The sequence below is a fragment of the Streptococcus sanguinis genome (assembly GCF_003943735.1).
GTDB lineage: Bacteria > Bacillota > Bacilli > Lactobacillales > Streptococcaceae > Streptococcus > Streptococcus sanguinis_E.
Genome location: NZ_RJMV01000008.1, coordinates 1 through 57,671, shown reverse-complemented (window position 1 = coordinate 57,671; position 57,671 = coordinate 1). Strand labels below are relative to the sequence as shown.

The window sequence follows — 57,671 nt, the reverse complement described above, 5'->3', positions numbered from 1 at the left end:
GGCCATTACAGAGTTGACAAATAATTTGCTGGATATGGCAAAGGGGGTAGCTGGTGCCCAGATTAATGTGTCCTATGTCGGCTGGGTCATGGTCTTGTATTTTGTGCGAGCGATTTTTTATGAAATCGGTTCTTACTATTCTAATTACTTTATGACCAATGCAGTACAGGCTACCATTCGTGACTTGCGAGATGAACTTAGTCATAAGATTAATCGTATTCCCGTTTCTTACTTTGATAAGCACCAATTTGGTGACTTGCTGGGGCGTTTTACCAGCGATGTCGAAGCTGTGTCCAATGCCTTGCAGCAGTCCTTTCTGCAGGTTATCAACGCAGTCTTTACTCTAATCTTGGTCATCGTCATGGTATTAGTACTCAATCTGCAGTTGGGTATCATTGTGGTAATTTCGATTCCGATTACCTACCTCAGTGCTCGCTTTATCGTGAAGAAATCCCAGCCTTACTTTAAACAGCAGGCAGATGCACTGGGAGCTATGAATGGCTTTGTTCAGGAAAATCTGACAGGCTTTAATATTTTGAAGCTCTATGTCAGAGAAGAAAGCTCCCAGGAGGATTTTCGTCAAATTACGCAAAATCTGCAGAAAGTAGGTTTTAAAGCCAGCTTTATCTCTGGTTTGATGATGCCTGTTTTGAATGTTATTTCAGATCTGACCTACCTCTTGCTGGCTCTGCTGGGCGGTCTTCAGGTTATCGCTGGGCGCTTGACAGTCGGGAATATGCAAGCCTTTGTTCAGTATGTCTGGCAGATTAATCAGCCCATTCAAAACCTGACTCAGTTAGCTGGTCAGCTGCAGAGTGCCAAGTCTTCTTTAGACCGGATTTTCCAAGTTCTGGACGAAGCAGATGAAGTAAATGATAGGACAGAAAAGCTGGATCAAGATCTGACAGGTCAGGTTAGCTTCAAGGATGTGGACTTCCAGTATGTGGCAGATAAGCCGCTTATTCGGAATTTCAATCTGGAAGTCAAACCTGGAGAGATGGTGGCTATTGTTGGTCCGACTGGTGCTGGTAAAACCACGCTGATTAACTTGCTCATGCGTTTCTACGATGTGACTAGAGGTGCGATTACAGTTGATGGGCATGACATACGCCATCTGTCCCGTCAGGACTACCGGAAACAGTTTGGTATGGTGCTGCAGGATGCCTGGCTTTATGAGGGGACTATCAAGGAAAATCTTCGCTTTGGCAATCTGCAAGCCACTGATGAAGAAATTGTAGAAGCGGCCAAGGCGGCTAATGTGGACCACTTTATTCGGACCTTGCCAGGCGGCTACAATATGGAAATGAACCAAGAATCCAGCAATATCTCGCTGGGGCAGAAGCAGTTGCTTACGATTGCGAGGGCTCTTTTGGCCAATCCTAAGATTCTGATTTTGGATGAAGCGACCTCATCTGTCGATACACGGCTGGAGCTCTTGATTCAGAAAGCTATGAAAACACTCATGCAGGGTCGGACCAGTTTTGTCATTGCTCACCGACTGTCGACCATTCAGGAAGCAGATAAGATTTTGGTGCTCAAGGATGGTCAGATTATCGAACAAGGCAATCATGAGAGTCTCTTGGCTGATAAAGGATTTTATTATGACCTTTATCAGAGTCAATTTTCTAAAAAAGCGGAATAAGCTTGATAATGCTTGCTAAATATTTTGACAACTGCTAGAATATAAGCAAAGTGAGGTAGCAATGTCTTTAACGAGTCAAATTATTACAGCAGAATTTCATGATTTGGATAAGGTTGAGACCTTAAACCGCGAGGCTTTTCCTGTAGAGGAAAGGGTTCCTATCAGCGAATTTCTTCGTTATACAAACGATAAGCGGTCTCATTTCTTTGCCTTCTACAATGAGGAAGAATTTGTTGGTTTTGCTTTTGCAGTTTATAACGAAAAAATGTTCTATGTCAGCTTCTTTGCGATTATGCCGCACCTTCGCAGCCATGGCTATGGGGGAGAAATTATTCATAAGCTGACAGAGTTTTATCAAAAAACCATGGTTCTGGAGGTAGAACGTGTCGATGAGGAATGTGACAATCTAGAGCAACGTCAAGCACGTATGGACTTCTATAAGCGTAATGGCTTTCGAACGACCAATGCCTTTCTGGAATATGAAGGATTAAGCTTTGAAATCTTGTATTTGGGACATCATTTTGATGAGGAGGCTTATCGAGATATTTTCCATATGCTGCAAGAGAAGAACTTCTTTGAATTCGAAATTAAGCACAGAAGATTTAGCGATGTATAAAGAGTGCTAAATGATTTATAGCCATTTTTAAAAGGTTGAGACTTCCTATCTCAACCTTTTTACTATGAAAAATCTCTTTTATTTTGTTTTGGATCAGGAAGGACAATATTGTATTTTTCTCGCATTCAGCAACAGTAGATTATGTCTGCTTAAAGAAAGTAAACCATCAAAAAAAGATAGAGATAGGTTGGTGAAGTGTACGATTTAAAACAAACTTATTTATATTACTTTAAAATAAGCCTTAAATCTGTGGATAAGTCAGGAATTTGCTAAAAATCTTCAAAAATATTTCGATTTATTTCGTTTTTTAAACTAACTTACCGTGAAAAGTTAAAAGTGTTGCGGAGCGGGCTATTTACGTATATAATGATAAAGCATGAAAAATTAAAAAGGAGATTCTCGTGATTAAAAAAGGTGCTTTGACAGGTTTGCTCCTGTTTGGAATGTTTTTCGGTGCTGGAAACTTGATCTTCCCGCCTTCACTTGGAACATTATCTGGTCAGCATTTTTGGCCAGCTATTGCAGGATTTGTCTTGTCTGGGGTTGGACTTGCTGTTCTGACTTTGATTATCGGAACGCTCAATCCCAAGGGCTATATTCACGAGATTTCTCAGAAGATTGCGCCTTGGTTTGCTATTGTCTATCTTGTAGCCTTGTATCTGTCAATCGGGCCCTTCTTTGCTATCCCGCGGACTGCGACGGTGGCATATGAAGTTGGTATTGCTCCTATGCTGTCTAAAAATATGACAGGTATCGGGTTGATTGTTTTCACGACCCTTTACTTTGCGTCTGCTTATCTGATTTCTTTGAATCCATCTAAGATTTTGGATCGGATTGGACGTATTCTGACGCCGGTTTTTGCAGTTTTGATTATCATCTTAGTCATTTTAGGGGCTTTGAAATACGGAACAACGACACCTCAGCAGGCTTCGGAAGCTTATTTAGCGTCAGCTTTTGGGCAAGGGTTCTTGGAAGGTTATAATACTTTAGATGCCTTGGCTTCCGTGGCTTTCAGCGTAATCGCAGTAACAACTCTTAATCAGCTAGGTTTCAAGAACAAAAAGGAATATGTTTCAACCATCTGGGTTGTTGGTTTGATGGTAGCGTTGGGCTTTAGCGCCATGTATATCGGTTTGGCTTTTCTGGGCAATCATTTCCCAGTTCCAGCTGAGATTATTTCCAAAGGCAATCCTGGTGTTTATGTCCTATCGCAGGCGACACAGGCTATCTTTGGACCTACAGCACAGATTTTCCTTGCAGCTATGGTCACTGTGACTTGCTTCACCACAACAGCGGGACTTATTGTATCAACTGGGGAATTCTTCCATAAAACTTTCCCTAAGGTATCTTATAAAGTTTACGCAACTGTCTTTACTTTTATTGGGTTTGCGATTGCCAATCTTGGTCTCAATGCCATTATTCAATATTCTGTTCCAGTCTTGCAAATTCTCTATCCAATTACCATTGTTATCGTGCTGATTGTCATTGTCAACAAATTCTTGCCACTGTCCAAAATCGGTATGCAAGTGACGGTGGCAGCAGTGACTCTGATTTCCTTTGCGGGTATTCTTGGGCAGCAGTTCCATATTACAAAAGTAAATGATATGGTAAATTCCCTTCCGTTTGCTCAGGCTTCCCTGCCTTGGTTGGTGCCAGCTCTAGTTGGAATCCTACTTTCTCTCTTTTTGCCCAACAAGCAGAAGAGTGAGCGTTTTGAGATGGAGAGCTAATAGATAACATCCACCACAATGTGGTGGATGTTTTTGCCAAATCCAGAAATCTCAAGCAATATAACATCAAATTCAAGTTTTTTCAAATCTTTCTCTCTATTTTTAGGGGGATTTTTATTTTATACTAGAGTCAGAAATTGATAGAGAGGTTTTTGAAATGGCAACAAGTTTTTTGTTCTTTATTTCTGTTTTTCTGGCGGGGATTCTATCTTTTTTCTCGCCCTGTATTTTACCACTTATGCCAGTCTATGTGGGGATTTTGCTGGATTCGGATCAGCCGAAAACGGTTCGGTTTATGGGAAAAGATATTTCCTGGTATGGTCTAGCTAAGACTCTCTGCTTTATAGCTGGCTTATCAACTGTATTCTTAGTTTTGGGCTATGGAGCTGGCGCTCTAGGGCAAGTCCTCTATGCCCCTTGGTTTCGCTACGTTTTGGGCGGGATTGTCATTCTACTGGGAATCCACCAGATGGGGATCATCAATATCCAGCAGCTGCAAAAGCAAAAGAGCATCCAACTTAAAAAGAATAGTAAAAGAAGTGACTTTCTTAACGCTTTTCTCTTGGGTATTACCTTTAGCTTTGGTTGGACTCCCTGTGTGGGACCTGTTCTAAGTTCTGTTTTAGCAATTGCAGCTTCTGGGGGCAACGGCGCTCTTCAGGGAGGCTTGCTTATGTTGGTTTATACACTTGGATTAGCCCTTCCATTTCTAGCAATGGCTTTGGCTTCCGGCTGGGTAGTACAGCGCTTTGCAAAACTCAAACCTTATATGGGAACACTTAAGAAAATCGGCGGTGCACTCATCATTCTCATGGGAATTTTGTTAATGCTTGGAAATCTAAACGTTTTAGCATCATTATTTGGATAAATATTATATAATTAAAGGAGAAACATCATGAAAAAAATCACTACACTTACAATCGCTGCACTTAGTATCTTTGTCCTAGCTGCCTGCTCTAATCAAAAATCAGATTCTGATATGAAGAAGATGGATGACAGCAGCATGATGAAGAAAGACGATATGAAAAAAGACGACATGAAGAAGGAGGATATGAAAGACTCCAGCATGTCTGATGATAAAATGAAAAAGGATGATATGAAGGACTCTTCTATGATGTCCGACAGTAATTCTGACATGAAAGATGATATGAAATCAAGCGATTCGAGCATGAAGGATGACATGAAAGATTCATCCGAAATGTCATCTGACAAATAAGAATTCCACCATAGGAAAGAAAGTCGTCAGTTTTGTCGGCTTTCTCCTTATTTTGAAAGGAAAGAAAACGATGAAGAAGTTATCAATATTGACTGTCAGTCTGCTTTGTATCGGCTTATTGGGGGCCTGTTCAAATCAGAAAATGAACTCGGAACTTTCTAAAAGTGATAAAAGCAATATGCAAACAAAAGCAGATTCTGGGCAATCTACCAAGATGGCCAAGGACTTTAGTCTGCAAGGAGTGGACGGCAAGACCTACAAGCTGTCTGATTTCAAAGGCAAGAAAGTATATTTAAAGTTTTGGGCTTCTTGGTGCTCTATCTGCCTATCTACACTTGGTGATACTAATGATTTAGCTAAGGAGCAGTCAGGAAAAGATTATGTTGTCCTGTCGGTGGTGTCTCCGACTTTTAACGGAGAAAAGTCTGCCGATGATTTCAAGGAATGGTACAAGTCTTTGGATTACAAAGACTTCCCAGTTCTCATGGATACTAAGGGAGAATTGCTGAAAGAATACGGGATTCGCTCTTATCCATCTGCACTTTTCGTAGGCAGCGACGGTTCTCTTGCCAAGACGCATATTGGCTACATGAGCAAGGAAGATATTGAGAAAACATTGAAAGAAATCAAGTAAAAAGGAGCAATAAACATGGAAGGAAAATGGAAAATTCTTCTGGTTCTTCTTGGCTTGCTTGTCTGCTTTGGACTGGTCTATGTGATTGCAGGGAATGGTAAGCAATCGTCACCTGAACAGATTAAGAAAGCTTCAATGAGCAAGACAGAAGCGGTAGCCAAACAAAAGACAGAAGATGTCAAGGAAGAGGACAAAAGGGAGATTTATCTGGCTGGTGGCTGTTTCTGGGGTGTAGAAGAGTATTTCTCTAGAGTACCAGGTGTCATTGATGCTGAGTCTGGCTATGCCAACGGTAAGGGAGACACGACAAAGTATGAATTAGTCTCTCAAACTGGTCACGCTGAGACTGTTCACATCACTTACAACGCCAAAAAAATCTCTCTCAAAGAAATTCTGCTGCATTATTTCCGCATCATTGATCCAACTTCTAAAAACAAGCAGGGAAATGATCAGGGTACTCAGTACCGGACAGGTGTTTATTATAAGGATGAAGCTGATCTAGATACGATTAACCAGGTCTTTGATGAGGTTGCTAAGAAATATGATAAGCCTTTAGCTGTTGAAAAAGAACCTCTGAAAAACTTTATCAAAGCAGAAGATTATCATCAGGATTACCTAAAAAAGAATCCTAATGGATATTGCCATATCGATGTCAATCAAGCTGCTTACCCTGTTATCGAAGCTAGTCGCTATCCAAAGCCTAGCGATGAAGAGATTAAGGCTAAGCTCTCGCCAGAAGAATACGCAGTCACACAAAAGAATGACACAGAGCGGGCCTTTTCTAACCGCTATTGGGATAAGTTTGATGCTGGTATCTATGTGGATGTTGTGACAGGTGAGCCTCTTTTTTCATCAAAGGATAAGTTTGACTCAGGCTGCGGTTGGCCCAGTTTCACACGCCCTATCAGTCCAGATGTTGCGACTTACAAAGAAGACAAGAGTTTCAACATGACACGGACAGAAGTTCGCAGTCGGGTTGGAAATTCACATCTGGGCCATGTTTTCACAGACGGTCCTAAGGACAAGGGCGGCTTACGCTATTGTATTAATAGTTTGTCAATCAAGTTCATTCCCAAAGCTGAAATGGAGGAGAAGGGCTACGGTTATCTTTTGGATTATGTTTAAGAGCATTTTGATTGAAAATTTGCTATAATAAATCCAGTAAAAATAAGGAGTTGAATCTGGTGTATTCAATTATGATTGTAGAGGATGAGTATCTGGTAAGACAGGGGATTGCGTCCTTGGTAGACTATGAACAGTTTGGCATGCAAGTCATTGCCCAGGCTGAAAATGGAAGAGAAGCTTGGCAGAAATTTCAGGAAAATCCTGCTGATATCCTGCTGACCGATATCAACATGCCACAGATGAACGGCCTCGAACTGGCCAAGCTAGTCAGGGACCAGGCTCCTAAGTGCCATATCGTTTTTCTGACGGGCTATGATGATTTTGACTATGCTCGGACCGCCATTAAACTAGGCGCCGATGACTATCTTCTCAAGCCATTTTCCAAAGATGATGTTGAGGAAATGTTGGCCAAGGTGCAGACTAAGCTTGATAAGGAACGAAAAAAAGCCCAGATTCAAAACTTGGTTGATCAGGGACAGCGCTCTGAGTTGGAAGAGGCTATTCACGCGCGTCTAGCTGATTCAGAATTAAGTCTGAAAAGTTTAGCTTTCCAATTGGGGTTTAGTCCGTCCTATCTTAGCGTTCTTATCAAAAAAGAACTAGGCTTGCCCTTTCAAGATTATCTGATCCAAGAGCGGATGAAAAAAGCAAAACTCTTACTCCTGACTACAGATTTGAAGATTTATGAAATAGCAGAGCAGGTAGGTTTTGAAGATATGAACTATTTTTCTCAGCGCTTCAAGCAGGTGGTTGGGCTGACGCCTCGGCAGTTTAAAAAAGGAGAGGAGAAATGAAACGATATCCGCTTCTTATCCAATTGATTGTCTATATTTTTCTGCTGGTCCTTTTACTCTTGGGGTTTGTTGGAAGCCTCTACTATCAGACTAGCTCGGGGACTATTCGGCAGCTGACAGAGCGGACGACGCGTAATAGTATGGAGCAAAGCGGGCAGTTCATTGCTTCTTATTTGCAAAAATTAAAACAAACCACCTCCACACTGAGCAAGGAAGAAACGATTCGGAAGTTTGCTCAGAATCAAGAAAGCAGCGAAACGTCAGTACAGGCTTTGATGAAAACCATTATTGAGACAGATCCGGATTTGGTGTCAGCAGTATTGGTTACCAAGGACGGGCGCGTGGTCTCAACAGATTCTCAAATCAGCATGCAGACATCCTCTGATATGATGAATGAAAATTGGTATCAGGAAGCTGTCCATACCAAAGCCATGCCTGTCTTGACTCCTGCTCGCAAGGAGTCTCTATCATCAGAGAAGGAGAAGTGGGTTGTTTCCGTCACTCAGGAAGTAGTGGATGAAGCAGGGCAGAATCTCGGTGTTTTGCGACTAGATATCGGCTATAAGAGTCTCAAAGCCTATCTGGATCGGCTTCAGCTAGGGAAGAAGGGCTTTAGTTTTATTGTCAATAGCCAACATGAATTTGTCTATCATCCTAAGAAAAGTGTTTATTCATCCAGTCAGGAAATGAAAGCTATGCAACCCTATATCTCGGTCAAGGATGGTTACGCAGACCAGAAGCAGGCGTTTGTCTACCAGATTGATATCGCGGACAGCGACTGGACTTTAATTGGCGTTGCCTCTTTAGAGCAATTGCAAATGCTTCAGTCACAAATGCTTTATTCTTTTGTGGGAATGGGCATTTTAGCACTCCTGATGTGCTTGACTGGTATTTGGTTTGTTCTGCGTTTGTGGATTAAGCCTCTGCAGAATCTGCAGACTGTCATTCTGAAGATTGGCTCGGGCGACTCAAACCTTCGGGCAGAAGCAAAGGGTTCTCCAGAGTTGGTTGACTTGGCTCAGCAATTCAATAAAATGTTGGACCAAATTGAACAACTAATGGAAGCTGTCAAGACTGAAGAACAAAATGTCCGACGCTATGAGCTCCGAGCTCTTTCAGCTCAAATCAACCCCCATTTCCTTTATAATACCTTGGATACGATTGTCTGGATGGCTGAATTTAACGACAGCAAGCGTGTTGTTGAGGTAACAAAATCACTCGCTCAGTATTTCCGCTTGGCACTCAATCAAGGGCATGAACAGATTTCTCTCAAAGATGAGATTGATCACGTTCGTCAGTATCTCTTTATCCAGAAGCAGCGCTATGGTGACAAGCTCCAATATGAGATTGAAGAGGATGAATCTATAGCTGATTATAAACTACCCAAGCTGGTACTTCAGCCTTTGGTTGAAAATGCCATCTACCATGGCATCAAGGAAATTGACCGACAAGGCATGATTCGGGTGACATCGGTAGCAGAAGAGGGGCGGCTGATACTGTCTATCTATGATAACGGCCGAGGCTTTGATGTCAACGCCTCTATGGATGCGACTCTCCTTCGCTTAGGTGGGGTTGGTCTGAAAAATGTTGATCAACGCTTAAGATTGCAGTTCGGAGACGACTACCATATGGAAATCCAGTCCGAACCAGATAAATTTACCCAGATTAGTCTTTATTTACCGCTAGTTACAGATGATTAGGTCTATTAAGTTTTAAAATATTCAAGCCGGTAGAATTTTCTCCGGCTTTTTACTGTTTGAAAAAAATGAACTAGATTTGCTGTTCATCAAGCGAATTTTTCTCTTTTCCGAGCTACATAATGTTTACCAGAAAATTACCGTAGCGGATTTGTGAAAAATCCATAAGATTCATTTATAATGATAAATGAATGAATATCCTAGGTAAGGAGTTAGAGGAGAGTAAATGGAGTCACCTTTATTTTTTGTTTCAGTTTTTTTAGCGGGTATTTTGTCCTTCTTTTCCCCTTGTATTTTTCCCTTATTGCCGGTTTATATTGGCATTTTGTTGGATGACAAGGAGGTCAAGACCCTGAAAGTATTTGGCCGGGAGCTTGCTTGGCAGGGCATGGTTAGAACGCTCTTTTTCATTGCGGGTATCTCGACAGTCTTCTTTTTGCTAGGCTTTGGAGCAGGTTTTCTAGGAACTATTATTTACAGTTCGACCTTTCGTTATGTGATGGGCGGCCTCATCATTCTGCTAGGTCTGCACCAGATGGAGCTTATTAATATTCGCCAGTTACAGATTCAAAAGAGCTTGACTTTCAAAAAGAACGGTCAGAAACATCATTTTTGGTCTGCTTTCTTACTGGGGATTACCTTTAGCTTTGGCTGGACTCCTTGTATTGGTCCGATTCTCAGCTCAGTCTTAGCCTTAGCGGCTTCGGGTGGGAATGGTGCATTTCAGGGAGCAATTTTGACCTTGATTTACACTTTGGGAATGGCCCTGCCTTTCCTAATTCTAGCTTTGGCGTCTAGCTTTGTTATGCAGTATTTTAATAAAATCAAGCCTTATATGGGCTTGATGAAGAAAATCGGCGGAGCCCTGATTATTCTGATGGGAATTCTGCTGATGCTAGGACAGCTCAACGCCCTGTCTGGACTTTTTGGATAAAAGGAGAAAGAAATATGAAAAAATTCGTTACGTTATTAGCAACTGTGTCAGCTGTAGCCTTTTTGGCAGCCTGCTCGGAACAGGAAGAGAAGCCTATGACTATGCCCACAACCAGCAGCTCATCTAGTGAGGCTGCTCAGACAAGTACTGTCACCCAAGCAGCTGTCGGTCAAGAGGCGCCTGACTTTACTCTGCAATCTATGGATGGAAAAACAGTCAAACTTTCTGACTATAAAGGCAAGAAGGTTTATTTAAAATTCTGGGCTTCTTGGTGTGGACCTTGTAAGAAAAGTATGCCAGAATTGGTCGAATTAGCTGGTAAAACAGATCGTGATTTTGAAATTTTGACAGTTGTAGCACCAGGCCTCCAAGGAGAGAAATCTGCCGAGGAATTCCCAAAATGGTATCAAGAACAAGGTTATAAAGATGTACCAGTTCTATTTGACACTTCGGGAGAAATTTTCCAAGCCTATCAGATTCGTAGCATCCCAACTGAAATCCTCATTGACAGTCAAGGGAAAATTGGGAAAATCCAGTTTGGCGCTATCAGTAATGCTGATGCAGAAGCAGCTTTCAAGGAAATGAAATAAAGCGAAAAAAGAATGGACTTATGATCCATTCTTTTTTAGTTTGTAAGGTAATTAAGCGCTAGCACCTGATGTCGCATCGGCTCCTCCATCTCCATGACCTCCATCGCCTCCAGCATCAGAAGCACCAGAAGTAGCGTCTGCGTCTCCATGACCTCCGGCAGGAGCAAATGGTCCGCTGCCTCCAACCAAACGTTGACCAGTTTCTTTTAAGTACCAGTCAAGCCATGGTTGGAAATTAAAGACGATTTCATTGATTCCTGCGTATGATCCGTCAGGATAGTACATAGCTTGGTAGTTGTGGGTATTGATAACGCCTGCAGGTGAACCTGGGACAATTGTCCGTACGTATTCTTGGTTTCCGTTGCGAAGTGTTCCGATAACCCACTCTACATTCTTCATCCGAGCTGGTGGAAGAGAACCATGAACAGTTGACATGCGGCTACCTGATTGAGGTGGCACACGTTTGGCAAACATGGTGTCTGGGTCTTGGTGGGCGTTGTTGTAGTAGAGGAATTGGTTGTTATCGTCAGCATATGTCAATTCAAATGGCATAGCTTTCAAGAACATATCAATTTGATTAACAGTCAAGATGCCATGGTCGAGTTTGACATAAGTATCACCAGAAACAGCTCCAGTGATTTCAGCGACCTTTTCTACCCATTCTGGATCATCTGGATCAACTTCTGTAATTGTTGTAGCGATTGGTTTTCCGCAATCTAAGTCTTCAGGTTCAATTGGTTTTGGTTTTTTCAATTTTGAAACCACCTCTACATATTTGATAAAGTTATCTAAGCATGTTTCAAGGAAATTCACAGTTCCTTCGTTGGTGATATTGCCATCATTGTCAAAAGCCTCCTTGGCTTTGCCCAGCAGGAATTCATTGCCTGGAAGAGTGTAAGCATTGACACCAGGAGCGTCTAGGATTTTACGCAGGTGAACTTGAGCACGAGAAGTTCCTTGATCGTAGTATGATGCACCGACGATCATGACAGGCTTGTTTTCGAAAGGATGAACCTCGTAAGAGAGCCATTCTAAGACACTCTTCAAAGGAGCGCTGATAGTATGATTGTGCTCAGGGGTTGCGATGATAACACCATCTGCACGTGTAATTTTGTTATACAAATAACGCAACTGGAAGCTTTCATCCCATTTTTCATCCTGGTTAAACATTGGGACTTCATCGATTTCTAAGACTTCCAATTCAAATTTAATTTTGAACTGACGACGGATGAATTCCAATAATTTTCGGTTATATGATTGTTCGTAGTTTGATCCTACAATTCCAACAAATTTCATTCTTTCGGTCTCCTATCTTACAATTTTTCCCAGTTAAATTCTTCAGCATCTTTGCGAAGCAATTCTTGTGCGTTACGCAATTTTTCCGTGATTTTGACAAAGATACGGAAGTCATCAAAGATAGCATCCAATTTTTTGACAACGTCAAGATCTACCAAGTCTCCGCTTTGGTCAAAAGATTGAAGAGAATGTGAAAGCAAGAACTCATCTGGAAGTACATTTGCCTTGATTTCTGGAGCGTTCAAAATTTGACGGAGCTGCAACTGGGCACGAGAGGAGCCAAGTGTACCATAAGAAGCACCAGTGATCATGACCGGCTTGTTCAGCAGTGGATAGATACCATAAGAAAGCCAAGCTAGAGCATTCATAAGCACAGCTGGAATAGAGTGGTCGTACTCAGGTGTACCAATAAGTACGCCATCCGCTGCATCGATTTTTTCTGCGATTTCTGATACCAACTCAGGGACGTTTCTGTCAGCAGGTTTATTAAACATTGGGATATCTTTAATCTCTACCAGCTCGATTTCAGCCTTGTCAGCAAAGTGCTTAGACATATATTGAAGAAGTTGCCGGTTTGTAGAACGTTTAGAATTTGTTCCAACAATTGCAATAAGTTTTAACATAAAATTTCCTTTCTGAAATGAAGATACAAATCCCTCGTAGGTGCAGTTATTTTTCTTTAGGGAGGTAAAAACCATAAGAAAGAGAGGGCGTTTTAAATGGGCATTGTTTATAAAAGCTAGAGCGATAGAAGTACCGCTTAGTGAGGCAGAAAATTCATCGCTTTTGAGAATTAAGAAGTAGGAACTATCTGTTCTAAAAGGCCTGAGCTACAGAAGAGCTGATCATCTTGGGTGATAATCAATGCTTCAATCCCTGACTGCTGTTCAATCTGGGACAGAATCGATGTCGGACTTTCACCAAATAGACGAGTCGTCCAGATTTCGCCATCTACCGACTTGTCTGAAACAATGGTCAGACTAGCCAATTGATTTTCGATAGGATAGCCTGTTTTGCGATCCAGAATGTGATGGTAGTTCTGCCCTTCAACTGTAAGAGTTCGCTCGTAGATTCCTGATGTAACCACTGACTGATTGGTGACCGCTAGTATAGCTGAGTGATTGCCGCGTGACAACTTGGGATTTTGAATGCCAATTCGCCAGGCACGCTGGCTGACTGCATTTTGCCCAATCGTTAGGACATTGCCACCAAGATTGATAAGAGCAGAAGTCACTCCCTGACTCAGCAAATAGTCCTTAATCTTATCAGCGATATAGCCTTTAGCCAAGGCACCTAAATCCAACTTCATGCCTTTCTTAGTCAAAAAGACACTACAATCTTCTGGATTCAACTCAAGCAAGTTTGGGTCAGTCAAGCACAGAGCATGTTGAATCTCCTCCCTACTTGGGAGACGGGCGTCTGAAAATCCTATCCGCCAGGTCTGGACGAGAGGGCCAATCGTAATATTTAAGTGGCTATCTTCTGCTAGGCTGTGATATTTTCCTAGCTCAATCAGCTCAAAAAGCTCTGGATGAACTGAGACGCTTTCAATTCCTGCCAGATGATTGATACTCATCAGTTCAGTGTCTTCATCATTGGCGCTGAAGCGATTTTTATAGACATGAAGCAGTTGGACTGCCTCATCTAAGAGTATTTCTGCTCGCTCATGACAGAGAGATATGCAAATCGTACTCCCCATCAAATGGAGTGAGCGAGAAGCAAAGTCCACATTATCACAACCTTTCTAAAATTAACCTCTCTAACCTTATTATATCAAAAAGATACCGGTTTCACAATCTTAAAATTGTTATATTTTCAGAAAATTAACTTTTATAAAAAGCAGTATTTTCGAAGCGATTAGGCAGCAGTAGTACAGCTTTTTAGGCTGTATAAAAATTTTTGAAAATCTCGAGCAAATTTCTTGTAAACGCTCACAGGAGATGATATACTGTTCTAGTAAATTATAAATTAAGGTAGGACTATTCTTATGAGTAAAATCGTTGTAGTTGGTGCAAACCACGCAGGTACAGCGTGTATTAATACAATGTTGGATAATTATGGTGCAGAAAATGAAGTAGTTATTTTTGACCAAAACTCAAACATTTCATTCTTGGCATGCGGAATGGCCCTTTGGATTGGACAGCAAATCAGCAAGCCAGATGGACTTTTTTATGCAGATAAAGAAACTTTTGAAGCAAAAGGCGCAAAAGTTTATATGAATTCACCAGTTGAGTCAATTGATTATGATGCGAAAAAAGTTACAGCTATTGTAGACGGTAAAGAGCATGTAGAGTCATATGACAAATTGATTTTGGCAACAGGTTCTCAGCCAATTCTGCCTCCTATTAAAGGTGCTGAGATGGATCCTAACAGTCGCGAATTTAAGTCAACCTTGGAAAATCTGCAGTTTGTTAAACTGTATCAAAATGCTGCAGATGTTATTGAGAAATTGCAAGACAAGAGCAAACATATCGAACGTGTGGCAGTAGTAGGTGCTGGCTACATTGGGGTTGAGTTGGCAGAAGCCTTCAAGCGCCTAGGTAAAGAAGTGATTCTGATTGACGTTGTGGATACTTGCTTGGCAGGTTACTATGACCACGACTTGTCTGAAATGATGCGTCAAAACCTTGAAGACAATGGTGTTCAATTAGCCTTCGGCCAAACTGTTCAAGCTATTGAAGGTGAAAACAAGGTAGAACGTATTGTAACAGATAAGGCTAGCTATGATGTAGATATGGTTGTCTTGGCAGTTGGTTTCCGTCCAAACACTGGTCTTGGTGCTGGCAAGTTGGAAACATTCCGCAATGGTGCTTTCTTGGTGGATAAGAAGCAAGAAACTAGCATCAAAGATGTTTATGCAATTGGTGACTGTGCGACTGTCTACGATAATTCTATCAATGATACTAACTACATCGCCTTGGCTTCTAACGCCCTGCGCTCTGGTATTGTAGCAGCTCATAATGCTTGCGGACATGAATTGGAGTCTAATGGTGTTCAAGGTTCTAACGGTATCGAAATCTTTGGTTTGAAGATGGTTTCAACTGGTCTAACTGAAGAAAAAGCAAAACGCTTTGGTTACAGCCCAGCTGTAGTCGAGTTTAAAGATACTCAAAAACCAACCTTCCTTGAAAAAGTTGAACACCACGATGTTACAATTAAGATTGTTTATGATAAGGACACGCGTGTAGTTCTTGGAGCTCAGATGGTTTCTAGAGAAGATATGTCTATGGGTATTCACATGTTCTCATTGGCTATTCAGGAAAAAGTTACAATTGATAAATTGGCCTTGCTGGATCTTTTCTTCCTGCCACACTTCAACAAACCGTACAACTACATTACTCAAGCAGCTTTGAAAGCAAAATAAGAAAGTAATTAAGTCTGGGACAATTCCTAGACTTTTTTGTATAGAGCCTTTAAAAAAATGAAAGAAGAAATTTATATTTCATCTGTTTATCAGGCCTGCTTTGTGCTAGAATAGTGGTAAAGTAACTATTTAGAGGAGATTGGCAATGGCAAAAGAGTCTATCTCGCAAGAGGACGATATTAAGAGAGAATTTAACTTCACAACTCATTCGATTATTTCCCAGGTTTTGCGAGGTGTCTTAGTTGGGATTTTTGCTGGACTGGTAGTCGGGATTTTCCGCTTTCTGATTGAAAAAATCTTTCATTTAGTGCAGGATGTCTACCATAGGAGTCAGCAGTCTTTGCTTTGGTTACTGGCCTTGGTGTTCTTTTATGCTTTCATCGTCTTTCTCAACGCTCGCTGGGTAAAGTCGGAGAAAAACATTAAGGGGTCAGGGATTCCGCAGGTTGAAGCAGAGCTGAAAGGCCTGATGTCACTTTCTTGGTGGAGTGTTCTCTGGAAGAAGTTTGTATTGGGGATTTTAGCCATTTCTAGCGGTCTGATGTTGGGTCGAGAAGGACCAAGTATTCAGCTAGGCGCTATGAGCGGCAAAGGCGTCTCTAAATTTCTGAATTTGAGTGCTGCTGAGGAGAGAGCGCTCATTGCTAGCGGTGCAGCAGCAGGCTTAGCAGCAGCTTTTAATGCACCAATCGCAGGCCTGCTTTTCGTAGTAGAAGAGGTTTACCGTCATTTTTCACGCTTTTTCTGGGTTTCTACGCTGGCGGCCAGTCTAGTTGCTAACTTTGTCTCACTCTCCATGTTTGGCCTAACGCCAGTGCTGGACATGCCGGATAATATCCCGGTCATGAAGCTGGAGCAGTATTGGATTTACCTAGTCATGGGCTTGCTGCTAGGTTTGTCAGGTTATATTTATGAGAAAGTCATTTTGAATATTCAGCAGGTTTACCAGTTTTTGGGGCGCTTGTTTCGAATTTCAGAAGCTTATTATCCTATTCTGGCCTTTGCCTTGATTATTCCGATTGGTTATTTCCTGCCTCACTTGCTGGGCGGGGGCAATCAGTTGATTTTATCTTTGACTGCTAGTCATTATACTGTGGGAACCTTGCTCTTATTTTTTGTTCTGCGTTTTATCTGGAGCATGCTGAGTTACGGAAGCGGGCTACCAGGTGGTATTTTTCTGCCTATCCTTGCTCTGGGTTCACTTCTGGGCGGAGCAATGGGGGCAGTCTGTCTTCAGTTAGGTTTGATTTCTCAGGAGCAATTTCCGATTTTCATTATTCTGGGCATGAGTGGCTACTTTGGAGCTATTTCCAAGGCTCCACTGACAGCTATGATTCTGGTCACAGAGATGGTCGGTGACATCCGTAATCTCATGCCGCTGGGACTGGTCACTCTGACTGCTTACATTATCATGGATCTGCTAAAAGGAGCGCCAGTCTATGAAGCCATGCTGGAAAAAATGTTGCCAGATAGTATCGAGGACCAAGGAGATACTACTTTAATTGAAATCCCTGTTTCTGAAAAGATTGCTGGTCGGCAGGTGCATGAGCTAAACTTGCCTGATGGGGTCTTGATTACCATGAATGTCCACAAGGGAAAGACTCAAACGGTCAATGGTAGCACGCGACTCTATCTAGGAGATACGATTTACTTGGTGCTGAAAAAGACGGAAATCGGAAAAATCAAAGAAGAGCTGCTTTAATGGTCTTAATATACAGTTTTTGATTAAATTGTCAGACAATTTCTTGAAATATGAGAAAAAAACTGGTATAATTTACAGGAAATAATCTCTATCTAGGAGAGAAAACAAAGGAGTCACCATGAAAAAACTTGGCATCGTCCTATTTTCAACGGCAATTTTACTGACTGGCTGCGCAGCCAACAACTCTTCAAACAAGACTGGCTCAAGCAGTCAAGCATCCAGCAGCCAAACGGCTGTCAATCAGAAAGAATTGGACAAGGCGACAGCGGATTATAAAACGTTTGTCCAAGGACAAATTGATCAGCTCCTGACAGATACGGAGAAGTTTCGTGATACCCTTAAAGAAGGCAAGCTTGATGAGGCTAAAAAGCAATATCCGCTTATCCGGATGGCCTACGAGCGCTCGGAGCCGATTGCTGAGAGCTTTGGTGAATCAGACGTTAAAATTGACTTCCGCTTGGTCGACTATGTGGATGAAAACAAGACCGAAGAAGGCTGGTCTGGTTTCCACCGCATCGAAAAAATCATGTGGGAGCAAAATACAACCAAAGGAACTGAAAGCTATGCCGATCAGCTGGTCAACGATATCAAGGAGCTAAAAGCTAAAATCGCAACGGTTGAAGTGACGCCGGATATGATGTTGACAGGCGCTGTTGACTTGCTTAATGAAGTAGCAACTAGCAAGATTACAGGTGAGGAAGAAGTTTTCTCTCATACAGATCTCTATGATTTCCGTGCGAATATCGAAGGAGCAGAAAAGATTTTTGAGCTCTTTAAGCCATTGATTAAGGATAAGGACGAGAAACTCGTCAAGACCTTGGAACTTGAGTTTAAAAACGTCAATAGTCTCTTAGACAAGCACATGACTGACTCTGAAAACTACAAACTCTATACAGAATTGACAAAAGAAGACACCAAAGAGTTGGCGGAAGCTGTGACCAAACTGGGTGAGCCTCTTTCACAAATGGGAGTCATTCTAAACGGGGAGTAATCATATGACAAACGACGAAAAATGGTTTAATAAAAAGATGGATCGTCGTGAATTTCTTAAAAAAGCAGGGATTGGAGGCGCTGGTCTTGCACTGGGTGTCTCTGGTGCATCTGCTTTTTTCGCTAATCAGGCCAAGGAAGATAAGAAATTCGCTGACGGTGAGGAAGAAATCAGCTTTTACGGGGAGCATCAGGCGGGGATCACAACTCCAATGCAGAAGAATATCTACTTTGTTGTGTTGGATTTGCATACGACAGATAGGGAAGCCATTATCCAGCTCTTTAAGGACTGGACAGCCTATAGCGAGAAGTTGGTAAATGGAGAATTGGTCAAAAAAGATAATTCCAATGCTCTTTTGCCGCCAACGGATACTGGAGAAACTGTTGGTCTCAACCCTTATCGATTGACTTTGACCTTTGGGGTCTCAGCCTCTTTTCTGAAAAAAATGGGCTTGTCAGACAAACGACCTAAAGCTTTTCGTGATTTGCCGCCATTTCCAAAGGAGCAGCTTAAAGAAAAATATACGGGTGGCGATATTGTCATCCAGGCCTGCGCGGATGATGAGCAGGTAGCCTTTCATGCGGTCCGCAATCTGGTCCGCAAGGGGAGAAATGCCATCACTATGAAGTGGAGTCAGTCAGGCTTTGCAGCTATCGGAGACCGGATGTCAACGCCTCGTAATCTCTTTGGATTTAAGGACGGCACAGCCAATGTGACCAAGGAAAAAGACTTCGACAAGGTCATTTGGTGCGATAGCAAGGACTGGATGCAGGGTGGCTCTTACATGGCTGTCCGCCGAATCCAGATGTTCCTTGAGACCTGGGACCGAACCAATCTGCAGGAGCAGGAAAACACTTTCGGCCGCTATAAAGATAGCGGAGCGCCTTTTGGCAAGAAAGACGAGTTTGACGAGGTTGACTTGGACCTGCTGCCAGAGGATTCACATGTCCGTCTGGCCAAGGAGGTTGATAAGCCCATATATCGCCGGTCTTACTCTTACTCGGACGGGATTGATGAAACTACTGGTCAGTTCGACACAGGCTTACTCTTTCTTTCCTTCCAGAAAGATCCAGACAGCTTTGTCAAAGTTCTAACTAATCTAGGCGCTCAAGATAAGATGAATGAATACGTCACGCATATCGGTAGTGGTTTGTTTGCTTGCTTTGGTGGAGTGAAAAAAGGAGAATACCTTGGTCAAAAATTATTTGAATAAAAGCTTACTTGTCATGGGGTTCTTGCTGATCTTTTTGGCTAAGCCGGTTTTAGCGGATGATAGCTACAGCAGTCTATTCGTCAAAATCACTGATGCCAGCACTGCAGTCAAGCAGAAGGACCAGGAAAAAGCCAAGCAGCTAGTCGGAGAGATCAAGACTGACTTTGAAAAGGTGGCTAATCACGACTCTGCAGCGGGACAAGAGGTAAGCAAGGCACTAGACTTATCGGGTCAGGTGACGGAGGAGAAGCTGACACAAATCTCTTCTGCCCTCTTGAAATTTGAAAAAGAGCAGAATCCAGTCGACTTAGAGGCTGAGAAAAAGAAGCTTCTCAGTAAGTTAGAGCCAAAATTTGAAAACCTACAAAAGGCCATTAGCGCTAAGGATTTAGAAGCGACAAGAGAAGCATACAAGAAGATGAATAGTACCTGGACTACCAATGAAAGCGTGGTTCGAGACAACAGCACAGCCCATTACGGCAAGGTAGAAACAGCTATTTCATTCTTGCGCAGCGCCATTGAGACGGAGCCTACTGACTTTGATATGATTCAGTCTTCTTTTGATGATTTGAAAACCGCCATTGATAATTTTGTCAAAGGTGAGAAAGTCCAAGAAACTGCTGGTAATCTGACGCTGAAAGATGGAATTAAGCTGCTAGAGGAGGCCTTAAGTCTCTTTCAAAGCGGAGATGATAAAAAGGCTGCTGCCAAGATGAAAGAGTTCATCACCATTTGGCCAACGATTGAAGGAGATGTCAGTGTCAATAATCCTTCACTTTATACCAAGGTAGAGAGTCAGACGCCAGTTATTATGGTCAAGGGGAGCGAAGAGAAGTATCAAAAGCAGCTAGAATCCTTGATTAGTGAGCTGTCACAGATTGACACGACAGCTTCCTATCATTTCTTTGATGCTATGCTGATTTTACTGCGTGAGGGTGTAGAAGCGCTCTTGATCGTCATGGCTTTGATAACGACTCTGAAAGCCTCTAAGATGAAAAAAGGGCTCAAATGGGTTTATGCCGGCGCAGCAAGCGGAGTTCTAGCCAGCGCTGTGATTGCAGCTTTGCTACAGTTTCTTTTCCCAGTAGTTGCTTCTGGATCCAATCGTGAGATTATCGAGGGTGCAGTGGGAATTTTCGCTGTCGCCATGATGATATTAGTTGGTATCTGGCTACACAGCAAGGCATCTATTGAGAAATGGAATGACTTCATGGAAAGCCAAATGAAGGCTGTAACAGCCACAGGCAGTTTTCTTTCCATGTTTGCTCTTAGCTTTCTGGCAGTTTTCCGTGAAGGGGCTGAGACTATCCTCTTTTATGCAGGAATTCTGCCGCGCATCACTATGACTGATTTCCTTTTGGGAATCGGCTTGGCTCTTCTGGTCCTGGTCTTGCTGGCCTTTATCATGAGCAAGGCGTCTGGTCTTCTCAAACCACACAGCATTTTCTTCTGGCTGACTTGGCTAATCTATGCTCTGGCCTTTAAAATGCTGGGCGTCAGCATCCATGCCCTTCAGCTGACCAATATCCTACCGACTCACCTAATCAATGGCTTTGTGACAGTAGACTGGATGGGGATTTATCCAAGCCTAGAAGTGGTAGTTAGTCAGGCTTTCTTTATCCTTCTGGTTGTCTATGTTAGCTTTAAAAATCAGAGAAGCGAGCAGCAGCATGAATAAAAAAGAGCAGACTATTATTGAGCATTTGACGGAGTTCAGACGGCGTTTTCTAGCGGTAGTGGCTTGCTTCTTCCTGGTTTTTCTGGTTGGCTTGCTCTTTTCAGCCGATATTTATCGATGGCTGACCAGTAATTTTGTGCAGAAGCTGCTGGTTCTGGGGCCGGATGATATCCTTTGGATTTATATCAGTCTGGCTAGCCTTGTCGCTTTTTCCCTGACCTTGCCATTTTTGGTTTATCAGGTCTGGGAGTTTGTCCGACCAGCTTTGCGAGCTAATGAAGCACGAGCTGTTTTCGCTTATATCCCGGCTACCTTTATCTGTTTTGTTCTTGGTTTGGCTTTCGGCTTTTACTTTGTGACTCCAGCTATTTTGCAGGTTTTGCTGTCACTGGGTGAGGGCCTCTTTGAGACTCGGCTGACAGCGCAGAATTATCTTAGTTTCGTCTTTCATACCACTATTCCGATTGCATGCCTTTTTGAGCTGCCAGTTCTTGTGTCCTTTCTGACTTCTATCGGTTTGCTCAATCCGAAATTTTTGGTAAAATATAGACGATACGCTTACTTCATTTTGCTGGTTTTAGCTGTTATCCTGACACCGGCTGACTTTATCAGTGACTTGACTATGACAGTGCCTCTGATTTTGCTCTATGAAGTCAGCATCTTGCTCAGTCGCATCATTTATCAAAGAAAATCAACGAGGAGAAATTAATGGGACTTTTAAAAGACATCGGAGTACCTGGAGTAATCATTATTGTTCTGGGAGCCCTGCTCATTTTCGGACCAAAACGCCTGCCCGAACTGGGGCAATCTATCGGTAAAATGTTTTCAGAATTCAAAAAAGCAGTCAATCATGCTGGAGAAGAAGATAAGACCGAGAATAAAAATGAAAAAGAGTAAAGAAAAAGCACGGATAGCCGTGTTTTTCTGCTAGATTCAGGATGGTTTTTGAAAAGGAGGATAAATGAAAACATTAGAAGAACGGATTCTCAGAGATGGACAGGTGTTAGGTGAAAATATCCTTAAAGTTGACTCTTTTCTGACTCATCAGGTTGATTTTTCTCTGATGAAAGAGATTGGCCAGGTCTTTGCGGAAGCGGTAAAGGACGCAGGAATTACCAAGGTAGTGACCATTGAAGCTTCTGGTATTGCTCCGGCTGTCTACGTAGCAGAGGCTCTGGGGCTACCAATGATATTCGCCAAGAAAGCCAAAAACATCACCATGACAGAGGGGATTTTGACAGCTGAAGTATACTCTTTCACCAAGCAAGTGACTTCGACCGTTTCGATTGCTGGCAAATTTCTCACCTCTGACGATAAGGTGCTGATTATTGACGATTTTTTAGCTAACGGTCAGGCAGCCAAGGGCTTGATTACCATTATTGAGCAAGCAGGAGCGCAAGTTGAAGCGCTTGGCATTGTCATTGAAAAATCCTTTCAGGATGGCCGTCAACTTTTGGAAGCTGCTGGTTATCGTGTCCTTTCTTTGGCTCGCATTGCTGGATTTGAGAAGGGGCAGGTTGTCTTTACTGAGGCAGATATATGATTTCCTTTTCCTTTTGACTATCTGTCTGGCTTATAGTATAGTAAAGATAGTTGATATTTTAAAAATCTAAGCTCATTGATTTTACTTGGGTAGAAAAAGTTTTTGAGGGATTTCTATGCACCAAACTCATAATTTACAGCAGCGGATGCAGTTCTTTATTTCTATTTTTTTGCCAATTTTGATCTACCAACTGGCCAATTTTTCAGCTTCATTTGTCGATACGACCATGACTGGCCGGTATGACACTCTGCATCTGGCTGGTGTTTCTATGGCAACTAGTCTTTGGATTCCATTTTTCGATTTGCTGATAGGGATTGTGTCGGCCTTGGTACCCATAATTGGGCATCATTTAGGACAGGGCAAAAAAGAAAAAATTGCTGCTGATTTCTATCAGTTTATTTATCTTTCTTTAGGGCTATCGCTAATTTTATTTGCCTTGGTATTTGTGGGTGCTCCTCTGGTTTTGTCTCACCTTGGACTAGAGCCTTTAGTAGAAGAAGTAGCTAAGAACTATCTTTGGTATCTGGCGCTTGGTATTATTCCTCTTTTGCTCTTTAGCACCATCCGTTCTCTGTTTGATGCTCTAGGGTTGACTAAGCTTTCCATGTATCTCATGCTCTTACTCTTGCCCTTGAATGGCTCTTTCAATTATGCCCTAATATACGGAGCATTTGGATTTCCAGAAATGGGTGGAGCCGGAGCTGGACTTGGGACTTCTTTGGCTTATTGGGTTTTGCTCCTCATATCCTTGTTAGTAGCAGTCAAACATCCAAAAGTCCAATCCTATGAGCTATTGAAGATTCGACCGTTAGAGAAAAAGGGCTTAATCGAAGGCATTCGACTTGGACTGCCTATCGGAGGAACGGTTTTTGCTGAAGTCGTGATTTTCTCGGTTGTTGGACTGGTCATGGCTAAGTTTTCGTCACTAATCATTGCCAGCCATCAGGCGGCCATGAATTTTTCAAACTTAATGTATGCCTTTCCTATGAGTATTTCAACCTCAATGTCCATCATTGTTTCTTATGAAATTGGAGCTAATCGTCCTGACGATGTTAAGAAATTTTGTAAACTTGGGCGGCTGACGGCCTTGGGAATTGCTGGATTTACCTTCTTCTTTCTCTATATCTTACGAGACCGTGTGGCTGCTCTCTATGGGTCGGATACCGAGTTTATCCGTATGACATCTGTTTTTCTGACCTACAGCCTCTTTTTCCAGTTGGCAGATACTTTTGCGGCTCCTTTGCAGGGCATTCTTCGGGGCTATAAGGATACTCAGGTGCCGTTTTACTTGGGTCTGATTGCTTATTGGGGAGTTTCGCTTCCCCTGGGACTCTTCTTAGATTACTATACTAGTTTAGGCCCTTATGGATATTGGATTGGCCTCATTGCTAGCTTGGTGACGAGCGGCATTCTCTTTCAGTGGCGGCTTAATCGTTTGGCTAAAAATATTACAAATTAAAGAGTGTTGGTTTGTCCCTTTAGGATAAGTCAGTGCTCTTTTTTTCACAATCTTTTGTTAAAATTAGATTAAAACATGAAAAAACGCTTACATTTTTTCTAGTATATTGATTGTGAAAATGATATAATAAACATAAGATTATCAAGTTAAGTTTTTGTTAAAATAGGTTAAATTTCAAAATATTGTTTGCAGTTGTCTTTGGTTTTCAGTAGAAAAGCGAGGAAACTATATGACCGAACACTATACCAATCTTTTGCAAGAAGTACTAAAAGCTGCAAAGGAATTAGCTATTCAAAAACACAATTATCAAGTGGACATTCCGCATGTCTGGACAGTGCTGACCCAGCCTCAGGCTTTTGCTTTGGAATTCTATACCGGTTTGGACCTTGATATTAATGAATTTATTAGTGTCATCAATCAGGAACTAGCCAAGATTCCTGTATTTTCACATACGGACACGAACCGATTTGGACGTCAGTATAGCCAGCGTCTCAAGAATCTTTTGGATGATGCAGAGGCTGAGAGGACGGAACTGAGAGATGAGGTGGTAACAGTAGAACACCTGATTCTCAGTCTATTTCACCAGCAGCGAAATCCGATAACTGTCTTTTTAAAGCAGGCTGGGATTGATAAGGAAATGGTTGCGAAAAAGTTGAATAAGGCTCGCCAAGGCAAACGAGCTGTCTCTTCCAGTCAGGAGAGTCGCTATCAAGCCTTGAGCAAATATGCAACTAACTTTAATCAGTGGTTGGCAGACCAGACCGGTAGACAAGTAATTGGTCGAAAAGACGAAATTGACGATATAATCCGTGTGCTGTGTAGGAAAGAGAAAAGCAATGCCATTCTCCTAGGTTTTCCAGGTGTTGGAAAATCCAAAGTGATAGAGGGGTTTGTTAGAAGACTGCTTGCTGATGATGTTCCAGAAAAATTGCAGGGCAAGGAAGTTTTTAAGTTAAATCTAGGCGGATTGATTGCTGGGACTAAGTATAGAGGAGAGTTTGAAGAGCGCTTCAAGGCTGTTTTGGATGAGGTGCTGGCTGCTAAGGGAAAGATTATTCTTTATATTGAGGATATTCACCAAATCGTGACGGCAGGTCGGACAGAGGGCTCTCTTGATGCAGGTAATCTTTTAAAGCCGCTCTTGGCTCAGGGACAGATTAATATCATTGGTACAACGACTTTTGCTGCTTATCGGGAAAGCTTCGAGCTAGATCAAGCTTTGGAGGGGCGTTTCCAGCGGATTCGCATTGAGGAGCCTGACCAAGATAAGGCATTGACAATTCTGCAAGGACTGCGGGAGAATTATCAGGACTTTCACGGAGTTAGGCTGACGGACGAAGCCTTGCAGGCAGCAATCAGTCTTTCAATTCGTTATCTGTCAGATCGTTATTTGCCTGATAAGGCACTGGACTTGATTGATGAGGCGTGTGCTGTTAAGAAAATCCAGCTAGGTCAAGCGCAAACTGAGCAGCCAGACGTCAGTCGTGAAGATATAGCTAGTATCGTAGAGCGTATAACAGGAATCAAAGTGCAGGGAATCATGGACAATGAGCGCGAACACCTTCTAAATCTAGACAAGCTCCTGCGCCAGAGAATTGTAGGGCAAGACCAAGCTGTTCAAAAGGTTTCGGAGGCTATTTTGCGCTCGAGAGCAGGAATTCAAAATCCAAAGCGTCCTATTGGGTCCTTTCTCTTTCTGGGGCCAACTGGAGTCGGGAAGACTGCTCTTGCTAAAGCCCTTGCTGAGCGGCTGTTTGGTAATGAGCTGGAAATGGTCCGGCTGGATATGTCTGAGTACATGGAAAAACATGCTGTGGCTCGTTTAGTTGGTCCGCCACCAGGTTACGTAGGATTTGAAGAGGGAGGACAGCTGACAGAAGCTGTTCGTAGGAGGCTTTATTCGATTGTCTTGCTGGATGAGATTGAGAAAGCCCATCCGGATGTATTCAATACCTTGCTGCAAGTCTTGGACGAAGGACGCTTGACAGATTCTAAAGGCCGTACTATTGACTTTAAAAATACTATTTTGATTATGACAAGCAATATTGGCTCCCAGCAGATTTTGGAAAGTCTAAAAAGTAAACAGGGACTGACTGAGGAAACGCGGGATGAAGTTCTATCCTTGCTGCAACATAGTTTTAGACCAGAGTTTTTAAATCGGATTGACGAGACGGTTATTTTCAATCCTCTGAGGGCAGAAGATATGGTCAATATCGTAAAGATTATGGTTCGGCAACTTCAGGAAAGGTTGGAACTTCAGAAGATTCAGCTTCATCTGAGAGAAGAAGTCTATGCTTTTTTAGCCCAGCAGGACTACCAACCAGAGTTTGGTGCTCGTCCTATTCAAAGAAGCATTATGCGCTATCTAGAAACGCCTTTGGCTCGTTATTTGGTCGAAAATAAGGAAACAACTGAAATGACAGTTCATGTCAGTTTGAAAGATGGGCAACTGGATTTTAATTATTTGGCATAAGTTTCTTCTAAAAAGGAAGCGCTTACTATGTATAGACAAAAAAATACAGAAAGGAGGTTCATAGCTTCTGAGCAGACTCTATCCTGAGATTTTAAAATGAGTCTTAGAAATACGAAAAATAATGAGATACTTTTTGTATCTATAGTCAACAGCAATCAATTTGATTGTTGGAGCACTCTTTGCATTTTATGAAAGGAGGCCTGTTTTGTCTGTTTATGATGTTTTGATTATCGGTGCTGGACCGGGTGGTTATGTGGCTGCTGAAGAAGCAGCTCGTTTGGGAAAAAATGTGGCCGTGGTAGAAAAGAAGTCTATCGGCGGAACCTGCCTGAATGTAGGGTGTATACCGTCTAAGGCCTATCTCCAGCACGGTCATTGGTTGCTGACAATGGAGGAAGCTAGGCGTTATGGCGTTGAGAGCAAGCTTGAAAGGATTGATTTTGAGAAATTGGTAGACCGAAAGAATCAGGTTATTGCCAGTTTGCAATCTGGAATTCATGCTAGCTTTAAGTCTTTAGGTATTGAATATATCCAAGGGCAGGCCAAGTTTGTCAAAGACCGAACTTTCTCCGTCAATGGTAAAGAAATCAGTGGCAAAGATGTGATTTTGGCTACTGGCAGTTATCCTTTTGTGCCTCCTATCAAGGGATTGGAACAGGTTGACTATCTAACGACGGATACGTTTTTTGACTTGAGGGAGCTTCCTGAGAAGTTGGTCATTATCGGAGGTGGCGTTATCGCAATTGAGCTAGCTTTTGCTATGGCTCCTCTGGGTGTTGCTGTCACTGTTATTGAGGTTGCGCCGGAAATCCTTTTGACTGAAGAAGCAGAAGCGCGACATGTGATTCAAAAGAAATTAAAGAAAATGGGGGTGATGATTTATCAGGGAGCGCAGATAAAGGAAGTAACTTCTAATTCTGTATTACTTGAGAACGAGCAGGTTGCTTTTGACCATCTTTTGGTCGCTACTGGCCGCAAACCAAATCTAGAGCTAGCAAAGGATATGGGATTAGCCTTGACAGATCGGAATTTTGTCAAGGTAGATCAATACTACGAAACATCCAAAGAGCATGTTTATGCTATCGGTGATCTCTTGGAATCTTATATGCTGGCTCACGTAGCTAGTGCAGAAGGAATAAAGGCTGTAAGAGCTATCTGCCGGAGAGCTGAAGAAGCAGTTGATCCGCTGGGTGTTCCCCGTTCACTCTACACCAATCCTGAAGTAGCTTCTTTTGGTCTCAGCAAGGAAGAGGCTGAGCAGGCCGGCTATGATGTTCTGGTCGAGAAGCTGCCTTTCTCTTATAATGGGCGGGCTATCGCAATAGGTGAGACGGAGGGCTATGTCAAGCTAATCTCAGAAAAGCAATACCATCTTCTGCTAGGTGCAGTCATCGTTGGTCCGAACGGTACAGATCTTCTGCAGAATTTGATTTTGCTGAGGCAGGCTGAAGCAACGCTGGATCAAGTTCTTGAAACAGTTTTTGCTCATCCTACCACATCAGAACTAATACAAGAGGTCGCTAAAAGACTTGTTCAGGACGATTAATGAGGAGGTAAAAATATGTCAAATTATAAAGATTTACCACAACAATTGAGCAAAACAAGAAACCAAAGTGCTGTATCAGAGCTAGTAGATTTAAAAGTCTATGATGCTACTGAAGTTGAAGTAGAGCAGGTTTCCAAAGAAAAAGTCAAGACCATGTATAAAACTATGTGGGATATCCGTAATTTTGAGGAAAATACTCGGCGTTTCTTTGCTGCAGGACAGATTCCTGGTTTTGTTCACCTTTATGCTGGAGAGGAAGCGATTGCTACTGGCGTCTGTGCCAATCTGACAGACAAGGACTATATTACCAGTACTCACCGGGGACACGGTCACTGTGTTGCTAAGGGCGGTGATTTAAAGGGAATGATGGCAGAAATTTTTGGCAAGGAGACTGGGCTTGGAAAAGGAAAAGGCGGATCTATGCACATCGCCGATTTGGACAAGGGGATTCTCGGTGCCAATGGTATGGTTGGTGGAGGCTTTGGTCTAGCTACCGGTGCTGCTATGCGAAACAAGTACTTGAAAACCGATAGTGTGGCTGTCTGCTTCTTTGGTGACGGTGCGGCCAATGAAGGGAATTTCCACGAATGTCTCAATATGGCATCAATTTGGAAACTGCCAGTTATCTTTGTCAATGAAAACAACCTCTTTGCAGAATCGACACCGCAATGGTATTCTTCAGCGTCTGGCACCATTGCTGAGAGAGCGGCTGCTTATAATATGCCCGGCGTTCGGGTTAATGGTAAGGATTTATTTGCTGTCTACCAAGTAGCCAAGGAAGCTGTAGAGCGGGCTCGTAGAGGTGAAGGACCTACCTTAATTGAAGCTGTAACATATCGGGATCATGGTCACTTTGAAGGGGATGAGCAGAAGTATAAGGCTTTGGAAGGTGAAGAAAAAGACTGGGCTGATGTGGATGCTCTAGATGTCTTCCGTGACTACGCTATCGAGCATGGCCTCTTGACTGAAGAGGAACTTGATGCCATATTAGAGGAGTCTCGAAAGGATGTGGAAGAAGCTATCAAATTTGCTCAAGACAGTCCGATTCCTCGTTCCGAGTCTCTGCTGGAAGATGTATTTGCTGATTGATAGAAGGAGGTTGATCAAATGGCTAGACAACTGTTATTTATGAAAGCAATCAATGAAGCGCTGGATCAGGCAATGGCAAAAGATGACACCGTAATCCTTCTGGGAGAAGATATTGCTGGCGGTGTAACAGTCAAGCACTTGGAAGAAGAAAACGAAGATGCTTGGGGCGGTGTAATGGGTGTAACCAAGGGACTCATGCCAAAATACGGCCGAGAGCGGGTGATTGATACTCCGATTTCTGAGCACGGATACGTGTCAGCTTCTGTTGGAATGGCTCTGACTGGCTTGCGGCCAGTACCGGAGCTGATGTTCAATGACTTTATCGGTTTCTGCTTTGACGCCATTCTGGGGCAAGGCTCAAAAATGCGCTATATGTTTGGCGGTAAGGCCAAGGTTCCGATGACAATGCGGACCATGCATGGGGCAGGAGCTTCGGCTGCAGCTCAGCACTCGGGTTCATATTACGGTCTCTTTGGATCTATACCTGGCATAAAGGTAGTTGTTCCAGCAACTCCGTATGATGCTAAAGGGTTACTGCTGGCTTCCATTGAAGACGACAATATCGTGATTTATTCAGAAGATAAGACTCTCTATGGTATCAAGGGAGAGGTACCAGAAGAATATTATACAGTTCCAATTGGAAAGGCTGCTGTCCGCCGTGAAGGAACAGACCTCACTATCGTTACTATCGGTAAAATGCTTTATGTTGCTTATGAGGTAGCGGATCGCTTGGAAAAAGATGGTGTTTCGGTTGAAGTGATTGACTTGAGAACGGTAGCCCCTTGGGATGAGGAGACTGTCTTTGAATCAGTCAAGAAAACTGGACGGCTGATTATCGTTGATGAATCAAACCCTCACAATAACACAGCGACGGATATTGCAGCTGTAGTGACTGATAAATGCTTTGATTATCTTGATGGTCCAGTGAAATGCGTCTGCGCGCCAAATGTGCCGGTACCATTTGCGGTGAATCTGGAACAGCTCTATATCCCTAATGCTGATAAGGTTCTGACTGTTGCTGCAGAATTGATTGACGATCTGAAGAGATAGAAGGGAGGCAAGTATGGCTACAGAAATTGTAATGCCTAAGCTAGGCTTAACAATGACCGAAGGTTTGATAAATAACTGGCTAGTCAAGGAAGGCGACACCGTAGCTGCTGGTCAGCCTGTCTTGGAAATCAGTTCTGAAAAATTGACCAGCGATGTAGAAGCACCAAGCGCAGGAGTGATTTTAAAAATTATCAGTCAGGCGGGCGATACTGTCCCGTGCAAGAAAGTAATTGCATGGATTGGTGAAGCAGGAGAATCTATTCCAGGTATGGAGACGGAAGAAGTTTCTGCGAATAAATCAGAAAGTGATAAGGGAGCAGTTGATTCAGAGCCAGAGCTAGCTGAAAAAACTGTGGCAGCAAGTTCCTACACTGTTGGAAAAAGTGAACAGGGTCGTATTTTCATTACTCCGCTGGCCCGCAAGATTGCTAAGGAAAAAGGATATGATATTTCCTTGATTTCAGGAACGGGAGGCAAGGGCCGTATTACCCGACGAGATGTGGAAAATTATAAACCAGAGGCACTTCCAAACCAAACACCTGAAAGTAGCTCAGCAGTCCTTCAACATGCTGATCAAGTTGACTATGGTGCAGGATTGACAGGTATGCGCAAGACTATTGCAGAGCGGATGATGACTAGTCTCCAGACATCTGCTCAGGTGACCTTGCATCGTAAGGTGGATATCAGTCGGCTGATGGCCTTTAGACAGGATATGAAGGATAAGGTCGCTTCTCCACTAGAAAATGGCGAAATCAGCATCACGACTCTGCTTACAAAGGCTGTTGCCAAGGCGTTGAAAGATCACCCTCAGCTCAATGCTTGGTATTTCAATGGTCAGTATCAGGAAGTAGAAGATATTCATATCGGTATTGCGACGGCGCTGAGTGATGGTCTGGTGGTGCCGGTTATCCGACACGTGGATAAGCTAACGCTGGCTGACTTGGGCTTAGCTATCAAAACAGAGGCCACCCAAGCTCGTAAAGGCACTTTAGATCCAGCTCTTTACTCAGGTTCAACCTTCAGTATTACCAATCTCGGGGGAGCAGGGGTTGAATATTTCACTCCTATCCTAAATACTCCAGAAGTGGCCATTTTAGGAGTTGGTGCCCTGCAAACGGCGCTGGCTCTTGACAGCCAAGGACAGGTCTATGAGCAGAAATTCCTGCCGCTCAGCCTGACTTTTGACCATCAAGTCGTAGATGGTCAGCCTGCAGCGGAGTTTCTAGCCAGTTTAGCGGACAAGTTGGAATCTCCTTACGACTTGGTTTTCTGATAAAAGAATGAATAAAGAATTTCATTCCTGAATGATAAAGAAAAAGGCCAGCTGTTTATATCACTCATTAACAGTTGGCTTTTATGTATTCTATCATTCTCTTGCTTCAATTTATAATGTTTAGATAAGGAAATGACAGGATGATAGGGAGTAAGTTCTAAGGCTCTAAGTAGGTGAATCAAGCTGCAGTATAAGATAAATTGAATGACGATAATGGGAGAAAAATATCAGTGAGGTAGAATATGAAGGTTGCCAAAACACTAGTCTTAGAATATCTAGAGCAAGAATTACTAAAGAATGATAAGCAAGGCCTTGAAACGAAAGTAATTGCTGCTGCTTTAGGAATGCGACGCTCAAATGTGAGCACTATTTTGAATCAATTGGTAAAAGAAGGGATACTCGTTAAAGGAAATACACGGCCAGTTCAATACAAGTTAAAAGAGGTATTTGTAGAAAATCCTTTGGATTTTCCAAGCATTATAGGTGAAAATGGCAGCCTGCGAACAGCCATCCAGTTAGCACAGGCAGCTATTTTATACCCAAATTATGCCCTTCCTGTACTTATTTTATCCGAGGTCGGTGCTGGTAGAACTCACTTCGTTAATAAAATGATGGAGTTTGCCATTCAAAATCAAGCTATTAGTAAGCCTCAGTTGTTTGAAAAAATTAACTGCTTAGACTATATTGATGTTCTGGATGATTTGCTGAAGTTGTTATTTGGCTCAGAGGCGACGAAGTCTGTATTTGAGAAAGTGGCAGAAGGAATTTTATTTATAGATAACATACAAGTTCTATCTTCGGCGGATCAGAATAGATTGATTTCCTGGCTGAATCACAGAGAAGGAGAACAAAAGAGACGTCAGAAGAAAGGTTTGGTAATTATCGGAAGTAGCGCTAAGCTATCTGAACATTTATCCAATAAACTTCCTGTTGTAATCCAGCTGCCTTCTTATCCGAATAGATCGATTAGTGAAAAGCTAGAGTTACTAAATTACTTTTTAGCTATCGAATCAAAGAATTCTGCGCATGATATTCAAGTGCCGCGTGATGTCATTCATTCCTTCATCCTATCAGCGAATATTAGCAATATAAAAGAATTAGAATATGCAGTTCGAACAGCTTGCGCCAATGCTTTTGTAAGAAGTTTGAGGTCAGATCTAAAAGATTTAACACTCAGTAATGACGATTTGCCTATTCCTTATCAAGGGATTCGTCATTTAGGTAGTCATAATGTAGTTAAAATCGATGAATTGATTGGCAAACGTAAGGTGCTAATTTATGATAAGGAGTTGGGATTACTGGATTTTCCAGAGCAAGAGTCGGATGATTTATATAACAAAATTAAATCAGAATATACTCAGTTATCAGAAAGAGGCATTGAGCAGGATGATGTTTTTGAGGCAGTGAGAAACTATATTCAAAGCTATATTGAATACAAACCTTTTGTCGAGAAAGAAGATGAGTTTAAAAATCTTAATCAGCTTGAGACGATTGTCTCTGCTGAAGTGATTCAGTTGGTACAAGCCTTTGTTCTATCTGTTCAAAAAGAACTCAATCTAGAGCTTAATTCGACGGCATATTACGGCATCAGCCTTCATGTCAATGCGATGATTAAGCAGAAAGGCTCGTTGAATCGGCAGTTGGATAATGATGCTATTGTGAAAGTGATTCGGGATTATCCAATAGAGTATGCACAATGTTCTAAATTTGCCAAGCAACTAGAAACAAGATTTCAACTAGCTGTTCCAATAGATGAAATCGTCATCCTAACCATGTTTATTATTGAATCCGAAAAGAAACAAGATAGTCTACGACCTATCTTGCTCTACGTCCTGCATGGTAAAGGGGTTGCCAAGTCCTTGGCTGAGTCAACCAAGATGCTGACTAAAAATAACCAAGTGTATGGCTTTGATATTCTATTAGAAGAATCTCTAGAGGAAAGCTATAGCAAATTAAAAGAGCAAATTGAGGGGTTAGACCAAGGTTTAGGTGTCATCGTTCTCTATGATATGGGATCGATTAAAGAAATGCTGGATAAAATTCGAGAAGAAACTCTGATTAAAATCAGAGAATTTGCAATTCCCATTACTATGATTGGCATGGGGATTGCACGGCGTTGTTTGATAGAAAATGATATTGACAGTGTCTTTCATGCTTTTCATATGGAAATGAATCAGCTGTATAAAAATAGGGACCAGGAAAAAATCATCATTACACTCTGTTATACTAGCGAGGGCGGTTCTCTTCAGCTAAAGCACTATCTTGATCAGTATTCAAAGTTGGGTTACCGTGTCATTGCTTTGTCAGTTGCCAATAAGGAGATGTTGATTGAGGAAGTGATGGCTTTAAGAAAGACCTATCAAGTCCATGCTTTTGTTGGAACTTTCGACCCCCAAATTATGGGTATCCCTTTCATTTCCATTAAAGATGTTTTTGAGCAACCCAAGGAGCACTTAGATAAATTATTGATGTTTGTACCGACCTCTGTCAATAGCTACGATTATGAGAAAGTTTACCAATTTTTAGAAGAGCAATTTGTCTATACTTCCTTAGCTAAGATTAAAAAGATTCTTCCTGCTATTTTAGATGAATTTGATTTTTATTATCAGCTGACAGAGGAGCAAACAATAGGCTTGTTTGTCCATATTGCATGTCTGGTGGAGAGAACCCTTTCAGGAGAATGCCTGAAGAAGGGCAGTAGAGAAATTGCTGGTGTTATCGAAAAATTCCCTGATGACTATAAGCATGTTAGGAAAATCATCCGAACAGTGGAGCGAAGCTTTAAGATTCTTATAGATGACGCAGAGATTAGTGTTTTAATTCAGATGATGCGCAAGTTATAAAATTGTATGTTAGAGTAGCAAACCAATAAAAAAAGCACCTAACTCTCATTACCCTTTTTAGTCAGGATTTGCACTTCCGATTTCTGTGGTAATGTTGTGATTTAGATGCTTTTTTACATGCGCTCGTGCACAAGATTATGCAGCCATTTTCCTGAGAAAACACGAGGGATGCCCCAGATTGGTTTGAGAATATCTTCGCCATTTATCACAAGAAAGATTAGCCAAATGGGAGCCTGCAGACTAACCAAGGCATAGCCAAGTGGAATGCTGAAGAGCCAGACAGGTAAAATATCTAGCAGACAGGCATAGTTGGTATCGCCCCCGCTACGTAAAATCCCAACGATTAAAACAACACTAAAAGCTTTTGGGATAAACAACAGGGCATTTAACTGAATCATCAAGATGGTTAGCTGCTCTGTCTGATTGCTTAAGTTGTAGAGTTTCAGAGCTAAAGGCATAGCCCAGATGAGTAGGACGCTGACGATAAGTCCGATAAGAGGTAATAGAAGCAAGAAGCGCTTGGCATCTTGTAAGGCTTTTTCTACTTGATTCTCTCCGATGGTATTGCCTAGCATAACAGCTACAGCATTTCCCGCACCGCGTACAAAGACAAATCCAATTTGGGCAATGGCGCTAGCAATCTGGGTGGAGGCCACCACTTCAGTACCTAATAGTCCGATAATAGCCAAGCCAATTGATGTTCCAAGAGACCAGGCGCCTTCATTGAAGACGACTGGCAAGGTTTTTTTCAAAAATTGATAAACGAAGTCTTTGTGAAAGGCAAAGAGTTCAGCTATGCTAGCGGCTCCAGCCATCCTTGTTCGATAGACACCAAAGACTAACCAGCAAAGCTCCAGCAATCGAGCTATAAAGGTGGCAATAGCAGCACCAACTAGTCCAAGTTTAGGAAACCCAATCAGTCCAAAAATAAGGACGGCATTGCCAATGATATTGGTCGCCATGGATAGGAGACTTGCAAGAGTTGGTAAGAAAACTTCGTTACTACAGCGACACATAGTAGCCAGAGAAGTTGTAATAGCTGTCATCAGGTAGGTCCAGGAGACGATAGATAAGTACTGGGCGCCCAACTGAATAGCTTCGGAATCATGAATATAAAAACCAATCAGTTGCTTGGGAAAAAGTAAAGCGACTAAGGTAAAGGAAGCGGAGATGAGCCCGCTCAGCATATAGACTAATCCCAAGGTTTTTCTCATATCGGCAATTCGCTGGGCTCCCCAGTATTGGGCCATGAAGACAGAAGCTCCGCTACCAATACCAAACTGTACAATAGTCAAGAGAAAGAAAATCTGGTTGGCAGCACCAGCAGCTGCGATTTGTTTTTCCCCTAGCTGTCCAATCATGACAACATCAGCTAGATTGACAGCGCTGGCCAGTAGAAATTGAAGAGAAAACGGTAGACTGAGACGTAAGAATTGTTTCAGAAATGTTTTCTTTTCACTCACTCTCCCACCTCCTTTCGTTTCAAATAGGATAAGCAATCAGTATGTCCAGTAACCTGATGTCTAGAAAGTTTCTGCTTTTTTTGAATTGGATGATTCTGATTCCGAATAAACTTCGCTCTTTCTACCTGATAGCTTGAAATAAGCCTCAAATTTAGTGATAATAGGCAATTCGATCAACAAAAATTTGACAATCTTTGTTAGCTTCTGTTTGAACCTCTACATTCTTCAATTCTTTTTCAGGATAAGGGTTTTGAATAGGAAATGCGAAGAAAGTTTGCTGCTCTTTTTGATAAGGTTTGGTGCTAAGCGAGACTTCAAATAATTGCTCATCTACTTTATAGATAGGTTCGCCAGGTAGAGGGTTAGTATTGGTAGACCGATTCCAGTTAACACTTGTTTTGCCAATGTTTTCTCCAAAGATAATGGGAACAGTGAACTCGGTTTGATCAGCATAGGTTAGTAGGATATTGCCGATTTGATAGGTTTCCATTTCAGGGAAGACACCGTCCACAAACCATTGGTATTCCACAAAATAGTCAGTAGCATAGCCAATTTCAATCCAGCTGGGATACGCCAGTGCTTCAAGACTGCGCGAGTGGTTCTGCAGGTCGGGATAGTGGTAATGGAAGAGATAAGATAAGGTTTTATCACGGATAGTCGCATAGTCTTCATCACGATAGCCATGATTCCAAAACATCTCGTAAGCATAGGCCAAGCCGAAGAAAATGACATTTCTCTGCAGGATTACCTCATTTAAAGTGCTCCAGTTGGAGATGATAGCTCCCTTGCTCCCCTTCTTCAAATGCTCAGCCCAATGCGGAAAGAGATAGCCTTCAAAATTACCATAACGGATGCTAAAGCCTTCTTCTAAAACTTCATCTTCCAGTTTTTCATCCAAACTCCAGAGCCAATGGAGAATTTCGACATCTTTGGGAATCTGGTGAATAGCCTGCCAGGTTGCCGGCATAATGCCAACTTTTGTGCCTGTATCTTTTTTGAACTGGGGAGTGTACATGATGATTTCTGCTCCACCAAAAGGCCCTGCATCAGGAACGATAGCATTTTTCAGTAACTTGTCTCCCCAAATCATGGTTCGGACATTTTTCTGCTTGAGGTAGTCATAAATCTTGATAATGTCTTCTGCGAAGATGTCTGCTCCAGCCTTTCCTTTGCAGCGCTCACATATGGCAATTGAATAGTATTCATCATGCCCGATATTGATGACTTCAGGTTCAAAGACCTCAATGATTTCATCCAGAACATCAAAGAGGAGTTCATAAGAGGCAGGATTTGAAGGGCAGTAAGTGTCTGGATAAGGATCTTCAGGGATTTCTGCAATTTCTGGGTGGCCAAGCATCAGGTAGTCACAGTGGCCAAGAGAGGGTACCTCAGGAATCACTTCAAAAAATTGTTCCTTACAGTAGAGAACCAGATCTTTAACATCATTTTGACTTAGAAACTCCCCATCACCATTTTCCATGTGAATGGCATTCTTGTACCAAGGGAAGGTATAGTCTTGGATTTCTTTGGTCTTGCCAGAGTATTCAGCCATTTCAGAACAATATTTGATCCACTCTTGATTAATTTCAGGGTGTTTTTTATATTCCATAGCACCGCCGATTTCAATCATGAGGGTATTGTACTTGAAGAAAGCAAGCATATCCACAAATTGCTTGAAGAAATCCATATTCTTACGAGACGGTAAAAAGACTTTGAGGCCACGCTCGGAACAGACAGGTTCGTCGTAGGCTAAGCCATAAGGCAAGTAGCCATCCTGCAACATTTGAATAATTGAAATCGCCCCATAAAACAGGCCGCGTTGGGACAAGGCATAAACGAAGATGCCGTCTTCAGTAATCTTTACGATGTGAGCTTCAGGATTGGATGGATAGGGAAGTGAAAAGGACTGCATAACCTCTTGTCCGACTTCTCGGGAAATCCCTTTTATGAAATGAATGGCAGGGAAAGCCAGCTGGCCATCATTTCTTACTTTTGGATGAGCCAGTAAGGTGTCGGTCAAAATAGGCAGAGGGCTGAATATTTTAGTTTCTTTAGTGAAATAGCGACCGCTGTTTTCTTGTTTCCAATATTGAGGTGTGATGCCTTGTTTCATAATCTACTCCTTAAACTATTTGAATATCTGCGAGTCATAAAAACTCAAAGCACAAAAAGAAGGTATGGCTCGGATTTGCCTGTTACTGAGTTTTCCCTTTTCTAGCCTTCTCAATTTCTCCTTGAATCTTATAAAGATTTTCTGAAAGGCGACCAAAGTAGAGAAGCTCTCCCATCGACTTGATGAGCTTGCTTTTTGAATTTTTTGTCAATTTATTTTGTTCTTGTTCTAGCGTAACCTCCAGCCCTTTTGAGCAAGGCTTGGTTTTGTAGGAAGTAATCGTTTTTTCACTGTGGGACGAGATTTGAATGACGTAGGTTTCATGGCGACGATAGTCCAGAATCTCATAATCAGTCTTGGTATAGACATTGTCTGACAATTTTGAGTAACGAAGTCCTTTCTTTAACCTATCTATCTTTTTTGTTTGATTGTCAGTTTGATTGATTTGATTCATAAACTCGCTTTCCAAGAAGTCATAAAATTCATCTGAAGTGACTTGAAGTTCTCTAATAATCTTCATAAATTAAGTATATAATAAGCCCTTGCGGAAAGTAACCCCCTGAGGAAAAAGAGACGGATTTTAATGAATTTTTATACTCTTTAGCTTTGTGTTATACATTATCATAAAAAACGATTAATTTTTATACACTAATTTTACGATAGGTTCTAAAATATATTAAAGGNACTATTTAAAAATAACAGAGTACCAGAGGTAAAGCACGTAAGAAACTATTGCTTTAAATTTTTTATAATAAATTGAGTATGAATGGCATTTGAAAATGGATACACTAAGCTAGAAAACTGTATATTAAGAAAATATAAACGCTTTTGACAGTAGAATAGAGCTATAGTAAACTTTGGGTAAGAAGTCAAATTGAAAGGAGGAGTTTGTATGGAAGAATGGAATAGTTCAGCGGAGATTATTGCCATGTCCTTAATTGCCAATTCTGGTGCAGCCCGATCCTTAGCTTTTGAAGCACTTAAAAAAGCAAAACTAGCAGAATTTGATGCAGCTAAGGAATTAATGGATGAGGCAAATAGTGTTATTTTAAAAGCCCATCATTCCCAAACAGATTTATTGCAGGAAGAAGCACAAGGAAACGGTCATCAGTTGAGTATACTGCTTGTTCATGCACAAGATCATTTTATGACGAGTCTCTTGGCCATTGACCTTATCACTGAGATGATTGAGCTGTATTCCAATCGAGAAGGAGAAAGACAATGAAAATCTTATTAATATGTGCGGCTGGTATGTCCACGAGCATCCTGATGAAAAAAATGGAGCAATATGCAAATGACCAAGGTATTGACCTCAATATCAAAGCTGTCGGATTGATGGACTATCAAGATTATGCTCAGGATTATGATGTGATTTTATTAGGCCCTCAGGTCTCTTATAAACTTGATTCGGTCAAAGAGACAGTATCAAAACCTGTTGCCACCATTCCAGCCATGGATTATGCAATGGGAGATTGTAAGAATATCTTTCAATTAATTAAAGCAATATCTTAAGGAGGTTTTTCTAATGGAAAAATTCTTTAACAGTAAATTCATGACCAAACTTCAGGAAATTGGTTATAAACTGGCCAACAATGTGTTTATACAGTCTTTACAAGCTGGATTAGGATCTCTCTTGGGATTGATTACCGTGGGTTCCTTATTTCAAGTCTTAGCTGCAATTGGAAATGAAACAGCTCTAGGTTGGTTCAAAACAGGGGATGCAGTGTATAATACATTGACCTTGCCTTTCCGTTATTCAATGGATTTTATCTCTATCTGGGTTGCTATCTTCTTTGCTTATCATTATGCTAAGAATTTGAAATTGAAATCTCCTATTATGGCTGCGGTTGATACAGCAGTTACTTTCATGCTGGTAGCAGGAGCTTTTGTTGATACTGAAAAATTCTCCGGACTACAGTTAGACTATCTTGGGTCACAAGGTATGTTCATCAGCTTCTTCATTGTCTTTGTAGTCGTACAGATTGAAAAATTCTGCTATGAAAAAGATATTAAAATTAAGATGCCAGATGTAGTGCCACAATTTCTTCAAGATAGTTTTGGTTCTATTTTGCCAGTATTTTTCTCCATTACTCTCTTTCTCTTACTGAATGTTGGTATTGGTGCTTTGACAGCAGGAGCTTACAACGTTCCGTCTGGTTTTATGGCTCTCTTGCGTGCACCGCTTGGCGCTGTATCATCTGTACCAGGGATTGTGATGCTTTGTATGTTAGCGCTGGTTCTTTGGTGCTTCGGTATTCATGGTACCCTCATCATTATTCCAATCATTTCTCCACTTGGGATTCAAGCGGCAACGACCAATGCTGCTCTTCATGCGAACGGTCAGCCAATGCAATTCTTCCCAGTCTTACTCTACACTTCCATGGCTTTAGTTGGTGGTACAGGAAATACCTGGGCCCTGGTCCTGATGGGCTTGCGCTCAAAATCCAAACAAATTAGTGCCGTTTCTAAGATTTCGCTCATTCCTGGGTGGTTTGGTATCAATGAGCCGGTAACATTTGGTATGCCAATTATGTTCAACCCAATTCTTTGCATCCCTTATGTACTCAATGTGCCAATTATGATGATCTTGACTTATTTTGCTTACCAAACAGGCTTTATTATTCCTGCTTGGATAGTGGTTAGTGCACAGTTGCCAATGGGATTCAGCAACTACTTGACAACCCTTCGTTGGCAAAACTTCGTTTGGGACTATATCTTGATTTTGCCAGCTATGTTAATCTACTATCCATTCTTCAAGAAATACGAAGAGCAATTGGTTAAGCAAGAAGCTGAAGCGGAAGCAATAGAAGCCAAAGGAGGTGCAGCAGCTTGATTGATGTGACAAAATTTTCCAGAGACTTTCTCTGGGGATCGGCTTCAGCTGCCTATCAAGTTGAAGGAGCTTGGGATGAAGATGGTAAGAGTCTGTCTATTTGGGACGTCTTTGTTCGCCAGCCCAATAGGACTTTTAAAAACACGACTGGCGACGTGGCAGTGGATCATTATCATCACTATAAAGAAGATGTTAAACTGATGGCAGAAATGGGTCTGAAAGCTTATCGTTTTTCAATTGCTTGGACCCGTATTTTGCCTGAGGGACGAGGAGAGGTCAATCAAAAAGGGATTGAATTTTATTCAAATCTGATTGATGAACTTCTCAAATATAATATTGAACCCATTATTACAATCTATCACTGGGATTTGCCTCAAGTACTGCAAGATGAGTACGGCGGTTGGGAATCCAGAAAGATAATCGACGATTTCCTGTATTATGCAGAGGNTCTCTTTGAAAACTTTGGAGATCGAGTGAAATATTGGATTGGACTCAATGAACAAAATGTCTTTGTTGGACTAGGTTATCGGGATGGTCATTTTCCACCAGGAATCAAAAATATTCAGTTAATGCATCAGGTAAATCACATTGTCAACTTGGCTAATGCAACGATTATCAAACGATTCCATGATTTGAAAATAAAAGGTCAAATCGGTCCAAGCTTTGCTTTTCCTGTCCTCTATGCTCTGGATAATCAGCCAGAGAATGTTCTAGCCATGGAGAAATCTTTGGATGTCAATGTTTGGTATTGGATGGATGCTTATTTATTGGGACGTTATCCAAGGACAGCTCTAGCTTATTTGAAAAATCAATTCGGTATAGAATTAGATATCCGAGAAGGAGATTTAGATATTTTAAAAGCAGGCCGTCCAGATTTCATAGGCGTCAACTATTACCAATCCCATACTTTTGCTGCTAATGTACCGAATGCTGAGGCTGGAGAGCCGGACCAGTTTAAGCATGTGCCAAATGAACACTTAGAGCGTACCAGCTGGGGATGGGAAATAGATCCAATTGGTTTGCGGATAGCTTTGCGACGGATTACCAGCAGATATGATATTCCAATTATGATAACTGAAAACGGGTTAGGAGAGTATGACACCTTAACAGAAGATAGAAAGATCCACGACCCATATCGGATTGAATACCTTGATAATCATATTACAGCTGTACAAAATGCCATCGAAGATGGTTGCCAAGTCATCGGCTATTGTACATGGTCTTTCACAGATCTACTTTCATGGCTAAACGGTTATGGCAAGCGCTATGGATTTGTTTATGTAGACCGTGATGAGGAAGAAGGTGGTAGTCTAGAGCGGATTCGAAAAGATAGTTTTTATTGGTATCAAAAATTAATTAAAGAATTTGAGAATAAAAGAGATAACAGTAGGAGTCATTCATAGAAAAAAGCCAGCAGTTTATATCTTCACAAACTGCTGGCTTGTCTTTTTTATTTTTCCCGCATTTGACCTTGTGGGAAGTAGGTTCCTTCTGGCATATCGTTAATAATGACATGGACAGCAGACTGAGGTGCGCCAGTATTTCTGACAACGGCTTCAGTTACTTCCTTGGCAAGAGCTTTTTTCTGCTCTAGAGTGCGTCCTTCAAACAAATCAATTCTAACAAATGGCATATTTTCTGCCTCCTTTATTTCTTTATCATTATTTTATCATAAATGAGGTTTTAAAGAGTAGTGAATTATGGTAAAATAATGTGAAGTAAAAATGGAGATAGTGAATTAGCAAAGATTTAAATTATGGCTCAGTTATACTATAAATATGGCACGATGAATTCGGGCAAGACCATTGAAATTTTGAAAGTGGCTCACAATTATGAAGAACAAGGCAAGAGCGTGGTTATCATGACCTCGGCTGTTGATACCCGCGACGGCTTTGGTGTCGTTTCTAGTCGTATCGGTATGAAGCGGAATGCTATGGCTATTGAAGATCAGACGGATATTTTTGGCTATATCCAGCAGCTTCCTGAAAAACCTTATTGTGTTTTGATTGATGAGGCTCAGTTCTTGAAACGCCATCATGTCTATGATTTGGCTAGAGTGGTGGATGAACTGGATGTTCCGGTTATGGCTTTTGGTCTGAAAAATGATTTTCGCAATGAACTTTTTGAAGGCTCCAAACACCTCTTGCTCTTAGCTGACAAGATTGAGGAGATTAAAACCATTTGCCAATATTGCTCTCGTAAGGCCACTATGGTTTTACGGACTGATAACGGAAAGCCAGTTTATGATGGTGAGCAGATAAAAATTGGCGGCCACGAGACCTATATCTCAGTCTGCCGCAGGCACTATTTTAACCCCGATATTAAGTAATTCGATGATAGAAATAAAGGAGATGATGAAAAATCTATGAACATCTATGAACAGTTACAAGCAGTTGAAGATCGCTACGAAGAACTTGGTGAACTCCTAAGCGACCCTGATGTAGTCAGCGATACCAAGCGATTTATGGAGCTTTCTAAGGAAGAAGCCAGCACCCGCGATACAGTGACGGCTTATCGAGAGTATAAGAAAGTCCTGCAAAACATCACAGACGCTGAAGAAATGATTAAAGACGCCTCTGGTGATGCGGACTTGGAGGAAATGGCTAAGCAGGAGCTCAAGGATGCTAAGGCTGAAAAAGAGGAATACGAAGAAAAACTAAAAATCCTCCTTTTACCTAAGGATCCAAACGATGATAAGAATATTATCCTTGAAATCCGCGGGGCTGCAGGAGGAGACGAAGCGCAGTTGTTTGCCGGCGACCTCTTACAGATGTATCAAAAATATGCTGAAAGCCAAGGCTGGCGCTTCGAAGTTATGGAAGCTTCTTACAATGGTGTAGGTGGAATCAAGGAAGTGGTTGCTATGGTCTCTGGTCAGTCCGTCTATTCAAAACTTAAGTATGAATCTGGCGCTCATCGCGTACAGCGGGTTCCTGTAACTGAAAGCCAAGGCCGCGTTCACACCTCGACGGCGACAGTTCTAGTCATGCCAGAAATCGAAGAAGTAGAATACGACATTGATCCTAAAGACCTGCGGGTAGACATCTACCACGCCTCAGGTGCCGGCGGACAGAACGTCAATAAGGTTGCGACAGCAGTTCGTATCGTCCATCTGCCAACCAATATCAAGGTCGAAATGCAGGAAGAGCGGACCCAGCAGAAGAACCGGGATAAGGCTATGAAAATCATCCGAGCTCGCGTAGCAGACCATTTTGCTCAAATTGCTCAAGATGAGCAAGATGCAGAGCGCAAGTCTACGATTGGTACTGGTGATCGCTCGGAGCGGATTCGCACCTATAACTTCCCGCAAAACCGGGTGACAGACCACCGTATTGGCTTGACCTTGCAAAAGCTGGACACGATTTTAGCTGGCAAACTGGATGAAGTCGTTGACGCTCTGGTTCTCTATGACCAAACGCAAAAACTAGAAGAGCTGAATAAATAATGACATTAGCTCAATATTTGGCGGAGTTAGAGCAAGAGCTGGTAGCAGCTGGAGAAGAAGCAGAAAGCCTGACTTTCGTTTATCGGGCTCTCAAGGATCTCTCCTTTACCGACTTTGTTCTTAAGCTTCGGACAAAAGTCAGCCAAGAAGATCGTGACCAGCTAAAAGCAATTCAAGAGCAGCTGCTTGCCCACATGCCAGCCCAGTATATCATCGGTAGCAGTGACTTTCACGGCCTGACTCTCAAGGTGGACGAGCGGGTTCTGATTCCAAGGCCTGAGACGGAGGAGCTGGTGGAGCTGATTTTGTCAGAAAATCCCGAAAGTTCTCTGTCTGTCTTGGATATCGGAACGGGTAGCGGAGCCATTGCTTTGGCACTGGCAAACAGTCGTCCAGACTGGCAAATTACTGCTTCTGACCTTTCGGAAGACGCTCTTTCTTTGGCAGTAGAAAACGCTCAGTCCTGCGGACTTAACCTTGCTTTTGTCCAATCTGATTGCTTGGATGCAATCCAAGCAAAATTTGACATTATCGTCTCCAACCCACCCTATATTTCAGAAGCAGATAAAGACGAAGTAGGACTTAACGTTTTGACATCAGAACCTCACATGGCCCTCTTTGCTGAGGAAGATGGTTATGCCGTCTATCGGAAAATAGCTGAGCAGGCAGGGGACTATGACTATCTGACAGATAATGGAAAAATCTATCTGGAAATTGGTTACAAGCAAGGAAACGGCGTTGTAGAGTTACTGAAAAAATCTTTTCCTCAAAAACGAATTCGAGTTCTGAAAGATCAATTTGGCAAAGATAGAATGGTGGCGATGGACAATGGATAAGATAGAAAAGACTCTGGCAGCGGGCGGAGCAGTTGTCCTGCCGACAGAAACTGTTTATGGCCTCTTTGCTCAGGCTTTGAATGAAGAGGCAGTTGAGCGAGTCTACGAATTAAAACGAAGACCCCGTGACAAGGCTCTCAATCTTAATGTGGCTAGCTTAGAAGAGATTTATGCCTTTTCCAAGAACCAGCCCTGCTATCTGGAACAACTCTATCAAGCCTTTCTGCCTGGGCCACTGACTGTTATCCTCCAAGCCAATGACCGAGTGCCTGCCTGGATAAACTCAGGTATGGAAACCGTGGGGTTTCGGATTCCTAATCATCCAGTTACCCTGGACTTGATTCGCAAGTACGGTCCCTTGATTGGTCCATCCGCCAATCTTTCTGGAAAAGTTAGTGGAACTTCTTTTCAACAGATTGTGATGGATTTCCAAGAGCAAGTCTCGGGAGTAGAAGAGGATGCTGCTTTGACAGGTCAGGATTCAACCATTCTAGACTTGTCTGGAGAAAAGGCTCTTATTTTACGCCAAGGGGCAATCACTCGCGAGGATATTATTAATCAAGTAAATGGTATAAAATTTTAACTTTTAGGACCTAAGGTCCTATTTTCGCAAAAGAAGGGAGACACCTTATGATTTTTGACCAAGAAGACTACAAAGCATTTGACCCAGAGATTTGGGAAGCAGTTGCTAAAGAAGAAGAACGTCAGCAGCATAATATTGAGCTGATTGCTTCAGAAAATGTTGTTTCTAAAGCTGTCATGGCTGCTCAAGGTTCTATTTTAACCAATAAGTATGCCGAAGGTTATCCAGGTCGCCGTTACTATGGTGGGACGGATGTAGTGGATGTAATTGAGAGTCTGGCAATTGAACGCGCCAAGGAAATTTTTGGTGCCAAGTTTGCTAATGTGCAGCCTCACTCAGGCAGCCAGGCAAATTGTGCGGCTTATATGGCTTTGATTGAGCCAGGTGATACTGTTATGGGTATGGATTTGTCTGCTGGCGGCCACTTGACTCACGGTGCGTCAGTCAGCTTCTCTGGTCAAACCTATAATTTTGTATCCTATAGTGTTGATCCAGAAACAGAATTGTTGGACTTTGATGCTATCCTCCAGCAAGCCAAAGAGGTTCAGCCTAAGTTGATTGTGGCGGGGGCTTCAGCCTATTCTCATATCATCGACTTTTCAAAATTCCGTGAAATCGCTGACGCTGTAGGTGCCAAGCTTATGGTTGACATGGCTCACATCGCTGGTTTGGTTGCTGCTGGTCTCCATCCAAGTCCTGTGCCTTATGCAGATATCACAACCACGACAACCCACAAGACCTTGCGTGGACCTCGCGGTGGTTTAATTTTGACAAATGATGAAGAATTAGCTAAGAAAATCAACTCAGCTATCTTCCCGGGCATTCAGGGTGGACCATTGGAGCATGTCATTGCAGCCAAAGCAGTTGCGTTTAAAGAAGTGCTTGACCCAGCTTTCAAGGTTTATGCTCAGCAAATTTTGGACAATGCTCAAGCTATGGCCCAAGTCTTCCGTCAGCATGACAAGTTCCGTGTGATTTCTGACGGAACTGAAAATCACCTTTTCTTGGTTGATGTTACTAAGGTTGTAGAAAATGGGAAAGTAGCGCAAAATCTCTTGGATGAGGTTAATATTACCCTCAATAAAAACTCCATCCCTTACGAGACTTTGTCACCATTTAAGACTAGCGGCATTCGTATCGGCACAGCAGCTATTGCAGCTCGAGGCTTTGGTGTAACAGAAAGTATCAAGGTAGCAGAGCTTATTATCAAGGCTCTGGAAAACGCTGAAAACGAAGCGGTGCTAAATCAGGTGCGGGCAGAAGTTCGCGAATTGACGGACGCTTTTCCACTCTATGAGGGCTTGAACTAAGATGGATATTTACGTAAAAAAAGCGATTATTCATCAATTCAGCCCAGCTGATACCGAACTGCTGCTAGCGGATAAATTTCTCAACATTACTCCCAAGATTGAAGAATATCTGCGCAAGAAGATTGAGCGGGTATATTCTGACGATGCTAAAACAGGTGTATTCGATCCTGAAAACGTCTTTTTAGCCCAGCTTTCAGACGACTTACTGGAAACATCAGTGACAGTGGCTAAGCTCTGGCAGGAGGAGTTTTCTGTCAGTGAAAACCAGAAAACCAACGATCTGATTTTTGTCCAGTTTGACAAAGAAGGTGTGGAGCACTTCGCTTTTCTGCGGATTGCTCTGCGGGAAACCCTGACCCACTTGGGTGGTGAGGTGGACAATCCTATCAAGCTGACGCAGAACAATCTGCCTGGCTTTGGTACGGGGGCAGACGAGGCTTTGGTCATCAATCTCAAGTCTCGCAAGTACCATCTGATTGAAAAGCGCATCAAGTATAACGGTGCCTTTCTCAATTATATGTCAGATAATCTCTTGCAGGTCAATCCGACAATCTCAGCTAAGAAATCAATCAAAGCACTTGAGAAGACTGCTCAGAAGGTTGCTGAAAGTTTTAACAAAGACGATTTTCAGTTCCAGTCCAAGGTCAAATCCAGTATTTTCAAAAATCTGGAAGAAAATGACGAACTGTCGCCTGAAAAGTTGGCTGATGATCTTTTTGACAGCAATCTGACTGCCCGACTTACCTTTATTGACCAAGTCAAGGAAGCTATTCCTGAGCCAGTCAAGTTTGATGAGATTGACAGCAGCCGCCAGAAGAAAAAGTTCGAAAATCAGAAACTCTCCCTTTCAAATGGAATTGAGCTCATCGTTCCCAATAATATATATCAGGACGCAGAGTCGGTAGAATTTATCCAGAACGACAACGGGACCTATTCTATTTTGATTAAGAACATCGAGGATATCCAAAATAAATAATGTTTAAATTTCTAAGAAGACTGATTTTAGTCCTTTTCGTGCTCTTTGCCGGCTACAAGATTTATCAGGTTCATCATGATGTCAAGCAGGTCATGAAGTATCAGACTTTGGTCAGAGAAGTGCTGGACGAGCAGGACACAGCGGCCAATGAAGAATTGGTACTGGCCATGATTTATACAGAGACCAAGGGAAAAGACACTGATGTCATGCAGTCCAGTGAAAGCGCGACTGGTCAGACCAATGCTATCACGGACAATAAAGAAAGCATTCGCCAGGGAGTTCAGGCCTTATCTGATAACCTAGAGTTAGCTAGCGAGAAAAAGGTAGACGTTTGGACAGCAGTACAAGCCTATAATTTCGGCCAAGCCTATATCGACTACGTCGCTAAAAACGGTGGCGAAAATACGCTGGAGCTAGCCAAGAAATATTCCAAAGATGTGGTAGCGCCAAGCTTAGGAAATGTAACTGGCAAGACCTACGGCTACTATAACCTGATTTCAATTTTCCACGGACCAGAGCTCTATATCAACGGCGGAAATTATTATTATTCCCGTCAGGTCAAGATGAATATGCACATCATGCGCCTCTTAAAATGGTTTTAGAGAGTGGGACAGAAATCGGTAATTCGTTAGAATTCGATTTCGTCGTCCCACCTCCGCACAGTTGAGTAGGGCTGTAAAAGCTGATGAAATCAGCGTAGTAGAGCCCACTCAACCACTGCGTCTTGCTCGACAATCCAAAGACAATTGAGAGGCTAGGACTTTTGTCCCAGCCTCTTTTTTGATGGTAAAGTAATAATCCGGATATTTGTAACCACGATGGATACATGATATAATTTTGTACATCTATCAATAAAAGGAATGAAATATGAACAAGAAACTTGGTTTTAAGCTCCTCATTCTGGTTTCAGTGACAATTACCGGTCTAACAGCTTTTTACAACCATAAAGAAGCCACTAGCCTCAATACAAAACAATATGTGCAGTCAACAACGCCGACCTTGTTTTTCCACGGTTTTGGATCCAGTTCTAATGCTGAAAATCATATGACAGAGGCAGCCAAAAAAGCTGGAGTCACTCAGACAATTATCACAGCAAACGTCAGTAAAAACGGGCAAGTAAGCTTATTAGGCGAGATACCGAAAGGTGCTATCAATCCCATTATTAAGGTAAACTATGAAGATAACCGCAATACTGACTACGCTCAAGACGGCAAATATGCAGCAGCTGTGATTCGCAAGCTAGAAGAAACTTATGGCTTTGATAAGATGAATCTGGTAGGCCATTCGATGGGGAATATGTCTATCCTCTTTTATATGTTAGAGAACGGTCAGGATGAAAATCTTCCTCAGTTGCAAAAGCAGGTCAATATTGCCAACCATGTTAATGGTCTGCAAGGAAGGGACTTGCCTGAAGATTTGACAATTCTAGATGACCAAACCGGCCAGCCTAGTGCTATGAGCCAGACTTATCAAAAACTACTGGGATTACGAGAAATCTATCCGCAAGAGCAAGTAGATGTTCTGAACATTTACGGTGATTTTAAAAATGAATCCGACGGTTCTGTCCTCAATATTTCTTCTCGCAGCCTCAAATATCTCCTGGTTGAGAATGCCAAATCTTACCAGGAAAAGAAAATCACAGGTCAGTTGGCTCAGCACAGCCAATTGCATGAGAATCCAGAAGTAGACGAATTACTGATTGACTTCCTTTGGAAAAAGTAGGAAAGAGCAGTTACTGGCAAGCAAATCCAGTGACTGTTTTTTCTTTGAACTTCTTTGAGAAATGTTGTAAAATGTATCTATTATCTCAAGCCCTCAATGGATGAGATAATAATAACTCCATCATTGCAGCAACTTAACTGAAGCACTCTAAACATCAAAAGGAGCGAAAATCACAAGCTCAAGAAACAGAAATTCGAGGCACTCAGAAAGAAGTTTGCTCTATAAAAAAGCTATAGAATTTGGGAAACTATAGCGGGAGGAAAAGAGGAAAAAATATGAAATTCAAAAAAATTTTAATGACAGTAGGAGCCTTGCTGGCTACTCTGTTTACTGTATCAACCGCAGCTGCCGATTCAAATGTTCAGAAAGTCATTGATGAGACATACGTGCAGCCTGAGTATGTGCTGGGTTACTCCTTAGATGAGAGCCAAAAACAGCAGACCTTGCAGATGCTTGGCTACAATTCATCCAGTGATAGCAAGCCACTTAAGACCATGACTCCAGAAGTCTACTCTAAAATCATGGATGTTGCTAACGACCCTAGCCTGCAGCTTTATTCTTCTGTAAAAATCCAGAAGTTAGGCAGCAATAAGCCATTAGAGGTCAAAATTGTCACTCCGCAAAACATCACCAAGGTTACAGAAGATATGTATCGCAATGCGGCTGTTACTCTAGGTGTTCAGCACGCGCAGATTACCGTTGCGGCACCGATTCCGGTAACAGGTGAGAGTGCTTTGGCAGGGATTTACTACTCTCTTGAGGATAATGGCGCGACCATTCCTCAGGAAAATAAAAACCTAGCGCAGGAAGAACTGGCTGCCCTTTCTGGTATCAATGCTGAAAATACAGGTAAGGAAGGCTATGATGCGGACAAGCTTAACGTAGCTCTGGCTGATATCAAAGCGGCTATCGCCAATGCTAAGAAGAACAACAGCAATCTGACAGCAGATGATGTCCGTAAGATTGTTGAAGAAACCTTGAAAAATTACGGTCTGACTCAGTCAGTGACCAGTGACCAAATCAACCTCATCGTGAATTTCGCTATCAATCTTTCAAACAGTGGAGTCATTACGGATTCTGACTTTACAAAGACCCTTAGTGACTTGAAAGACAGCATTGTTTCAAAGGCAGGGGATACCTTTAACAATATTAACCTCAACTTTGATGCAAATGGGCTCCTTCAAGAAGGTGGTAATTTCTTTTCTAATATCTGGAATGCCATTGTCAACTTCTTTAAAGGATTGTTTGGCGGTTAATTCCAAGACTGTATTAAAACAAGGCTAGAACATTTTAGTTCTAGCCTTGTTTGTTTCTACAGTTATCATTTAAAATAAGATTTGTTTGTTACTCCCACTCAACAGTTGCAGGTGGTTTGCTGGTGATATCGTAGACGATGCGATTGACATGGTCTACTTCATTAACGATACGAACAGAAATCTTTTGCAGAATATCCCAAGGAATCTTGGCAAAGTCAGCTGTCATACCATCGATAGAAGTGATAGCGCGAATCGCAATTGTGTAGTCGTAAGTTCGGCCGTCGCCCATGACTCCAACAGATCGGACGCCAGTATTAACAGTAAAGTATTGCCAGATGTCGCGGTCAAGACCAGCTTTGGAGATTTCTTCGCGGAGAATAGCATCAGATTCGCGGACAGTTTCCAATTTTTCCTCAGTGATTTCTCCCATAACGCGAATAGCAAGACCTGGGCCTGGGAACGGTTGGCGCCAGACAATTTCATCAGGCATACCAAGCTCGGTACCCAAAGCACGCACTTCGTCCTTGTAGAGCGTGTTCAGTGGCTCAATCAGCTCAAACCGCATGTCTTCTGGCAGACCACCAACGTTATGGTGAGATTTAATAGTCTGAGCAGTGTCGGTACCGGATTCGATGACATCGGTATAAAGTGTGCCCTGAGCTAAGAATTTTACATCTTTTAGTTTGCTGGCTTCGTCGTCAAAGACATAGACAAACTCGTTTCCGATGATTTTACGTTTTTGCTCTGGATCTGAGACACCAGCTAGTTTGTCAAGGAAACGTTTAGCTGCGTCAGCCTTAATGATATTTAAACCAAATTTGCCGCCCAGCATATCCATGACCTGATCAGCTTCGCCTTTACGCAAAAGACCATGATCCACAAAGATACAGATTAGTTGATCACCGATTGCTTTCTGCAAGAGAACACCGACGACAGAAGAGTCTACACCACCAGAAAGCCCCAACAACACCTTCTTGTCACCAACGGTTTGGCGGATTTTTTGAATTTCCATGTCAATGAAGTTATCCATAGACCAGTCGCCTTTGGCTCCACAAATATTCAGAGCAAAGTTGCGCAGGATATCATAGCCAAACTCTGAATGACGAACCTCAGGGTGGAACTGAATGCCATAGATTTTCTTAGCTGGATTTTCAATGGCTGCAAAAGGACAGTCAGCAGAAGTACCAGTACGAACAAAGTCAGCAGGAATTTCTGTTACTGCATCTCCGTGGCTCATAAGAACTAACTGGCTTTCAGGTGTTCCGTTGAAAAGGCTGGAATTAGCAGTATGTGACAGATTTGACTGACCATATTCACGATTTCCAGCATGACCAGCAGGGACAACCTTGCCCCCCAGCTTGTGAGTCAAAAGCTGCATACCATAGCAGATTCCCAAAATCGGGATTCCCAACTCGAAAATTTCCGGATCAATATCAAAAGAGCCGTCTTCATATACAGAATTCGGACCGCCGGAAAGGATAATACCGACAGGTTGGATAGCACGGACTTCGTCAGCAGTAATCTTGTGGCTCTTGAGCTCAGAAAAAACACCGATTTCACGAATGCGGCGTGAAATCAGCTGGTTGTACTGGCTTCCGTAATCAAGCACGATGATCTTTTCGACATCTTGTAATTCAGTTCTAGTTGTCATCTGTTCCCTTTCTTAAAAGAAGTAATCTTTTCCCCTCATTTTATCACAAAAAAGGAATTTTTCCAAGGTAATAAGGAGCAAGAGTGATGAAAAAACGAATATGAGTCTTTATTTGGCTAAACAGCTAGAATCGTGAGAAAAGCAAGCATTTGAGAGCTAATCTTTATCATTTAGTTTGACATTTGAAGTATTTGGTACTAAAATAAAGGAAGGTACCAAATAAGAAAGAAGAGTCAACATGTTGCCCGCATATATCAAAATTCATGATCAGATTAAGAAAGACATCGACGATGCCGTTTGGGAGATTGGAGAGCGCCTGCCCAGTGAGCGAGATCTAGCCGAAACCTTTAAGGTCAGCCGTATGACCCTGCGTCAGGCCATTACGCTCTTGGTTGATGAGGGGGTGCTAGAGCGTCGGGTCGGCAGTGGTACCTTCGTAGCCAGCACACGTGTTCAGGAGAAAATGCGCGGCACCACCAGCTTCACGGAAATCATGAAGGCGCAAGGCAAAACGCCATCCAGCCAGCTTATTTCTTATCGGCGTACCCTGCCCAGCGAGCAGGAAGTGGAGAAGCTAGGCATCCATAAGGCAGAAAATGTCATTCGGATGGAGCGGGTCCGCTATGCTGACGATTTGCCGGTGGTCTACGAGGTGGCTTCAATTCCAGAGAAGTTCATTAAGAATTTCAAAAAAGAAGAGGTGACCAGTCATTTCTTCCAGACCTTGCAGGAACATGGTTATAAAATCGGCAAGTCCCAGCAGACGATTTATGCTCGGCTGGCTAAGGAAAAAATCGCCAATTACCTTGATATTCCCCGCGGCCATGCTATATTAGGACTGACTCAGATTTCTTACTTTGATGACGGTACAGCTTTTGAATATGTAAAAAGCCAGTATGTCGGCGATCGTTTTGAATTTTATTTGGAAAACAATTAATTATTGCAAAACTCTTGGTTATCACTAAGAGTTTTTTTACTTGTCTTTTACACAGAAGAAAAAGCTGATTGAAGTTTTGCAATCTCATATTTCGAGTGTTTATTTCCCTTGTCAGACTAGAGTTTATCATGCTTTTCTGGTATAATGTTTCTTATGGAAATTGAAAAAACAAACCGAATGAATGCTCTCTTTGAGTTTTATGCGGCGCTTTTGACTGACAAGCAGATGAACTATATTGAACTCTACTATGCAGATGATTACAGTCTAGCGGAGATTGCCGAGGAGTTTGGTGTTAGCCGTCAGGCCGTTTATGATAATATCAAACGGACAGAGAAGATTCTGGAAGACTATGAGAAAAAGCTGCACATGTACTCGGACTACATCGTCAGAAGTCAGATATTTGACCAGATTACAGAGAAATACCCTGACGACAGCTATCTGCAGGAGCAGATCGGGATTCTGTCTGGTATTGACAATAGGGAGTGACCATATGGCTAAACAAGTTATCTACAAGGGAATGTCTTGCTGGTTGTTGGAGTCGGAAGAACCTTTTCCTGCTAGGGTACAACTCATCTCCCCTGACGATCTTTCTAAGGCAATGCAAGAAGGCTTCAGCTGCTGGGGCTACCCAAATGAGATTATGAAAGAAGTCTCTTCCGAGGAATTTGCTTGTTTAACGCGTTTTGGAAAATTTCCACTGAATTGATTGAAATAGAAACTAGGAGAAATCAAAAATGGCATTTGAAAGTTTAACGGAACGTTTGCAGAACGTCTTTAAAAATCTGCGCAGAAAAGGAAAAATCTCAGAGAGCGATGTTCAGGAAGCAACCAAAGAGATTCGTCTGGCCCTTTTAGAAGCCGACGTTGCCCTGCCAGTCGTCAAAGACTTTATCAAGAAAGTCCGTGAGCGCGCTGTCGGTCATGAAGTTATCGACACCCTCAATCCAGCGCAACAGATTATCAAGATTGTTGACGAAGAACTGACAACTATCCTAGGCTCTGATACTGCTGAGATTATCAAGTCACCAAAGATTCCGACTATTATTATGATGGTTGGTCTGCAAGGGGCTGGTAAGACTACCTTTGCTGGTAAGCTTGCTAATAAGCTCAAGAAAGAAGAAAATGCTCGTCCGCTCATGATTGCGGCGGATATTTACCGTCCGGCGGCTATTGATCAGCTGAAAACACTTGGACAGCAAATTGATGTACCAGTTTTTGCTTTGGGTACGGAAGTTCCAGCTGTTGAGATTGTCCGTCAAGGTTTGGAGCAGGCAAAAGCCAACCACAATGACTATGTCCTGATTGATACGGCTGGGCGCCTTCAGATTGACGAAAAGCTCATGCAGGAGCTGTCAGATGTCAAAGCGCTGGCTAACCCGAATGAAATCCTCTTGGTTGTCGATGCCATGATTGGTCAGGAAGCGGCTAATGTCGCTCGCGAATTTAACAGCCAACTGGAAGTGACCGGGGTTATCCTGACTAAGATTGATGGCGATACCCGTGGTGGTGCAGCCTTATCTGTCCGTCAGATTACTGGTAAGCCCATTAAATTTACCGGTACCGGTGAAAAGATTACTGATATCGAAACCTTCCACCCAGATCGCATGTCCAGCCGGATTTTGGGCATGGGAGACATGCTGACTCTGATTGAAAAAGCCTCTCAAGAATACGATGAGAAAAAATCGCTTGAAATGGCTGAAAAGATGCGGGAAAACACCTTTGATTTCAATGACTTCATTGATCAGCTGGATCAGGTACAAGGCATGGGACCTATGGAAGACTTGCTCAAGCTGATTCCAGGTATGGCCAATAATCCTGCTCTCAAGAATATCAAAGTGGATGAGAAAGAAATTGCTCGCAAGCGCGCCATCGTATCCTCTATGACACTAGCTGAGCGGGAAAATCCTGACTTGCTGAGTCCTAGCCGCCGCCGTCGGATTGCTAATGGTTCGGGTAACAGTTTCGTCGATGTTAATAAATTTATCAAAGACTTCAATCAAGCTAAGCAGATGATGCAAGGCGTTCTGTCAGGCGATATGAGCAAGATGATGAAGCAAATGGGCCTCAATCCAAACAATATGCCTAAGAACATGCCTGGTGGCGGAGGAATGCCCGACATGTCAGCTCTGGAAGGCATGATGGGCCAAGGCGGGATGCCAGATATGTCAGGCTTAGGAGGAGCCGGGATGCCGGATATGAGCCAAATGTTCGGGGGCGGTCTCAAAGGGAAAGCTGGAGAGTTTCTAATGCGCCGCAGCATGAACAAAATGGCCAAGCAAATGAAGAAAAACAAGAAGAAGCGGAAGTAATAACAAAAAAACAAGTCGCATAACTAAGTTTTATGTGGCTTGTTTTTGGAAACATCAGATTCTGATACGGAGACTAGAATGAAGCCTTTTTTGACTCAATTGATTCATCGACTTGCTAAAACCTTTCAAAAATTATTGAATAAGCTGCCTTCCCACCCTATTTCTCATCTACCTGCCAGCAAGGTCAAAATACGTCCTATTATCATGATTCCAGGTAGTTCGGCGACTGAGAATCGTTTTAATCGAATGGTTAAAAAACTTAACCGGAATCAGCATCCACATCATAGTCTAGTCCGTATTAAAATCTGGAATGACGGACACATGACTTACCGAGGGCATTTGAAGCGCAAGGACAGAAATCCTATTTTTGTGGTTGGCTTTCAAAATAATCGCGATGGTTATGAAAATATCAAGCTGCAGGCGGCAATGTTTGACGATGCCTTGACTGTCTTGCGAGAGAAGTACTCTTTTAACAGCTTTAAGGCGCTTGGGCATTCTAACGGTGGTCTAGTTTTTACGGCATTTCTGCAGCAATACCTGGCAAACCATTCTGAGTTAGAGATGGAAAAGCTCCTGACTATTGGTAGTCCTTATAATCTAAATAAGAAAAACATCAATCATAGAGTTGCGATGCTAGATGACTTCATATCTAACCAAGAAAATCTACCTAAGAAGTTGCAACATTTGTCAATTATGGGAATCTTTTTTCGAGACGGTGACGGAATTGTCCATAAAAGCAGTGTAGAAGCCGGGAGCTTGATTTACAAAGGAAAGATTGCTTCACACAGAGAGGTCGTCATCGTAGGCAAGGATGCTCATCATTCTTCCCTGCCGCAAAATGAACAAGTAGTTGATTTGATTAAAGGGTTTTTATTCTAGTAAGTATTTTACATAATTTAATTTCGGTAAAAAATTAGAAAGGTGATAAAAAATGAAAATGACAGACATTCTTCATAGGTATTATGGTGACTTTGATCTGATAAATGAAAAATGGAACGAAGACTATGAAAGCATTTTAATTAAACCAAAGGATAATCAAGAATATAAAAGATGCCGTTTGGCAAAGAAAACACCCAAAAAAGAAGGATACTTTACAGTCTTTTGGAAAAAAGACCAAGACAACAAGAATATTCCTTATACTTATAGAGACTTGGGTGATGAACTAGTTATTGTCGTTATTGACGACTGTCATTGCGGTATATTTATGATTCCCAAAGAGGTGGCTATCAGTAAAAAAATTCTTTCTACTAAGGATTGTAAAGGAAAGATGGCTATGCGGTTTTATCCGTCCTGGTGCACAAATTTAAATAAAACAGCTCAGGCAACACAAAAATGGCAACTGGATTATTTTAAAAAAATCGAATTAGAAGAATAAGTTTTTGGTGAAACAAGATAGAGTTTAGTTTCTCAATTCTGTCTTGTTTTTATTATAAAACTAAAAGTTTATGTACAATTGACTAAACTAGAGCTAAACCATTGATACAACTGAATTAGAAGCATTAAGTACATTCTTTAAAAAATGTACTTTATTTTTATTTTGTACATTATTCTAAGGCGGTATTTTGTATGTTTTCTAGTACATAATATCCTCAAATCTAAGAAATTGATTTGTACATTTTCGACTCTAATAGGTGTAGAAGAAGTGGTTGTTCAATTGTACATTTTATTTAGACATTGACAATTATTAAGATAAACATTTTTTTAAATTTAATGTCTAAATAATTGACAAAGTTCTATAA

Annotated in this window: 53 protein-coding genes (1 of these 53 running past the window's edge); 45 read left to right on the top strand and 8 right to left on the bottom strand. The window is 42.1% G+C overall.

Annotation, left to right across the window (positions count from 1 at the left end; all coding sequences use genetic code 11):
* From D8877_RS08840 to sdbB, 11 genes are all read left to right on the top strand, one after another.
* Positions 1–1,642: the 3' portion of an ABC transporter ATP-binding protein gene (locus D8877_RS08840; RefSeq protein ID WP_002912372.1), read on the top strand. It extends 131 nt beyond the left edge of the window; the window shows 1,642 of its 1,773 coding nt (coding positions 132–1,773); its start codon lies beyond the left edge, outside the window; its stop codon occupies positions 1,640–1,642.
* Between the two features lie 61 nt (positions 1,643–1,703).
* On the top strand, positions 1,704–2,258 hold the full coding sequence (locus D8877_RS08835; protein ID WP_125337431.1) for a GNAT family N-acetyltransferase: 555 nt from the start codon (positions 1,704–1,706) through the stop codon (positions 2,256–2,258).
* A gap of 401 nt (positions 2,259–2,659) precedes the next feature.
* On the top strand, positions 2,660–3,988 hold the full coding sequence (brnQ, locus tag D8877_RS08830; RefSeq protein ID WP_125353080.1) for a branched-chain amino acid transport system II carrier protein: 1,329 nt from the start codon (positions 2,660–2,662) through the stop codon (positions 3,986–3,988).
* 157 nt (positions 3,989–4,145) lie between these two features.
* Positions 4,146–4,856 carry a thiol-disulfide oxidoreductase-associated membrane protein CcdA2 gene (ccdA2, locus tag D8877_RS08825; protein ID WP_002912377.1) on the top strand — a complete coding sequence of 237 codons (711 nt, stop codon included), beginning with the start codon at positions 4,146–4,148 and terminating at the stop codon, positions 4,854–4,856.
* Between the two features lie 27 nt (positions 4,857–4,883).
* Positions 4,884–5,204, top strand: coding sequence for a hypothetical protein (locus tag D8877_RS08820; RefSeq protein ID WP_125353078.1), 321 nt, complete (start codon positions 4,884–4,886; stop codon positions 5,202–5,204).
* Between the two features lie 70 nt (positions 5,205–5,274).
* On the top strand, positions 5,275–5,838 hold the full coding sequence (locus tag D8877_RS08815) for a redoxin family protein (protein WP_125353075.1): 564 nt from the start codon (positions 5,275–5,277) through the stop codon (positions 5,836–5,838).
* 15 nt (positions 5,839–5,853) lie between these two features.
* On the top strand, positions 5,854–6,963 hold the full coding sequence (gene msrB / locus D8877_RS08810) for a peptide-methionine (R)-S-oxide reductase MsrB (RefSeq protein ID WP_002912381.1): 1,110 nt from the start codon (positions 5,854–5,856) through the stop codon (positions 6,961–6,963).
* A gap of 59 nt (positions 6,964–7,022) precedes the next feature.
* Entirely contained in the window at positions 7,023–7,757 is a 735-nt protein-coding gene (locus tag D8877_RS08805; protein ID WP_002909786.1) for a response regulator transcription factor, read from the top strand.
* Positions 7,754–9,457 carry a cache domain-containing sensor histidine kinase gene (locus D8877_RS08800; RefSeq protein WP_125353073.1) on the top strand — a complete coding sequence of 568 codons (1,704 nt, stop codon included), beginning with the start codon at positions 7,754–7,756 and terminating at the stop codon, positions 9,455–9,457. Before D8877_RS08805 ends, D8877_RS08800 begins: the two co-directional genes overlap by 4 nt.
* A 223-nt stretch (positions 9,458–9,680) precedes the next feature.
* Positions 9,681–10,388 carry a thiol-disulfide oxidoreductase-associated membrane protein CcdA2 gene (gene ccdA2, locus D8877_RS08795; RefSeq protein ID WP_002913575.1) on the top strand — a complete coding sequence of 236 codons (708 nt, stop codon included), beginning with the start codon at positions 9,681–9,683 and terminating at the stop codon, positions 10,386–10,388.
* A 14-nt stretch (positions 10,389–10,402) separates the two neighbouring features.
* On the top strand, positions 10,403–10,978 hold the full coding sequence (sdbB, locus tag D8877_RS08790) for a thiol-disulfide oxidoreductase-associated lipoprotein SdbB (protein ID WP_125330330.1): 576 nt from the start codon (positions 10,403–10,405) through the stop codon (positions 10,976–10,978).
* 51 nt (positions 10,979–11,029) lie between these two features.
* On the opposite strand, the gene D8877_RS08785 is transcribed toward sdbB, so the two are convergent.
* The 3 genes from D8877_RS08785 to D8877_RS08775 form a co-directional block, all read right to left on the bottom strand.
* Complete coding sequence (locus D8877_RS08785; RefSeq protein ID WP_002895552.1) at positions 11,030–12,274, bottom strand: NAD(P)H-dependent oxidoreductase; 1,245 nt, start codon at positions 12,272–12,274, stop codon at positions 11,030–11,032.
* A 17-nt stretch (positions 12,275–12,291) separates the two neighbouring features.
* Entirely contained in the window at positions 12,292–12,897 is a 606-nt protein-coding gene (locus D8877_RS08780; protein ID WP_060976397.1) for an NADPH-dependent FMN reductase, read from the bottom strand.
* A gap of 170 nt (positions 12,898–13,067) precedes the next feature.
* Complete coding sequence (locus D8877_RS08775) at positions 13,068–14,003, bottom strand: FAD:protein FMN transferase (RefSeq protein ID WP_125353070.1); 936 nt, start codon at positions 14,001–14,003, stop codon at positions 13,068–13,070.
* Positions 14,004–14,261: 258 nt separating this feature from the next.
* On the opposite strand from D8877_RS08775, the gene nox reads away from it, so the two are divergent.
* From nox to D8877_RS08700, 15 genes are all read left to right on the top strand, one after another.
* Positions 14,262–15,638, top strand: a complete 1,377-nt coding sequence (gene nox / locus D8877_RS08770; RefSeq protein WP_002897609.1) for a H2O-forming NADH oxidase — start codon at positions 14,262–14,264, stop codon at positions 15,636–15,638.
* Positions 15,639–15,783: 145 nt separating this feature from the next.
* Entirely contained in the window at positions 15,784–17,340 is a 1,557-nt protein-coding gene (locus tag D8877_RS08765) for a H(+)/Cl(-) exchange transporter ClcA (protein WP_002912393.1), read from the top strand.
* A 118-nt stretch (positions 17,341–17,458) separates the two neighbouring features.
* The gene (efeO, locus tag D8877_RS08760) at positions 17,459–18,331 is read left to right on the top strand and encodes an iron uptake system protein EfeO (RefSeq protein ID WP_125353068.1); all 873 of its coding nucleotides are present in this window, start codon (positions 17,459–17,461) and stop codon (positions 18,329–18,331) included.
* A 4-nt stretch (positions 18,332–18,335) separates the two neighbouring features.
* Positions 18,336–19,544, top strand: a complete 1,209-nt coding sequence (gene efeB, locus D8877_RS08755) for an iron uptake transporter deferrochelatase/peroxidase subunit (protein ID WP_124764660.1) — start codon at positions 18,336–18,338, stop codon at positions 19,542–19,544.
* Positions 19,522–21,222: an FTR1 family protein gene (locus D8877_RS08750; RefSeq protein WP_049542449.1), complete on the top strand. Its 1,701-nt coding sequence runs from the start codon at positions 19,522–19,524 to the stop codon at positions 21,220–21,222. The genes efeB and D8877_RS08750 overlap by 23 nt, the downstream gene beginning before the upstream one ends.
* Positions 21,215–21,931, top strand: coding sequence for a twin-arginine translocase subunit TatC (tatC, locus tag D8877_RS08745; RefSeq protein ID WP_002912398.1), 717 nt, complete (start codon positions 21,215–21,217; stop codon positions 21,929–21,931). The genes D8877_RS08750 and tatC overlap by 8 nt, the downstream gene beginning before the upstream one ends.
* Positions 21,931–22,119 carry a twin-arginine translocase TatA/TatE family subunit gene (locus D8877_RS08740; protein ID WP_002897604.1) on the top strand — a complete coding sequence of 63 codons (189 nt, stop codon included), beginning with the start codon at positions 21,931–21,933 and terminating at the stop codon, positions 22,117–22,119. Before tatC ends, D8877_RS08740 begins: the two co-directional genes overlap by 1 nt.
* Before the next feature lie 64 nt (positions 22,120–22,183).
* The gene (locus D8877_RS08735) at positions 22,184–22,765 is read left to right on the top strand and encodes a xanthine phosphoribosyltransferase (protein WP_002912399.1); all 582 of its coding nucleotides are present in this window, start codon (positions 22,184–22,186) and stop codon (positions 22,763–22,765) included.
* Between the two features lie 115 nt (positions 22,766–22,880).
* Positions 22,881–24,224 carry an MATE family efflux transporter gene (locus tag D8877_RS08730; protein WP_125353065.1) on the top strand — a complete coding sequence of 448 codons (1,344 nt, stop codon included), beginning with the start codon at positions 22,881–22,883 and terminating at the stop codon, positions 24,222–24,224.
* Between the two features lie 229 nt (positions 24,225–24,453).
* Positions 24,454–26,697: an ATP-dependent Clp protease ATP-binding subunit gene (locus tag D8877_RS08725; protein WP_125353063.1), complete on the top strand. Its 2,244-nt coding sequence runs from the start codon at positions 24,454–24,456 to the stop codon at positions 26,695–26,697.
* A gap of 205 nt (positions 26,698–26,902) precedes the next feature.
* Positions 26,903–28,243, top strand: a complete 1,341-nt coding sequence (gene lpdA / locus D8877_RS08720; RefSeq protein WP_125353061.1) for a dihydrolipoyl dehydrogenase — start codon at positions 26,903–26,905, stop codon at positions 28,241–28,243.
* 15 nt (positions 28,244–28,258) lie between these two features.
* Positions 28,259–29,332: a thiamine pyrophosphate-dependent dehydrogenase E1 component subunit alpha gene (locus tag D8877_RS08715; RefSeq protein WP_125353059.1), complete on the top strand. Its 1,074-nt coding sequence runs from the start codon at positions 28,259–28,261 to the stop codon at positions 29,330–29,332.
* An 18-nt stretch (positions 29,333–29,350) separates the two neighbouring features.
* Positions 29,351–30,382, top strand: a complete 1,032-nt coding sequence (locus tag D8877_RS08710; RefSeq protein WP_125353047.1) for an alpha-ketoacid dehydrogenase subunit beta — start codon at positions 29,351–29,353, stop codon at positions 30,380–30,382.
* Between the two features lie 13 nt (positions 30,383–30,395).
* Positions 30,396–31,655 carry a dihydrolipoamide acetyltransferase family protein gene (locus tag D8877_RS08705; RefSeq protein ID WP_125353045.1) on the top strand — a complete coding sequence of 420 codons (1,260 nt, stop codon included), beginning with the start codon at positions 30,396–30,398 and terminating at the stop codon, positions 31,653–31,655.
* 242 nt (positions 31,656–31,897) lie between these two features.
* Positions 31,898–34,498, top strand: a complete 2,601-nt coding sequence (locus tag D8877_RS08700) for a PRD domain-containing protein (RefSeq protein ID WP_125341694.1) — start codon at positions 31,898–31,900, stop codon at positions 34,496–34,498.
* 113 nt (positions 34,499–34,611) lie between these two features.
* On the opposite strand, the gene D8877_RS08695 is transcribed toward D8877_RS08700, so the two are convergent.
* From D8877_RS08695 to D8877_RS08685, 3 genes are all read right to left on the bottom strand, one after another.
* Positions 34,612–35,997, bottom strand: coding sequence for an MATE family efflux transporter (locus D8877_RS08695; RefSeq protein WP_185760208.1), 1,386 nt, complete (start codon positions 35,995–35,997; stop codon positions 34,612–34,614).
* Positions 35,998–36,112: 115 nt separating this feature from the next.
* Positions 36,113–38,074 (bottom strand): family 20 glycosylhydrolase, encoded by a 1,962-nt coding sequence (locus D8877_RS08690; protein WP_125353043.1) that lies wholly within the window; start codon positions 38,072–38,074, stop codon positions 36,113–36,115.
* Between the two features lie 82 nt (positions 38,075–38,156).
* Positions 38,157–38,594, bottom strand: a complete 438-nt coding sequence (locus D8877_RS08685) for a DUF3284 domain-containing protein (RefSeq protein WP_125341691.1) — start codon at positions 38,592–38,594, stop codon at positions 38,157–38,159.
* Between the two features lie 372 nt (positions 38,595–38,966).
* Here D8877_RS08685 and D8877_RS08680 point away from each other — a divergent pair, with 372 nt between their 5' ends.
* Genes D8877_RS08680 through D8877_RS08665 form a run of 4 tightly spaced genes read left to right on the top strand, consistent with a single transcriptional unit; the run spans position 38,967 to position 42,310 of the window.
* Positions 38,967–39,299 (top strand): PTS sugar transporter subunit IIA, encoded by a 333-nt coding sequence (locus D8877_RS08680; RefSeq protein ID WP_002895529.1) that lies wholly within the window; start codon positions 38,967–38,969, stop codon positions 39,297–39,299.
* Positions 39,296–39,586, top strand: a complete 291-nt coding sequence (locus tag D8877_RS08675; RefSeq protein ID WP_048773419.1) for a PTS sugar transporter subunit IIB — start codon at positions 39,296–39,298, stop codon at positions 39,584–39,586. The genes D8877_RS08680 and D8877_RS08675 overlap by 4 nt, the downstream gene beginning before the upstream one ends.
* 13 nt (positions 39,587–39,599) lie before the next feature.
* A complete protein-coding gene (locus D8877_RS08670) occupies positions 39,600–40,907 on the top strand; it encodes a PTS sugar transporter subunit IIC (RefSeq protein WP_002924728.1) in 1,308 nt (435 codons plus the stop codon).
* A complete protein-coding gene (locus tag D8877_RS08665; protein ID WP_185760207.1) occupies positions 40,904–42,310 on the top strand; it encodes a glycoside hydrolase family 1 protein in 1,407 nt (468 codons plus the stop codon). Before D8877_RS08670 ends, D8877_RS08665 begins: the two co-directional genes overlap by 4 nt.
* Positions 42,311–42,357: 47 nt before the next feature.
* Here D8877_RS08665 and D8877_RS08660 read toward each other — a convergent pair whose 3' ends face one another.
* A complete protein-coding gene (locus tag D8877_RS08660; protein WP_223310287.1) occupies positions 42,358–42,558 on the bottom strand; it encodes a 4-oxalocrotonate tautomerase in 201 nt (66 codons plus the stop codon).
* Between the two features lie 105 nt (positions 42,559–42,663).
* Between D8877_RS08660 and D8877_RS08655 the strand changes: the two genes are divergently transcribed.
* From D8877_RS08655 to D8877_RS08615, 9 genes are all read left to right on the top strand, one after another.
* Positions 42,664–43,236 carry a thymidine kinase gene (locus D8877_RS08655; protein WP_125353041.1) on the top strand — a complete coding sequence of 191 codons (573 nt, stop codon included), beginning with the start codon at positions 42,664–42,666 and terminating at the stop codon, positions 43,234–43,236.
* Positions 43,237–43,272: 36 nt separating this feature from the next.
* Positions 43,273–44,352, top strand: a complete 1,080-nt coding sequence (gene prfA, locus D8877_RS08650; protein ID WP_002895522.1) for a peptide chain release factor 1 — start codon at positions 43,273–43,275, stop codon at positions 44,350–44,352.
* Positions 44,352–45,188 carry a peptide chain release factor N(5)-glutamine methyltransferase gene (prmC, locus tag D8877_RS08645; protein ID WP_125341688.1) on the top strand — a complete coding sequence of 279 codons (837 nt, stop codon included), beginning with the start codon at positions 44,352–44,354 and terminating at the stop codon, positions 45,186–45,188. The genes prfA and prmC overlap by 1 nt, the downstream gene beginning before the upstream one ends.
* Positions 45,181–45,771, top strand: coding sequence for an L-threonylcarbamoyladenylate synthase (locus D8877_RS08640; protein ID WP_125341687.1), 591 nt, complete (start codon positions 45,181–45,183; stop codon positions 45,769–45,771). The genes prmC and D8877_RS08640 overlap by 8 nt, the downstream gene beginning before the upstream one ends.
* Positions 45,772–45,818: 47 nt before the next feature.
* Complete coding sequence (gene glyA / locus D8877_RS08635) at positions 45,819–47,081, top strand: serine hydroxymethyltransferase (protein ID WP_002895517.1); 1,263 nt, start codon at positions 45,819–45,821, stop codon at positions 47,079–47,081.
* Between the two features lies 1 nt (position 47,082).
* A complete protein-coding gene (locus D8877_RS08630; RefSeq protein ID WP_002915230.1) occupies positions 47,083–48,057 on the top strand; it encodes a nucleoid-associated protein in 975 nt (324 codons plus the stop codon).
* The gene (locus D8877_RS08625) at positions 48,057–48,659 is read left to right on the top strand and encodes a lysozyme family protein (RefSeq protein ID WP_125341686.1); all 603 of its coding nucleotides are present in this window, start codon (positions 48,057–48,059) and stop codon (positions 48,657–48,659) included. The genes D8877_RS08630 and D8877_RS08625 overlap by 1 nt, the downstream gene beginning before the upstream one ends.
* Before the next feature lie 265 nt (positions 48,660–48,924).
* A complete protein-coding gene (locus D8877_RS08620) occupies positions 48,925–49,779 on the top strand; it encodes an alpha/beta hydrolase (RefSeq protein WP_125341685.1) in 855 nt (284 codons plus the stop codon).
* Positions 49,780–50,054: 275 nt separating this feature from the next.
* On the top strand, positions 50,055–51,035 hold the full coding sequence (locus D8877_RS08615; protein ID WP_125341684.1) for a DUF1002 domain-containing protein: 981 nt from the start codon (positions 50,055–50,057) through the stop codon (positions 51,033–51,035).
* An 88-nt stretch (positions 51,036–51,123) separates the two neighbouring features.
* On the opposite strand, the gene guaA is transcribed toward D8877_RS08615, so the two are convergent.
* Positions 51,124–52,686 (bottom strand): glutamine-hydrolyzing GMP synthase, encoded by a 1,563-nt coding sequence (guaA, locus tag D8877_RS08610; RefSeq protein ID WP_125341683.1) that lies wholly within the window; start codon positions 52,684–52,686, stop codon positions 51,124–51,126.
* A gap of 238 nt (positions 52,687–52,924) precedes the next feature.
* On the opposite strand from guaA, the gene D8877_RS08605 reads away from it, so the two are divergent.
* The 6 genes from D8877_RS08605 (at position 52,925) to D8877_RS08580 (ending at position 57,307) form a co-directional block, all read left to right on the top strand.
* Complete coding sequence (locus D8877_RS08605) at positions 52,925–53,623, top strand: GntR family transcriptional regulator (RefSeq protein WP_125353039.1); 699 nt, start codon at positions 52,925–52,927, stop codon at positions 53,621–53,623.
* Positions 53,624–53,776: 153 nt separating this feature from the next.
* Positions 53,777–54,109 (top strand): putative DNA-binding protein, encoded by a 333-nt coding sequence (locus tag D8877_RS08600; protein ID WP_032907526.1) that lies wholly within the window; start codon positions 53,777–53,779, stop codon positions 54,107–54,109.
* 4 nt (positions 54,110–54,113) lie between these two features.
* Positions 54,114–54,329 (top strand): 2-oxoglutarate:acceptor oxidoreductase, encoded by a 216-nt coding sequence (locus D8877_RS08595; protein WP_125353037.1) that lies wholly within the window; start codon positions 54,114–54,116, stop codon positions 54,327–54,329.
* Between the two features lie 28 nt (positions 54,330–54,357).
* Positions 54,358–55,932 carry a signal recognition particle protein gene (gene ffh, locus D8877_RS08590; RefSeq protein ID WP_125341680.1) on the top strand — a complete coding sequence of 525 codons (1,575 nt, stop codon included), beginning with the start codon at positions 54,358–54,360 and terminating at the stop codon, positions 55,930–55,932.
* A 78-nt stretch (positions 55,933–56,010) separates the two neighbouring features.
* Positions 56,011–56,811 (top strand): alpha/beta hydrolase, encoded by an 801-nt coding sequence (locus D8877_RS08585; RefSeq protein ID WP_125341679.1) that lies wholly within the window; start codon positions 56,011–56,013, stop codon positions 56,809–56,811.
* A 52-nt stretch (positions 56,812–56,863) separates the two neighbouring features.
* Positions 56,864–57,307, top strand: a complete 444-nt coding sequence (locus D8877_RS08580; RefSeq protein WP_125341678.1) for a MepB family protein — start codon at positions 56,864–56,866, stop codon at positions 57,305–57,307.
* Positions 57,308–57,671 lie beyond the last annotated feature (364 nt).

Coding starts and splice junctions, on each gene's coding strand:
- D8877_RS08655 (WP_125353041.1), top strand. CDS start 42,664: ATGGCTCAGTTATACTATAAATATGGCACGATGAATTCGGGCAAGACC.
- D8877_RS08815 (WP_125353075.1), top strand. CDS start 5,275: ATGAAGAAGTTATCAATATTGACTGTCAGTCTGCTTTGTATCGGCTTA.
- D8877_RS08640 (WP_125341687.1), top strand. CDS start 45,181: ATGGATAAGATAGAAAAGACTCTGGCAGCGGGCGGAGCAGTTGTCCTG.
- D8877_RS08595 (WP_125353037.1), top strand. CDS start 54,114: ATGGCTAAACAAGTTATCTACAAGGGAATGTCTTGCTGGTTGTTGGAG.
- D8877_RS08765 (WP_002912393.1), top strand. CDS start 15,784: ATGGCAAAAGAGTCTATCTCGCAAGAGGACGATATTAAGAGAGAATTT.
- D8877_RS08800 (WP_125353073.1), top strand. CDS start 7,754: ATGAAACGATATCCGCTTCTTATCCAATTGATTGTCTATATTTTTCTG.
- D8877_RS08620 (WP_125341685.1), top strand. CDS start 48,925: ATGAACAAGAAACTTGGTTTTAAGCTCCTCATTCTGGTTTCAGTGACA.
- D8877_RS08715 (WP_125353059.1), top strand. CDS start 28,259: ATGTCAAATTATAAAGATTTACCACAACAATTGAGCAAAACAAGAAAC.
- D8877_RS08740 (WP_002897604.1), top strand. CDS start 21,931: ATGGGACTTTTAAAAGACATCGGAGTACCTGGAGTAATCATTATTGTT.
- prmC (WP_125341688.1), top strand. CDS start 44,352: ATGACATTAGCTCAATATTTGGCGGAGTTAGAGCAAGAGCTGGTAGCA.
- D8877_RS08685 (WP_125341691.1), bottom strand. CDS start 38,594: ATGAAGATTATTAGAGAACTTCAAGTCACTTCAGATGAATTTTATGAC.
- D8877_RS08710 (WP_125353047.1), top strand. CDS start 29,351: ATGGCTAGACAACTGTTATTTATGAAAGCAATCAATGAAGCGCTGGAT.
- efeO (WP_125353068.1), top strand. CDS start 17,459: ATGAAAAAACTTGGCATCGTCCTATTTTCAACGGCAATTTTACTGACT.
- D8877_RS08820 (WP_125353078.1), top strand. CDS start 4,884: ATGAAAAAAATCACTACACTTACAATCGCTGCACTTAGTATCTTTGTC.
- D8877_RS08835 (WP_125337431.1), top strand. CDS start 1,704: ATGTCTTTAACGAGTCAAATTATTACAGCAGAATTTCATGATTTGGAT.
- msrB (WP_002912381.1), top strand. CDS start 5,854: ATGGAAGGAAAATGGAAAATTCTTCTGGTTCTTCTTGGCTTGCTTGTC.
- D8877_RS08785 (WP_002895552.1), bottom strand. CDS start 12,274: ATGAAATTTGTTGGAATTGTAGGATCAAACTACGAACAATCATATAAC.
- nox (WP_002897609.1), top strand. CDS start 14,262: ATGAGTAAAATCGTTGTAGTTGGTGCAAACCACGCAGGTACAGCGTGT.
- D8877_RS08690 (WP_125353043.1), bottom strand. CDS start 38,074: ATGAAACAAGGCATCACACCTCAATATTGGAAACAAGAAAACAGCGGT.
- D8877_RS08730 (WP_125353065.1), top strand. CDS start 22,881: ATGCACCAAACTCATAATTTACAGCAGCGGATGCAGTTCTTTATTTCT.
- D8877_RS08670 (WP_002924728.1), top strand. CDS start 39,600: ATGGAAAAATTCTTTAACAGTAAATTCATGACCAAACTTCAGGAAATT.
- prfA (WP_002895522.1), top strand. CDS start 43,273: ATGAACATCTATGAACAGTTACAAGCAGTTGAAGATCGCTACGAAGAA.
- D8877_RS08605 (WP_125353039.1), top strand. CDS start 52,925: ATGTTGCCCGCATATATCAAAATTCATGATCAGATTAAGAAAGACATC.
- efeB (WP_124764660.1), top strand. CDS start 18,336: ATGACAAACGACGAAAAATGGTTTAATAAAAAGATGGATCGTCGTGAA.
- D8877_RS08675 (WP_048773419.1), top strand. CDS start 39,296: ATGAAAATCTTATTAATATGTGCGGCTGGTATGTCCACGAGCATCCTG.
- D8877_RS08585 (WP_125341679.1), top strand. CDS start 56,011: ATGAAGCCTTTTTTGACTCAATTGATTCATCGACTTGCTAAAACCTTT.
- D8877_RS08630 (WP_002915230.1), top strand. CDS start 47,083: ATGGATATTTACGTAAAAAAAGCGATTATTCATCAATTCAGCCCAGCT.
- D8877_RS08580 (WP_125341678.1), top strand. CDS start 56,864: ATGAAAATGACAGACATTCTTCATAGGTATTATGGTGACTTTGATCTG.
- ffh (WP_125341680.1), top strand. CDS start 54,358: ATGGCATTTGAAAGTTTAACGGAACGTTTGCAGAACGTCTTTAAAAAT.
- D8877_RS08700 (WP_125341694.1), top strand. CDS start 31,898: ATGAAGGTTGCCAAAACACTAGTCTTAGAATATCTAGAGCAAGAATTA.
- D8877_RS08625 (WP_125341686.1), top strand. CDS start 48,057: ATGTTTAAATTTCTAAGAAGACTGATTTTAGTCCTTTTCGTGCTCTTT.
- D8877_RS08780 (WP_060976397.1), bottom strand. CDS start 12,897: ATGTTAAAACTTATTGCAATTGTTGGAACAAATTCTAAACGTTCTACA.
- D8877_RS08705 (WP_125353045.1), top strand. CDS start 30,396: ATGGCTACAGAAATTGTAATGCCTAAGCTAGGCTTAACAATGACCGAA.
- D8877_RS08615 (WP_125341684.1), top strand. CDS start 50,055: ATGAAATTCAAAAAAATTTTAATGACAGTAGGAGCCTTGCTGGCTACT.
- D8877_RS08725 (WP_125353063.1), top strand. CDS start 24,454: ATGACCGAACACTATACCAATCTTTTGCAAGAAGTACTAAAAGCTGCA.
- D8877_RS08735 (WP_002912399.1), top strand. CDS start 22,184: ATGAAAACATTAGAAGAACGGATTCTCAGAGATGGACAGGTGTTAGGT.
- D8877_RS08600 (WP_032907526.1), top strand. CDS start 53,777: ATGGAAATTGAAAAAACAAACCGAATGAATGCTCTCTTTGAGTTTTAT.
- glyA (WP_002895517.1), top strand. CDS start 45,819: ATGATTTTTGACCAAGAAGACTACAAAGCATTTGACCCAGAGATTTGG.
- guaA (WP_125341683.1), bottom strand. CDS start 52,686: ATGACAACTAGAACTGAATTACAAGATGTCGAAAAGATCATCGTGCTT.
- D8877_RS08680 (WP_002895529.1), top strand. CDS start 38,967: ATGGAAGAATGGAATAGTTCAGCGGAGATTATTGCCATGTCCTTAATT.
- ccdA2 (WP_002913575.1), top strand. CDS start 9,681: ATGGAGTCACCTTTATTTTTTGTTTCAGTTTTTTTAGCGGGTATTTTG.
- ccdA2 (WP_002912377.1), top strand. CDS start 4,146: ATGGCAACAAGTTTTTTGTTCTTTATTTCTGTTTTTCTGGCGGGGATT.
- tatC (WP_002912398.1), top strand. CDS start 21,215: ATGAATAAAAAAGAGCAGACTATTATTGAGCATTTGACGGAGTTCAGA.
- sdbB (WP_125330330.1), top strand. CDS start 10,403: ATGAAAAAATTCGTTACGTTATTAGCAACTGTGTCAGCTGTAGCCTTT.